This is a genomic window from Actinoplanes palleronii (genome assembly GCF_016862315.1).
GTDB classification, from domain to species: Bacteria; Actinomycetota; Actinomycetes; order Mycobacteriales; family Micromonosporaceae; genus Actinoplanes; species Actinoplanes palleronii.
Genome location: NZ_BOMS01000040.1, coordinates 1 through 57,366 on the forward strand (window position 1 = coordinate 1; position 57,366 = coordinate 57,366).

The following is a 57,366-nucleotide window of genomic DNA, read 5'->3' on the forward strand; positions in this document are numbered from 1 at the left end:
CGCGCTCCGCACCGAAAGTCCCCACGCAGCGCTTCGTGCCGGCGTCGGTCGGGTCGTGTCTTGTGGTTGCGGGGCGGGTTTGGGGTCATGATGGCGGGCGTGATGGGAAGCCTGCAGACCGAATCCGCCCAGTCCCGATCTGACCTGCTCGCCGTGCCGGTGGCGAAAGCGCTCGCCGTGTGGCCGGCGGACGCGCCGGTCGACGTCGATCAGGTGCTGGTGGCGCCGATCGATCCGACCCTGGCCGACACCGCGGCGTTCTGCGAGGCGTATGGGGTGACCCTGGCCGAGTCCGCCAACTGCGTGATCGTGGCGGGCCGCCGGGGCGAGGTGACGAAATACGCCGCGTGCATCGTTTTGGCCACCACCCGGGCCGACGTGAACGGGATGGTCCGGCGGCTCCTTGACGTCCGCAAGTGCAGCTTCGCGCCGATGGACGAGGCGGTGTCGCTGACCGGGATGGAGTTCGGCGGGATCACCCCGATCGGACTACCCGCGGACTGGCCGATTCTGGTGGACTCCCGGGTGATCGCCGCGCCGCACGTGATCATCGGGTCCGGCGTCCGGCACAGCAAGATCGCCGTGCCCGGGCCGGCCCTGGGTGCCCTGCCGGGCGCGCAGGTGATCGAGGGCCTGGCGAAAGAGGTCGGCTAGCCCATCGAAGGGTCAGACAACGATGGTGGTAAATGTCGTTTCACGTGAAACGTTATCGACCGGCCTCGACGGCTTCCCGGCGGGTGATCTCCTCGAACGCGGCGAGCAGCGTCGATGAGTCCTGGGCGCCCTGGATGACGAACTTCCCGTCGACGAGGAAGTAGGGGACGCTGGTGACGCCCAGCTCCCCCGCCTCGGTCAGGTCGGCCTCGACGGCGCCGGTGCCGGCCTCGGACTCCAGGTAGGCGAATGCCGCCGCGGCGTCCAGCCCGATCGAGCCGGCCACGCCGGCCAGGGCCGCACGGGATCCGACGTCTATGCCGTCGGCGAAGTGTGCCCGCTGCAGCGCGTCGAGCATGTCGGCCTGGCGCTCCTGCCCGGCGGCCCAGGCGATCAGCCGGTGCGCCGCGAACGTGTTGGCCGCGAGCGCCCGGTCGAAGTCCAGGATCAGGCCCTCCCTGGCGCCGATGTCGGCCGCCTGGGCGAACATCTGCTCGGCCCGCTCGTCGCCGCCGAACTGCTCGGCCATCACCTGCTTGAGCGGCATCGGCTGCGGCACCGGCGACGGGTCCAACTGGAAGGCGCGATAGGTGACCGTCACGTCCTCGCCGAACGCGGCCAGCGCGCTCTCGAGCCTCCGCCGCCCGAGATAGCACCACGGGCAGACGACGTCGGACCAGACCTGGATATCCACACTTCTCCGTTCCGGTGCAGAAAGTTCGGGGAGCAGGCGAGTTCGGGGGTCAGGCGATCTGCTCGGCGATCTGGCGCTTGAGCCGGCCCAGGATCGCCGTCCCGCCCCGGATACGCAGCGGGCTGATCGCCTGCGCCAGCCCCATCCGGGCGTAGAGGTCGTCCGGCACGGCCAGGATCTCGGTGGCCGACGACCCGGCCAGGCCCTCGGCCAGGATGCCGGCGAAGGCCCGGGTGGTCGGCGCCTCCGGCGGGCAGTCGAACCACGTCTGCACGGTGGCGTCCGGCTGCACCTCGGCTTTGAGGAAGAACTGGGTCTGGCACTCCGGGACCTGCTCCATGCCGTCGTGCCCGGCCAGTGCGGCGGGCAGCGGCGGCACGGCGTCGGAGAATTCCAGCAGCATCTCCAGGACCACCTCACGGGGCGCGGAGGCGAAATCCTCGACGATCTCGGCGAGCTTCGGCGGCATCTCAGTCACGAAGACCAACTTAGCCCGCGCCGGGCGCGCAGCCGCAGGCAGAACGGGGCAGCCGGGCCGCCGCCCGGTGGCCCGGCTGCGGCCCGGCCCACGGTCAGGCGGAGGTCGAGGCCGGCAGGAGGGCCACGTCACTCAGGCTGATCAGGCCGACCACCTTGCGGTCGGCGTCGCACACCAGGAGGCGGCGGACCGACCGGCTGCGCATGGCCTGGACCGCCTCCTCCACCCGGGCGCTCTGCTCGATCATGATGAGTTCGCGGGAGGCGATCGCGCCGAGTGTCGTGGTCGCCGGGGGCAGGCCCTCGGCGATCGCCCGAACCACGATGTCCCGGTCGGTGACGATGCCGGCCATGGTCGGGCCGTGCGTCACCACCACGTCGCCGATGCCCTGATCGCGCATGGCCTGTGCGGCCTCGTCGAGACAGGTGTCCTCCGGCAGGTAGACCACCCGCCGGGTCATCGCGTCAGCCACCAGTCTGGCCATGTTCGTGCCTCCACCCCGTTGAACGTCCGCTTACCCCAGTCTTCCCATGATTACCCCGGGTATGTCCACAAGGGGCAGCTCCTGCCGGTCGCCGGTGCGCCGGTTGCGCAGTTCGGCGTACCCCTCCATCAAGCGGCGGCCGACCACGACGGACCGCGGGATGCCGATCAACTCGGAGTCGGTGAATTTGACCCCGGCCGAGACGTTCGGCCGGTCGTCGACCAGGACCCGGACCCCGGCCCGGACCAGTGTCGCGCCCAGCGACAGCGCGGCCTCGATCTGACCGTCCCGGCCGGCCGCCACGATGTGCACGTCGGCCGGCGCGACCGCGTCCGGCCAGATCAGCCCGCGTTCGTCGTGGTGTTGCTCGGCGATCACCGCGACGGCCCGGGTCAGGCCGATGCCGTAGCTGCCCATCGTCGGACGGACCGGTTTGCCGTCGGCGCCGAGCACGTCCACCCGGAACGCGTCCGTGTAGCGGCGGCCCAGCTGGAAGATGTGTCCGATTTCGATGCCCCGTCGAATGGTCAGCGTGCCACCGCCACAGGCCGGGCAGGTGTCGCCGGCCCGGACCTCGGCCGCCTCGATGGCGCCGTCCGGCACGAAGTCGCGCCCGGCCACCACGTCGGTGGCGTGCCGACCGGCCTGGTTGGCGCCGGTCAGCCAGGCGGTGCCGGGCGCCACCCGGGGATCGGCCAGGTAGCGGATCGGCAGGCCCTGCGGGCCGAGGTAGCCCTTGACCAGGTCGGGGCGGACCGCGAAATCGTCGAACAGGGTGGCCGTGGCCGGGGCGAGCGCGGCGTCCAGCCGCTTGAGGTCGACCTCGCGGTCGCCGGGCACGCCGATCGCGACGATCTCATCGGTACGACCGGGGTGGTGCACGACCACCACGACGTTCTTCAGCGTGTCCGATGCGGCCCAGTCGTCGCGGCCGCCGAGCCGGCGCTCGTTGGCCAGCTCGACAAGCGTGGCGATGGTCGGGGTGCCCGGGGTGTCGTGCACGGCCGCCGCGGGCGCGGTGACCGGCCGGGCGGGCGGCGCGGGGGTCACCACGGCCTCGGTGTTCGCGGCGTAGTCGCAGGCGGTGCAGCCGACGAAGGTGTCCTCGCCGACCTCGGCGGGCGCCAGGAACTCCTCGGAGGCCGACCCGCCCATCGCGCCGGAGACCGCCGCGACGATGGTGTGCTCCACCCCGAGGCGCCGGAAGATCTGCTGGTAGGCGGTGCGCATCCGGTCGTACGCCGAAGTCAGCCCGGCGTCGTCCAGGTCGAAGGAGTAGGCGTCCTTCATCAGGAACTCGCGGCCGCGGAGCAGGCCGCCCCGCGGCCGTGCCTCGTCGCGGAACTTGGTCTGCACCTGGAAGAGCAAGAGCGGCAGATCCCGGTACGAACTGGTCATGTCCTGGACGAGGAGGGTGAACATCTCCTCGTGGGTGGGCGCCAGCAGATAGTCCGCGCCGCGCCGGTCCTGCAGGGTGAGAAGCAGATCGCCGTATTCGGTCCAGCGGCCACTCGTGTCAAACGGCTCGCGCGGCAGCAGGGCGGGGAACGAGACCTCCTGGCCACCGGCGGCGGCCATCTCGTCCCGGACCACCTCGGTGACCCGGTCGAGCACGAGCTTGCCGAGCGGCAGCCAGGTGTAGCCGCCCGGGGCAGCGCGGCGGACGAAGCCGGCGCGCACCAGGAGCCGATGACTCGGCACCTCCGCGTCCGCCGGCTCCTCACGCAGGGTCTTGAGGAGCAGGGTGGACATCCGCAGCAACATGGACATCGAGCTTAGGTACGGTGTAGGAATAAATCACCTGCTTATCTAAGTGTCGCCAGCGTCACGTCCCGCTTTTAGCTGTCCGGTGGAAAACTGATCCGGCAACCAAAGCTGAACAGACGTTAGGGGGCTATCGATGGCCTGGCGCAGCTTCGTGGCAATGGGTGACAGTTTCACCGAGGGCATGTGCGACGAATATCCGGATGGTTCGTATCGAGGCTGGGCCGACCTGGTCGCCACCCGCCTCGCGATCGATTCCGGTCCCGACTTCGGGTATGCCAACCTGGCGATCCGCGGCCGGCTGCTGGACCAAGTGCTCGCCGAGCAACTCGAGCCGACCCTCGCGATGCGGCCTGATCTGGTCAGTTTCGCGGCCGGCGGCAACGACATCCTGCGGCCACGGGTGGATCCGCAGAGCCTGCTCGACAAGATCGACGTGGCGATCGGCCGGATCCGGGCGACCGGCGCCGACGTGATCATGTTCCGGTTCGCCGACATCGCGGTGCACGTCCCGGGCGGGCAACGGATGATCGGCGGGCGGGCGGCGGCGCTCAACGACGGGACGCGGGAGATCGCCGAACGGCACGGTGCGCACCTGATCGACCTCTTCGCCGACCACGCGTACCTGCACCGCAGCCTGTGGAGTGACGACCGGCTGCACCTCTCCGAGTCCGGGCACCGGCGGGTCGCCGGGCACGTGCTGAACGCGCTCGGGGTCGGTGTCGAGGAGGAGTGGATGCTCGTACCGCCGACGCCGCAGCCGACACCGTGGCGGCTGGCCCTCAGCGCGGATCTGCGCTGGGCCCGCGAGCACCTCGCCCCGTGGGTGGGGCGGCACCTGCGCGGACGCTCGGCCGGTGACCTGGTCACGCCGAAGCGACCGGCACTGGCACCGATCAAGGACTAGAAACGGCTAGCGTGACAACCATGTCCGTTCCGAACGATCCGGCGCAGGCGCTGCAGGCGTATGCGCACCCCGACAAACTGGTCACCACCGAGTGGCTCGCCGCGAATCTGGACACCCCCGGCCTGGTGGTCGTCGAGTCGGACGAGGACGTGCTGCTCTACGACACCGGCCACATTCCCGGCGCGGTCAAGGTCGACTGGCATCTCGAGCTGAACGACCAGGTCACCCGGGATTATCTGGATCCGGCCGCGTTCGCCGCGCTGTGCGAGGCGAAGGGCATCGGCCGCGACGACACGATCGTGTTCTACGGCGACAACTTCAACTGGTGGGCGGCGTACGCACTCTGGGTCTTCAGTCTCTTCGGGCACCGCGACGTGCGGTTGCTCGACGGCGGCCGGCAGAAGTGGGTGGCCGAGGGACGCGCGGTGACCCGGGACAAGACCAGCCGCGCCCCGGCGGAATACCAGGTGCCGGTCCGCAACGACGCGGAGATCCGGGCGTTCCGCGACCAGGTGATGGGTCACATCGCCAGCGGGCGTCCGCTCGTCGACGTACGCTCGCCGCAGGAGTACTCCGGCGAGCTGACGCACATGGCGGCGTACCCGCAGGAGGGCGCGCTGCGCGGCGGGCACATCCCGGGCGCGGTCAGCAAGCCGTGGAAGTCCGCGGCGAACGACGACGGCACCTTCAAGGCGCACGACGACCTGATCAAGATCTATCGGGACGAGCTGGGCCTCGAGCCGGCCGACGACATCGTCGCGTACTGCCGGATCGGTGAGCGGTCCAGTCACACCTGGTTCGTGCTGCACCACCTGCTGGGCTACCCGCAGGTCCGCAACTACGACGGCTCCTGGACCGAGTGGGGCAACCTGGTCCGGGCACCGATCGCCACCGGAACGGAGCCCGGCGGGCTGCACTGACCGGCGGTTGTGGAAGAACGGCGCGGCCCATCGGGTCGCGCCGTTTTTTCGATGAACCGAATCCGGCACCGTCGGCGATAGTCCAGAAGTGCGAAGGAAACCACACCCTCCGGTGGACCCGGTCGGTGAGCAGAGCAGCGACGCCGAGCTGCTGCGCGCCGTCGCGGCCGGGCAGACCGCCGCGCTGCGGCTGCTGCATCACCGGCACGCGCCGTGGCTCCGGGCCCGCCTGCGCCGGCGCTGCGCCGACCCCGACGTGGTCGACGCCGCGATCCAGGACACCTTCGTCGCCGTCTGGCGCGACGCCCGGCGATACACCGCGACCGGCTCGGACGCCGCGGCCTGGATCTGGACCATCGCGATCCGCCGCCTGGTCTCCGCCCTGCGCGGCCCGGCCCACCGCTGGCTGAGTGGTCCCGCCGAGGAGTCGCCGGACGACGTCCTGGTCACCCCGTCCGCCGAGGAGCTGGTGCTGCTCGGCGTCGAGCACGGCGCCCTGGGCCCGGCGCTCAACCGCCTCTCCCCCGAGCTGCGCAGCCTGATCGAGGCGACCGCGCTCGACGGGCTGACCGTCCGCGAGGCGGCCGCGCTCCTCGGCATTCCGGAGGGCACCGCGAAGACCCGGCTGATGCGCGCCCGTGCGCGGTTGAGGGAGCTGCTGACATGACCGACTGGCATCTCGACCAGGACCTGCTCGATCGATACGACCGCGGTGACCTCGACACCGGCCGGGTGATGGCGGTGGAGGCGCACATGCTGGCCTGTCCGCACTGCCGCTTCCGGGTGCACGTCGACGTGGCCTGGACGACCGGCAACTGGGCGATCGTCTACGACGCCGTCCACGCACCCCGGGTCGGCCCGGCGCAGCGGCTGCTGACCCGGCTCGGCCTGCCCGAGCACCGGGTCCGGCTGCTCACCGCCACCCCGGCGCTGCGCTGGTCATGGCTGCTCGCGACCGCGGCGGTCCTCGGCCTCGCGGTGCTCGCCGCCGTGTTCAGCCGGGACGGCACCGATCGGGCCGGTCTGCTCTTCCTGGTCGTCGCGCCGATCCTGCCGGTCGTCGCGGTCTCCGGGGCCTATGGTCCGCCCGCCGACCCGATGTACGAGATCACCGGGACCGCGCCGGCGGCCGGACCGGCACTGGTGCTCTGGCGGGCCACCGCGGTCATCGGCGCCGCCGTGGCGACGGCCGGGTTCGCCGCGCTGCTGCTGCCCGCCGCCGGGTGGTATGCGGCGGCCTGGCTGCTGCCCGCCCTGCTGCTCTGCACCGGGACGCTGGCACTGGCCACCTCCGTCCCGCTGCCGCTCGCGGCCGGCACGCTCGGCGGGCTCTGGCTCGCCGGGGTGCTCGGCGTGACCGGGTTCCGGCACGAGCCCGCCGTGCCACTCGTCTTCGGCCCCGCCGCCCAGCTCAGCTATTCGCTGGCCGCGGCGCTGGCCGCCATCGTCCTGATCCGGCGTCGCCGCCGGTTCGACCCGGGAGAGAGCCGATGACCACCGTCAGCATCCGCAGACTTGGCAAGCGCTACGGAGCCACGACCGCCCTCGACGCCGTCGACCTGGAGATCGGCACCGGGGTGACCGGACTGCTAGGGCCGAACGGGGCCGGCAAGAGCACGCTGCTGCGCTGCCTTGCCACCGCGCTCGCGCCGGACACCGGCTCGCTGCGGGTGCACGGGTTCGACCCCGCGGTGCAACACGAGCGGGTCGAGGTGCGCCGCCGGATCGGCTACCTCCCGCAGAACCCGGGGCTGTATCCGAACTTCACGGCGTACGACCTGCTGGACTACGTCGCGGTGCTGAAGGAGATCACCGACACCGGTGCGCGCCGGGCCGAAGTGCGGCGGGTGCTCGAGGAGGTCGAGCTGACCGACCGGGCGAAGACCAAGGTGCGCAAGCTCTCCGGCGGCATGCGGCAGCGGCTCGGCCTGGCACAGGCGCTGCTCGGCGAGCCCGAGCTGGTGATCCTGGACGAGCCGACGGTGGGGCTCGACCCCGAGCAGCGGATGCTGTTCCGGGCACTGGTCTCCCGGATCGGTGAGCATCGGACGGTGCTGCTCTCCACCCACCAGACCGAGGATGTCGGCGCGCTGTGCGAGCGGGTGGTGGTGATGCGGGGCGGCCGGGTGATCTTCGACGGCAGCCCGCGGGAGCTGGCCGGCGTGGCCGAGGGACAGGTGTGGCTCTCGGCGGAGCCGCCGCAGGGAAATGCGGCGTATTGGCGAAATGCCGACGGACTGTACCGAACCCTCGGTGCGCGGCCGGCAGGCGGTGAGGCGGCTAGACCCTCCATCGAGGACGGATATCTGCTGCTCCTGGACTCGGAAGCGACGACGGCCGGGGCGGCGACAGGCGTGGCGCCGACGGCCGGGGCGGCGACAGGCGTGGCGCCGACGGCCGGAGCGGCGACAGGCGCGGTGACGACGGCCGGCACGGCCGCACCCGATGCGGCCGGAGCGACGACGGCTCCCGGGGTGATCCGATGACCGTGACGATCGATGAGCCGCTTCTCCGGGCCGTGCCATCCGGCCGGGTGGCGGTGGCCGCCTTGGCTCGGGTGGAGGCGCGGCACTTCCTGCGCAGCCCGTTCGTCTGGGGTGGTGTGGTGCTCGCCGTCGGACTGGGCGTCGCCTGGTCCTGGACCAGGATGCCGACCTGGGATTCCTTCCAGCAGAACGCCGGGATGAGCGCGCTGGTGCTGGGTGCCGCGCTGCTTCTGGCCGGACATCTCGCCGCGGGACGGGACCGGCGGGCCAGGGCGGACGAGAGCACCAGGAGCATGCCGGCCACCGCGGCTCGGCGGGGAGTCGGGCTGCTGGTGGCGGTGCCGATCGCTGCGCTGGCCGGAGCGGTCGTCTACGCCCTGGAGCTGGCGATCCTGCTTCCGGCCTGGCCGGTGGGGCACTTCGATCCCTGGGCCGGTCTGGTCGTGGTGGTCCTGCCGCCGATCGGCGCTGCCATCGGCGTTCTGGTCGGCCGGGCGCTGCCGAGCGCGGCGGCTGGGCCGCTTACCGTCGTGGCGCTCGTCGTTGTCCTCTTCCTGCTGCTCGCCCTCTCGACCGGACCGGGCGGGCCCGCCGACCAGATCTGGCCAGTGCCGGAGCAGCCCTGGGAGGTCGGCGCGGACCGGCCCACCGGCTGGCACCTGATCTACCTGTGCGCCCTCTTGGTCGGGGTCGTCGCGTTGATCTCCTGGCACCCTGGGACGGGATGGCGGTCGTGGTCCGGGACAGCCTGGCGATTCGGGGCGACGTCGTCGGTGATGGTGTTGGTCGTGGCCCTGCTGGTTGCCGGATTCGCGGTGCAGCGGCAGGACGCGGAGGACCTCAGCGAGGTCATCTACCCGGACCAGACCGAGGCACTCACCGGCGTTGCCGTGCTGGACTGCCGGACATATCTCGAGGTTCGGTACTGCGCACTGCCCGAGTTCGCAAACTGGGCCCGTCAGTGGCGGGCGGCTGTCGAACCCGTCGCGGCGCTGCTCCCGGTCGCCGCGGCGAAACCGGCGGTTCGGCAGATCGGGGGCTCGGACGACTTCGAGCCGATTACGCCCGGCCAGCCGGAGATCGTCACGTCGACATCCTGGGGCCGGTTCGGGCGCTGGGCGGAGAACTCGCGGCTCGAGATGGCTCGGGCCTGGTCGGCCGCCGCGGTCGGTCTGGCCAAACGTGACCCCATGTCGTGGCAGAGCTGTGACGGCGCGGGCCAGCATCGCACGGTTGTGGGGTTGTGGCTGCTCGCCCTGACCCAGCCGGACGGGCCGGCTCGTGTCGCCCGCGGCGAGTTGCGACTCCCCCACGTCCGGCAGGGGCCCGCAGACCTGCAGGCCGTGGCGACTTTGCTGGCCGTGCCGACCGCCGAGGTCACCGCATATCTGCAGGCGCACTGGCCGCAGGTGCTCGATCCGGCCGGCACTGCGCTGGCCGGTCTCGGCGTGACGACCACCCCGCCGCCGATCCCGGCAGCGCCGATCGTCGAGCCCGATTCCGCCCCACCGAGCGAGGATGCCGGGGTCTGCCGATGACCCGATTGCTGCTCCCCCATCTGGCCCGAGCCGTCCCGTGGTCACCGTTCGCGGCGGCCGTCCTGCTCGCCGCGGTCGCGCAACTACCGACCCTGCTGCGCGACGATCCGGCGCCGACTTCGGTGCTGTTCGGGCTGCGGATCGCGGCCGCGGCTCTCGGCGCGGCGGCCGGGTTCGCGCTGCCGGACCTGATGGCGTCCACAGTGATCACTCCGGCGCCGCGCTGGCGGCGGCAGTGGTTGCGGATCGCCTTGCCGCTACTTCCGGCCGTGGTGCTGTGGGCGGGCCTTTATCTCGTTGTGCGTGGGCTGGTCCGCCCGGAGATGGTCTGGCCGGACGGGTTCGTGGTCCTGCAGGCGACGGTCTGCGGGCTGCTGCCGGTGGCGTTCGCGGCGCTCGGGGCGCGGTATCGGGATACCGCGGTGGCCGCGCTGACCGGCCCGGTGACGCAAGGGGTGGTGCTGGTCGGCTCGCTGTTCCTGAGCGATCGGAGCTCGCCGTGGACGGTTCCGGCGGCGGCCGGCTGGACCGTCGCCCAGCGAGCCTGGCCGGTGGCGTTCGTGCTGCTGCTGGCCGTGCTCCTGACAGCCAACCGGGAGGTGGTGCGAACCAGCTCACGGTGACCGCGGCGGCAGATCCAGCCGGATCAAACGGGGGTCGCCGCGGTCCCCACCAGATGGTCGGCGGGGCCCTCTGCGCCTCGCGCCCGCGCCTGCCTCGCGCCCCGCGAAGCGGCCGGATCAGGAAGTCGCCGGGTGTGGCGGGTGGCCGGGTGAGAGCGACCTCGGGGCCGGGATTGGCCGGCGACCGGGAGCGCAACGTTGCGGAACCTCGATAAAGACCCGTTTTTGTCGGACGGACCCGGTACCGTGCGACGCCGTGAGCAACACCTTCCAGGTCGATCTACGGGGCATCGTCGACCTGCTCAGCCACCACCTCTACGCGAGCCCCCGCGTCTACGTCCGCGAGCTGCTGCAGAACGCCGTCGATGCGATCACCGCGGTCGGGGCCGGGCACGCCGGCCGGGTCGAGATCGTCACCGGTGCGACGCTGCGGATCACCGATAACGGCATCGGGCTGACCGAGGCGCAGGTGCACGAGTTGCTCGCCACCATCGGCCGCAGCTCGAAACGCGACGAGCTGGGGTTCGCCCGCCATGAGTTCCTCGGCCAGTTCGGCATCGGACTGCTCTCCTGCTTCCTGGTCGCCGACGAGATCGTGGTGCACACCCGGCGCGAGGGGTCCGCCCCGGTGCTCTGGACCGGGTATTCCGACGGGCGTTACGACGTGCGACCCGGTGCCGAGCGGGAGCCGGGCACCACTGTCACCCTGACCCCGCGCCGCGGCGCCGAGCACTACCTGACCGGCGCGACAGTGACCGAGCTCGCCGAGCTCTACGGCTCGCTGCTGCCGGTCGAGGTGACCGTCGACGGCCGCCGGGTCACCACCGGCGCACTCCCCTGGGCCCTCGCGCCCCAGGAGCGGAGTGAATATTCGCAGGCCACGCTCGGTTTCCGCCCGTTCGACGTGATCGAGCTGAACGTGCCCGGCTCCGGCCTGACCGGCGCCGCGTTTGTGCTGCCCACCCCGGTCAACCCGGCCAGCCGAGGCGGCCACCGGGTCTACCTCAAGCGCATGCTGCTCTCCGAGAACGTGGAGGGTCTGCTCCCGGACTGGGCGTTCTTCGCCCGCTGTGTCGTGGACAGCACCGAGCTGCGCCCGACCGCGAGCCGTGAGGCGCTCTACGACGACGGCATGCTGGCCGAGACCCGCGACGCGATCGCCGACCAGCTGCGCGGCTGGCTGGTCCGGCTCGCCACGACCGACCCGCACCGGCTCGCCCAGTTCCTGCAGATCCATCACCTGGGTGTGAAGGCGCTGGCCCTGCACGACGACGAGATGCTGCGCCTGGTCGAGCAGTGGTACCCGATGCAGACCAACATGGGCGAGCTGACCCTCGCCGACTTCCGGGCCCGGTTCGGTGTGCTCCGGTACGCCGCCACCGCCGACGAGTTCCGCCAGCTCGCCGCGGTCGCCGCCGCCCAGGACATCGGCCTGATCAACGGCGGGTACGTCTACGACGCCGACCTGATCGAGCGCCTGGCCGCCAGCGACCCGGAGATCCGCGTCGAGCGCCTCGACCCGACCGATCTGACCACCCGGTTCACCGCCGTCGACGCGGCGACCGAGCTGCGCCTGCGCCCGTTCCTGTCGACCGCCCAGCGCCGCCTGGACCGGCTCGGCTGCGAGGTGGTGGTCCGCGTCTTCGACCCGGTCACCCTCCCCGCGCTCTATCTGGTGAGCCGCGCCGCGGCGTTCCACGACGAGTTCACCACCAGCCGTGACCAGGCCGACGACCTGTGGGGCGGGGTGCTCGACGCGCTCGCGCAGACCGTGCCGAACGACCGGCCGCAGCTGGTCCTGAACCACCGCAACCCGCTGATCCGCCGGGTGGCCGCGATCGGCGACCCCGAGCTCGCCGCCCTCGCCGTCGAGTCGCTCTACGGCCAGGCCCTGTTGCTCGGCCACCACCCGATCCGGCCGGCCGACGCGGCCCTGCTGACCACATCGTTCCTGGGCCTGCTGGACCGGGCCGTTCCCGAGGAGGAGACCCGGTGAAGACGTCCGACGAGCTGTGGGCGGTGCTGAGCGAGGCCGAGGACCTTCCGTACGGCGCGGCGCAGATCGCGCTGGCCGAGCAGGTGCTGCGGCAGGTCGACGGTGCCGGTGACCCGGCACTGGCGTTCTACACCCGGTTGTTCGCGACGAACGCGTACATCTACGGCGGCGAGTCGGTGAAGGCGTTCGCCACCTTCTCCTGGTGTGTCAGCGACTTCGACCGGAACCCGCAGGACTACCACCGGAACTGGTCGCACAACCTGTTGTGGCTGTTCAAGACGATGGTCAACGCGCTCACCGAGTTTCCCGAGGTGCCGCTGGCCCGGACGTATTCGGTGCTCGAGGACATGGAGCGGCGGTACCGCGAGAGCGGCCATGGCCTGCAGCCCGTCTACAAGCACCGCTACATCGTCGCCAACCACATCGGCGACGCGGCCGCCGCTGACGAGTGGTACGAGAAGTGGAAGGCCGCGCCCCGCAACTCGCTCTCCGACTGCGCCGGCTGTGACCCGAACACCCAGGTGGAGTACCTGAACCAGCGCGGCCGGCACGCCGACGCGGTGGAGCTGGCCGCCCCGGTGCTGACCGGGCATCTGTCCTGTGTCGAGCAACCGCACGGCATCCTCGGCGAGCTGATGGTGTCGTACCTGAAAGCCGGCCGCCCGGACGACGCGGCGGACGCGCACCGCCGCTCCTACCTGGGTCAGCGCGGAAACCTGGCCGACCTGTGGGCGATCGGCGAGCACATCCGGTTCTGTGCCCGCACCGGCAACGAGGCCCGCGGCCTGGAGATCCTGCAACGGCACATCGACTGGCTGGACCGGGCGCCGTCGCCGGCCGCCGGGATGAACTTCGCGGCGGCCGCCGTCACGCTGCTGCGCCGGGTGACCGTTATCGGTCACGGGGACACCCTGATTCGCCGCAGCGGGCGACCCGACGTCACCGCGGAGGCACTGGCCGGCGAGCTGACCACGTTCGCGACCGAGTTGGCCGCCCGGTTCGACACCCGCAACGGCACCACCCACCAGAGCGAGATGATCACCGCGTTGATGGCCGAGCAGCCGTACGGCGTCGACGTGCCGCTGTCCCCCTCGGCCCGCCGCTCCCCCGCCGTCGTGGCGAAGCAGCCGCAGCCCGCCGAGCCGCCGGTGGAGATCCCCGCCGAGGGCACCGAGCCCGAGCTGCTCGACCTGGCCGAGAAGCACCTTGAGCAGGACGACCAGGTCGCGTTCGGGCTGGTGCTCGACGCGTACCGGGCCCGTTTCCCGGAGCCCGCCGACCCGCGGCTGGCCGGCCGGTTCTGGACGTTCCGCGGCATCCAGCTTCCCGGCGACGAGCACGCGGACACCATCGCGGCCTGGGAGAAGGCGGCCGCGGCGTTCGAGCAGACCGGCGAGCCCGGCAAGGTCAGCGGCCTGCGGGCCCGGATCGCGATGGAGCGCAGCCGGGCCGGGCTCGGTGACCCCGACGAGGTGCTGGCCGTGATCCGCGCCGACGTCGCGCACCAGGACGCGCACGGCACGGACCGGGACCGGGCGACCGCCTGGCTGCGGATGTCCACGATGTATTTCGCGCTGGATCTGCTGACCGAGGCGAACGACGCCGGCGACCGGGCCGACCAGCACGCCGTCGCGCACGGTGAGCCCCGCCGGTTGGCGCACCACGCCCTGCTCCGGGCGCGTAACCGGGGCGCGGCGCAGCGCACCGATGAGGCCCGCGCGGCGGCCCGGGAGGCCTGGGACTTCTACCGGGAGCACGGCCCGGCCCGGTCCAGCGCCGAGGCGGCGACGTTCTACGGCCAGCTCGCCGAGGACCCGGCCGAGGTGGTGACCGCGATGACCGAGTCGCTGACGACCGGGGTGCCCGGCGCCGAGCTGGTCGGTCACATGCTGCGCGGGCGGGCGCTGATGGCCCTCGCCCGGCCCGGTGACGCGATCGACGACCTGGTCGAGGCGGTCGCGGTCTGCGCCGAGCAGGAGCTGGACCAGCCCGGCACGTTCGCCCGGCAGGATCTGGCGCAGGCGTACCGGCTGGCCGAGCGGCTGCCGGAGGCGGCCGAGGTGGCCGAGGAGGCGCTGCTCGGGTTCGAGCGGCTGGGCCTCGCCGAGCCGGCCAACGACACCCGGTTCCTGCTGGCCGGGATCTACCGTGATCTTGACGACACCGGCCGTGCCCTGGAGCTGTACCGGGAGCTGATCGAGCTGCTGGCCGACAACCCGGCCGGGCGGGGTCAGATCGCTGAGGAGGCCGGTGACCTGCTCTACAAGCTGGACCGGGACGCCGAGGCGGCGGGAACCTTCCGGGCCGCGGCCGCGTCGCTGCGCGAGGCCGGCGATCCGGCCGGCGAGCTGCGGGTGCTGCGCCGCCGGCTGATGGCGCTGAACTACGCCGATCAGGTCGCCGAGGCGGAGGAGCTGATCGGCCTGGTGGCCCGCCGGTACGCGGAACTCCCGGTGGAGCTCGCGGACGAGCCCGCCGTGCAGTGGGGTCGGTCTATCTTCGCGTTCGAGGTGGGCAGCATGTTCCTGCGGCGCGGCCGGCACGCCGACGCCACCACGCATCTGGCCGGCGCCCCCGAACGGTTGCGCCTGATCGGTGCGGACGACGACGCCGATCGGGTGACCACCCTGCAGGCACGGGCCCTGCTCGCCGGCGGGGACGCGGCCGGCGCGGTGGCCCTGTTGTCGCCGGTCCGGGCCCGGAATCCGGAGGATGCGGACGCCGAGGAGTTGTACGACGAGGCCCGGGCAGAAGTCGATCGGCTGAACGACCGTTAAGCGAACCCTTGACAGCGGGTTAGAGTTGCGTCGTGACGACGGTAGATCAGCGGAACCGGACGACCCCGCCGGCGCCTCGGCGGCGGTCGCGCCGCGATGAAATCCTCGAGATCGCGGTCGGACTCTTCGCGTCCCGCGGCTATCACGGGGTCTCCATGGACGACATCGGCTCGGCGGCCGGCGTCACCGGCCCGGCGTTGTATCACCACTTCGCCGGCAAGGAGGCGATGCTGGTCGCCGCGCTGATCCCGGTCAGCGACAGCCTGCTGGAGGGCGGCCGGGAACGCGTCGCCCGCCATCCGGCCGAGGCCGAGGCGGCGCTCGCCGACCTCATCGACTTCCACGTCGAGTTCGCGCTGGCCAACCCGGCCGTGATCGCCCTGCACCTGCACGAGCTGGACCGGTTGCCGGAGGAGCCACGCCGGCAGATCCGCCGGTTGCAGCGGCTCTATGTGGAGGAGTGGGTGGGTGTGCTCACCCTGCTGCGCCCGGAGCTGGAGGCGGCCGAGGCGCGGGTGCTGGCGCACGCCGCGTTCGGCCTGATGAACTCGACGCCGTTCCTGGGCGGCGAGGTGGAGCGCCGCCGGCGGGCCGACCTGCTGCGCGACGCCACCCTGCACGCCCTGACCGGCCGCTGAAAACCGACGGCCGGCGGCGAGACCTAGCCCGCGGCCGGCGGCAGAACCAAGCCTGCGGTCCGCGGTAAAACGCAGCAAGAACTGCAGGTAGAACAGAGGATAGGAACGACACCGGCCTGCGGGAGGCCCACCGGTCACCCTGCCGGCCACGGAACACCGACCAGCCCCACAGGGCAGGTCGGCAAACCGCCATCCAGGGAGCCTCATGATCGAGTCGCTGCTCGTTGCCAACCGTGGCGAGATCGCCCGCCGGATCATCCGCACGGCGAAACGCCTGAACATCCGCACCATCGCGGTGCACTCCGACGTCGACGCCGACCTGCCGTTCGTCACCGAGGCCGACGAAGCCGTCTGCATCGGCCCGGCCAACCCGGCGCAGAGTTATCGCAACGTCGAGGCCGTGCTGGCTGCCGCCAAGGCGACCGGTGCGCAGGCGATCCATCCCGGCTACGGCTTCCTGAGTGAGAACGCGGCTTTCGCCCGTACCGTCGCATCAAGCGGCCTGGTGTGGGTCGGACCCGGCGCTGACGCGATCACCGCGATGGGCGACAAGATCAATGCTCGCAACCTGATGGCGGCGGCCGGCGTGCCGGTCGCGCCCGGCACGGCCGAGCCGGTGGCCGACGTCGACGCCGCGGTCGCGGCGGTCGGGGAGATCGGTTACCCGGTGATGGTGAAGGCGGCGGCCGGCGGTGGCGGGATGGGTATGGGTGTCGCCGCCGACGAGGCCGCCCTGCGTACCGAGTTCGGCAAGGTGCAGGCGTTCGCCGAGCGGATGTTCGGCGACGGATCGGTGCTGCTGGAGCGGTATTTCCCCCGAGTGCGGCACGTCGAGGTGCAGATCCTCGGCCTGGCCGACGGCCGGGTGATCGCACTGTCCGAACGGGAGTGCTCGGTGCAGCGCCGCAACCAGAAGCTGGTCGAGGAGGCACCGTCCCCGGCGGTCGGCCCGGAGTTGCGCGAGCGGATCCTGAGCGCCGCGGTCAAGGCCGGCGAGGCGGTCGGCTACCGCAACGCGGGCACCGTCGAGTGCCTGCTCGACCCGGCCACCGGCGAGTTCTTCTTCCTGGAGATGAACACCCGGCTGCAGGTCGAGCACCCGATCACCGAGCTGATCCACGGCATCGACCTGGTCGAGCTGCAACTGCGGATCGCCAGTGGCGAGGACGTGGTCGTCAGTAACGACAAATCGGGCCACGCGATCGAGCTGCGGATCAACGCCGAGGACCCGAAGCGCTTCCTCCCCGGCCCCGGCAAGGTCGCGACGTGGGTGGAACCGGCCGGCGAAGGCGTCCGGGTGGACTCCGGCTATGCCGAGGGCACCACTGTCACTCCGCACTACGACTCGCTGATGGCCAAGCTGATCATTTTCGGTACGGACCGCGAGGATGCGCTGGCCAAGGCCCGTGCCGCGGTGGCCGGTTTCGAGATCGTCGGACCGAAGAACAACCTGCCGTTCTTCGCCGAGCTGCTGGAGAACGACGAGTTCCGCTCCGGCGACTACGACACCGCGATCGTCTCCCGGATGCGTAAGGGTGTGAGGTGAGCCGTGACGTTCATCAGCATTCGTGAGGTCGCGCCGCGCGACGGCCTGCAGAACGAGGACCCGATCCCGGCCGACGGCAAGGTCGAGCTGATCGACGCGCTGAGCGGCACCGGTGTGCGGCGGATCGAGGCGGTCTCGTTCGTGCACCCCAAGGCGATCCCGCAGATGGCCGACGCGGACGAGGTCTGGTCGCGGATCACCCGGAACCCGGACGTGCGGTACTCCGCGCTGATCCCGAACACCCGGGGCGCGCAGCGGGCCCTGGCCGCCGGGCTGCGGGAGATCGAGGTGGTGGTCTCGGCCAGCGACACCCACAACCGGCGCAACCTCAACCGGACCACCGACGACTCGCTCGACGACATCGCCGGGCTGATCCCGCTGGTGCACGCGGCCGGCGCGACGCTCGAGGTGATCGTCGCGACGAGCTTCGGCTGTCCGTTCGAGGGGGACATCGCGCCGACGCGGGTGGCGGAGATCGTGGCCCGGGTCCGCGCCGACGGCGCGGACCGCATCGCGTTCGGCGACACCACCGGGATGGCGACACCGCGCCGGGTCCGCGACCTGCTCTCCGAGGTACGACCGGACCTGCTGCACTTCCACGACACCCGGGGTACCGGGCTGGCCAACATCGTGACCGCGCTGGAGCTCGGGATCGTCGAGTTCGACGCCAGTGCCGGCGGGCTGGGCGGGTGTCCGTACGCGCCCGGAGCGTCCGGCAACGTGGCCACCGAAGAGGTGGTGCACATGCTGCACGACATGGGCTACGACACCGGAATAGATCTGGATCGGTTGATAGCGACCGCCGAACTGGCCGAACGTCTGGTCGGCCGTCGCCTTACGTCCGGGGTCCTCCGGGCCGGACCGCGTACCCGTCTCGTGTGATTCTTCGGCCCGTTCCCGCGATCATATTTCTGATTTGGTCGCGTGACTTTCCGCGAGCTCACGTCGTTACCAATACCGAGTGGCCGATATCGCCTGTTCCTCACTAAGAGGAACTGATCCGTACTAAATGGATCTGATAGCGCCGCAAGGCCGACGACGAGGGGTGGATCCGATGCCGGGCTGGAGGGTCGAGCGCAAGCCGCGCACGGCGTCCCGGTTCGTGCCGGACGCCCCCGGCAGCTCCCCGCTCATGCCGCCCCACAGCCAGGGGGCGGAGCGGCGGACGGAGCGCCGCGCCGGACGCACCGGATCCCGGTGGGCCCTGCGTGCACTCGTCATCAGTGGCCTGGCCGGGGCGGCCTGGCTGCTCACCGGCGCCGCCGCACACGCCGCGGGAACCGACAGTGAGCCGGACTCCGGCTTCCAGCTCGGGACCATGTCGGACGATGCGGAGCCGGCGACCGGAAACGAATACGTGGTGAGCGAACTCCTGAAGGCGGCCGTCCAGCCGTTGGAGTCCGTACCTGAGACCCATCGCGTTCTCACCTTCCCGACCGGCTCGGACGGAGTGCCGTCCGAGACGGTGGACGAGGACGAGCCCGCGATCGACGTGGAGCTCTTCGACGAGGTCCGGCGACCGGCGACCGCGCCGCTGCGTACCAGTGGCGGAGATGCGGACGACCAGGAACGGGCCGAGCCGGGGAGCGACACGGCTGATGCCGTGCCGGTGATGGTTGTGCCGGCCGGCGTACCGAAGGCCCTGGTGGCCGACGCCGTGACCGAACGGACCGCTGCTGAGCTGCCGGAACACCCGGCTGCGAGCGGTACCGGCGGTGCGGCGGCACGCAGCAGCATCCGGGTCTCGCGCGCCCCGGCCGGTCATTCACCGGCCCGGCGCGCCAAGGCCCACTCCCGGTCACACGTCCATCGGCATGCCCCGGCCGCCCGGCCGGTTGCGTCGGTGGCGATCCGGGAGACCGTGCCCGACGGCGACGGACCCGCGCCTGCGCGGATGAACCTCGGGGCAGTCAGCGGTGTCCCGGCCGGTGGGCCGGGAGCATCCACGGAGAGCGGCTCGTCAGCCGTTCTTCCGGGCGGGATCGTGAACGGCCCGGTGGCCTGCCACCGCTGTCCGGTCGCACCCGATGTCGACGCCCGGCGGCATGACGCCGAGGCGCCGACCGTCTCACCTGACTAGCGCCACCTGACCAGTGATGGCCTCGGCGGTGCGTCTCACGCAGCCGTCTCGACCGGGCCCGACGATTCCCGAACCGTTTGCGTACAAGCGGCGAATCGTGTGGGGCCTGAGGAGCGACCATCACGGCACCGCGCCGTCACGCCTCCAGAGGAGGCCGGAGAAATCGAGCCAGGGCACCGCTGCGCCCAAAATCGATGTTCTGGAACCAGCTAATTGAATACGTGGAAAACCCTTGCTGACCATTTTTGAAAGGCATCACTTTTCTCATGAAGAAGACGTGGGTTCGTAAGACGTTGAGCGTCGGGATCATGGCTGCCGGTGCCCTGCTGCTCGCCCCGGCCGCCGCACAGGCCGGTCTCGGCTCGTCCGGCGCCGGCCAGGACGGGATCACCCAGATCACGTCCACCAACCTCGGCGCGCTGAACGGCACGCAGTTCGCGATGCCGGTCAACGCCCCGATGAACATGAACGGCAACGCCCTCGCGCTGGGCGGCATCTCGAAGGCCTCCGGCGCCGGCGTCAACCGGGTCGCCGAGGGCTCGTACCGCAAGGGCGGCAGCGGGATCAACCAGGCTTCCGGCGGCAACGTCGGCTTCCTGAACGGCACCCAGATCGCCGTGCCGGTCACCGTGCCGGTGAACATGAACGGCAACGCGGACAGCCTGTTCGGGATCAGCTCGGCCCAGGGTGGCGGGGTCAACCGGATCGAGGGTGGCCAGGTCGCCCAGGGTGGCCACGGCGGCGGGATCAGCCAGTCGTCCGGCGGCAACGTCGGCTTCCTGAACGGCAACCAGATCGCCGTGCCGATCACCATCCCGATCAACCAGTGCGGCAACTCGACCTCGATCTTCGGGATCTCCTCGGCGCAGGCCACCTGTGGCAACTTCATCGGTGCCACCGGCCGGATGGCGCAGGTCAGCGGCGGCCAGAGCGGCCACAGTGGCCAGGGCAACGGCGGCAGCCAGGGCGGCTGGGGTCACGGCAACGACAACGGCAACCACTGGGGCCACGGCAACGACCGCGGTCCGTGGGGCCACGGTGCCGGCCGGGACCCGTGGGGCCACGGCTGGGACAGCGGCATCAACCAGAGCAGCTTCGGCAACATCGGGTTCCTGAACGGCACGCAGTACGCGGCGCCGATCATCGCCCCGATCAACGTCTGCGGCAACTCGTTCGGTGGCCTGTTCGGCGCGTCCAGCGCGTCGGCGGTCTGCGTGAACCGCATCGGTGACGACGGCGGCCACTGGGTCAAGCCGGCCAAGGGTCACGGCCACGGCCACGTCAAGGGCGACAAGAACTGCACCTGCAAGGACAAGGGCGACAAGGGCGGCGTCCGCGGCGACAACGGCTACAAGGGTGACAAGCCGGCCGCCGTCAACGACGACAAGGGTTACAGCAACAAGACCCCGGTCGACGTGAACGACGACGACAACGGCTACGGCGACGTCCAGGACGACGACGTTGACGACACCGACACCGGCGACGTCAAGGGCGACAAGGGTGACAAGGGCTACGGCGACGTCAAGGACGACAAGTACGGCGACAAGACCGGTGGCCGCAAGACCGTCGAGTCGGCGTCGGTCAGCAACCTGACCGGCAGCCTGGGCGGTCTCGACCTGCTCGACAGCCTGCGCTGACACTGATCCTTCGGCGCGGTGACGCGTGAACGGGAGCCCCAGCATCGGCGGGGCTCCCGTTCGTCGTTGCCGCCGGTCCACGTTCTGGGATAGCCTAACGATCGTTAACCCTGACGGTCGTCAAGGGTCTCGAGCGGGGAGTGCATCCATGGACAGTGACGCGCTGGCGCAGGTCCGCAAGCGTGTGCTGGCCGGTGGCGCGGAGCGGTACCACGCCGCTAACGCGGCGAAAGGCAAGCTCTTCGCCCGTGAACGGATCGCGCTCCTGGCCGACGAGGGTTCGTTCGTCGAGGACGGGATCTACGCCAACAGTCTGGCCGACGGACTGCCCGCCGATGGTGTGATCACCGGAGTCGCCCGGATCGACGGCCGCGACGTGTGCGTGATGGCGAACGACTCCACGGTCAAGGCCGGCTCCTGGGGCGCCCGCACGGTGGAGAAAATCGTCCGGATCATCGAGCGGGCGTACCAGCTCAGCATCCCGATGATCTACCTGGTCGACTCGGCCGGCGCGCGGATCACCGACCAGGTCGACCTCTTCCCCGGCCGTCGCGGCGCCGGCAAGATCTTCCACACCCAGGTCCGTGCCTCCGGCGCCATTCCGCAGATCTGCGCGCTGTTCGGGCCGTCCGCCGCGGGTGGCGCCTACATCCCGGCCTTCTGCGACGTGGTCGCCATGGTCGAGGGCAACGCCAGCATGTACCTGGGATCCGACCGCATGGTCGAGATGGTCACCGGGGAGAAGACCACGCTCGAGGCGATGGGCGGTGCCCGGGTGCACTGCGCCGAGTCGGGCGTCGGGCACTTCCTGTGCAAGACCGAGCGCGAGGCGCTCGACGTGGTGCGCACCTACCTGTCGTACGTTCCGTCCAACTGGACGCAGCAGCCGCCCGCGGCGGCGGTCGCCGGTCCGTCCGGCGCCGACCTCGCGGCGCTGGTCCCGGCCAGCGAGCGCCAGGCGTTCGACATGCGGAAGTACGTCAAGGGCCTGGTCGACGAGAACTCGTTCTTCGAGATCCAGGCGCTCTGGGCGCGCGAGCTGACCGTCGGCTTCGCCCGGCTGGACGGCGAGGTGGTCGGCGTCCTCGGCAACAACTCGATGTTCAAGGGCGGCGTGCTCTTCGTCGACTCGGCCGACAAGGCGAGCCGGTTCGTGCAGCTCTGCGACGCCTTCAACATCCCGCTGCTGTTCCTCACCGACGTGCCCGGTTTCATGGTCGGTTCCGCGGTGGAGAAGCAGGGCATCATCCGGCACGGCGCAAAAATGATCACCGCGATCTCCGAGGCCACAGTGCCGAAGATCTGCGTGGTGGTGCGTAAGGCGTACGGCGCCGGGCTCTACGCGATGGCCGGTCCGGGATTTGAGCCGGACGCCACCATCGCCCTGCCCACCGCGAAGATCGCGGTAATGGGCGCCGAAGCCGCGGTCAACGCGGTGTACGCCAACAAGATCGCGGCGATCGAGGACCCGGATGCCCGGGCCGCCTTCGTCGCCGAGCGCCGCGCCGAGTATGAGCGCGACATCGACATCATGCGCCTGGCCAGCGAACTCGTCGTGGACGCCGTGGTGGAACCGGGCGATCTGCGGGCCGAGCTGATCCGGCGCTTCTCCGCCGCGCGTGGCAAGGACCGCTCGTTCTCCCGTCGCCGCCACGGCGTCACTCCGGTCTAGGGACAGGTGTCCGGTAATGGTGGATTTCCGGCTCGGCGACGAGCTGACAGACCTTCGGGACAGCGTTCGGCAGTTCGCTCGCGAGCAGGTGGCGCCGGTGATCGCCGAACATTATGAAAACAAGACTTTTCCGTACGATGTGATCCGTCAGATGGGCGCCATGGGCCTGTTCGGCCTGCCCTTCCCGGAGGAGTACGGCGGCATGGGCGGCGACTACTTCGCGCTCTGTCTCGTCCTGGAAGAGCTGGCCAGAGTGGACAGTTCGGTCGCCATCACACTGGAGGCGGCGGTCTCCCTCGGCGCCATGCCGATCTTCCGGTACGGCACCGAGGCCCAGCGCAAGCAGTGGCTCCCGCAGCTGCTCAGTGGTGAGGCGCTTGCCGCTTTCGGTCTCACCGAGCCCGGCTGTGGCTCGGACGCGGCCGGCACCACCACCCGCGCGGTGCTCGACGAGTCGACCGGCGAGTGGGTGATCAATGGGACCAAGGCGTTCATCACCAACTCCGGCACCGACATCACGGTGCTGGTCACGGTCACCGCGGTCACCGGGATCAAGCCGGACGGCAGCAAGGAGCTCTCCACGATCATCGTGCCGTCCGGTACACCCGGCTTCACGGTGGCGCCGGGCTACTCCAAGGTCGGCTGGTGCGCGTCGGACACCCACGAGCTCTCGTTCGACGACGTCCGGGTCCCGGCCGAGAACCTGCTCGGTGAGCGGGGCCGTGGGTTCGCCCAGTTCCTGCGGATCCTCGACGAGGGCCGGATCGCGATCGCCGCGCTCTCCGTCGGCCTGGCGCAGGGCTGTGTCGACGAGTCGGTGTCGTACGCGAAGCAGCGCACCGCGTTCGGCCACCCGATCGGCGACAACCAGGCCGTCCAGTTCCTGATCGCGGACATGGACCTGCGCGCGCACGTGGCCCGCCTCGGCTATTACGACGCGGCCGCCCGGATGCTGGCCGGCGACGACTTCAAGCGGTACGCCGCGATCGCCAAGCTGAACGCCAGCAATGCCGCCATGGAGAACAGCCGGTACGCCACCCAGGTGCACGGCGGGTACGGCTTCATGAACGAGTCGGCAGTCGGCCGCTTCTACCGCGACGCCAAGATCCTCGAGGTCGGCGAGGGTACGTCCGAGGTGCAGCGGATGCTGATCGCTCGCGGTCTCGGGCTGTAGATCGACGGTTGATACTCGGAGTCCGCTTGTCGACAAAACGGGCTTCCGGGTTCACTCGGATCGATCAGTGTGCCTAGTTTCGCAGCATGGCGTCCGATCAGCGTCCCCGGCACGGGTTCGGCGCCGTGCTGCGCGATCACCGGCGACGGGCCGGCCTGACCCAGGAGGAGTTGGCCGCCCGCGCCGCGATCGGCGTCCGCACGGTCCGTGACCTGGAGCACGGCCGTGCTTCCCGGCCGCAGCGAACGACCGCCGAGCTGCTGGCTCAGGCGTTGGGTCTGTCCGGTTCTGACCAGGCCGCTTTCCTGGCCGCAGCTCGGGGCCGCCCGGCCGACGAGGTGCTGGTGGACTCCGCGCTGACCGGTGTGTCCGGGCATTCCGCGCCGACCCCGTTCCTGCGGACACCGCCCACCGACGAGCTGATCGGCCGGGACGCTGATCTTGCCGGGATCCTCGCCCGGCTTTCTGCCGACGGCGGGTCGAACGCCACCGACGGCGGGCCACGCGGGGTGACCCTGGTCGGTGTTGCCGGGGTGGGCAAGAGCAGTCTCGCGATGGCCGCCACGCACCGGCTGGCCGGCGGGTATCCGGGCGGGGTGGCCGCGGTTGTGGTCCCCGACGACGCCACGGCCGGCGAGCTGCTGGACGGGGTGGCGATCGGCTTCGGCGCGACCGCTCCCGGGCTGCTGGCCGGTCATCTCGGCGATCGGCCCGCGCTGCTGCTCGTGGACGGGGTGGACCGGGCGCCGGAGGTCGTCGCCGAGGTGCTCGCGACGTTGCTGGAGCAGATACCCCGGCTGCGCTTCCTGGCCACCGCCCGCCGAGCACGTGAGCCGGCCACCGTGCTCACCGGTGAGCGCGGCGAACTGATTCAACCGGTCGCTCCGCTGGCCGCCCCGCCGCCGATGTCGCAGGCGGAAACGGTCGACGAGCTGATCCCGTACCCCGCAGTGGGTCTCTTCCTGGAGCGGCTGGGCCGTGTGCGCCGCACCCGCCTGGCACCGCATGAGATCGCGCCGCTCGCGGCGCTGGTCCGTCGGCTCGGCGGCCTTCCGCTGGCGATCGAGCTGGCCGCGGCCCGCGGCCGGGTGCTGTCCGTGTCGGAGATCCTTACCTACTACGCCGAGCCGGTGGCGCCGCTGCGTGCCGTGGTGGCCGAGAGCTACCGGCTGTTGTCGCCCGTCGAGCAGCGGGCGTTGCGCGTGTGGTCGGTGTTCCGGCACCGCTGGTCGCGAGGGCTCGGCGAGGCGCTGCTGGACACATCGGACGACGATCGCGTCGACGTGGTGCACATGTTGGACCGGCTGATCGCGTTGGGCCTGCTCACCGTGAGTGGCGACGACGTGGTCCGGTTCCGGCTGCCCGCCGCAGTCCGCGATTTTGCCACCGGAGAGGCCGCCGCTGCGGGAGAGTGGGAGGATGCCCGGAAGCGGTATGACCGCCTGCTCCTCGACGTCGCCGATCACCTGGCCGACCACGTCGTCCCGGACCTGGCGCCGTAGCCGGGAGGTCGGGCGCGGCGTGCGCAACCGGCGTCTTTCGTGCCCCCCACGCGACGCCCGTCGCAGCTACACCGCGCCCGTACGCGACGCGAACGAAGACTCCCCCGAAAGCCCCGTTCGTCGCCTCGATCGCGCCGCATCCCCCTGGGCCGCCACAGTAGTCCGGCGTCGCCCGCCGACCACGGAATTCGTCCGTTCTGCCGGTGGTTCTGCCGGTCGCGACGACCCTGATCGCGATGACCTTGATCAGGCCTGCGTGACCGTTTCTGCACTTCCCGCCGTGGCGCACGGGTTGACCGCGTCCCGGATCGTCCGGAGTGAGTCGAGCAGGTCGTCGAGCCGGCCTTCCGGGAGCAGACCGACATACCAGCGCTGGACCAGCTCCAGATGACCAGGCAGGACCTGGGCGAGCCGGTCCTGGCCGGCCTCGGTGATCACCGCGTAGGAGCTGCGCCGATCGCTCGGGCAGGCCTCCCGGCGGACCAGGCCGTCGCGTTCCATCCGGTCGACGACCCGGGTGACGCCGCTGGTGGAGAGGGTGGTCTGCCCGGCGAGATCGGTCATGCGCAGCCGGTCGCTGGGCGAACGGGCGAGGCGCGTCAGCACCTCGAACTCGACGGAGGAGAGTCGGTGTTGTTCGAACTGTGTGGCGAGACGGTTCATCAGACCCGTGTAGGCCTCGGCAAGCAGGCCGACCGCGGTGAGGCGAGGGTCGTCCAGATCGGTGTTCACCCTGTCGACTCTAACAGGCACTTGACACAGGGAATATTGCTCAGCATATAGTTGCTCCGTCAGACAAGCATCCCGCACCGCACGCTTCGAGAAAAGGACAAGTCATGACCGTCAGTACTCGTGAGTTCGAAGGTCTGCAGATCCCGGCCGCCGGCACCTACGAGCTGGACGCGGCGCACAAGCGGGTCGGCTTCGTCGTGAAGCACCTCATGGTCAGCAAGGTCCGCGGGCAGTTCTCCGAGGCCACCGCGACCATCACCGTCGCGGAGAACCCGCTGGAGTCCTCGGTGACCGCGTCGATCACCACGGCCAGCGTGGCGACCGGCAACGTCGACCGCGACAACCACCTGCGCACCGGCGACTTCTTCGAGGCCGAGAAGTACCCGACCCTCGAGTTCCGCAGCACCGGTGTGAAGTCGCACGCCGGCACCGAGTTCGTCCTCGACGGTGAGCTCACCATCAAGGGCGTGACCAAGCCGGTCGAGCTGGTCGTCGAGTTCGAGGGCGCCACCACCAGCCCGTATGGTCAGCACCTCTTCGGTTTCAGCGCGACCACCGAGATCGACCGCGAGGACTGGGGCCTGACCTACAACATGGCCCTGGAGACCGGCGGCGTGATGATCGGCAAGAAGGTCAAGATCGAGATCGAGGGCGAAGCCATCCTGCAGGCCTGATCTTTCGCGTAGTCCACAGTCGAGGCGTCACCGGTTTCCGGTGGCGCCTCGACTCGTCTGGCGGTACTCGTCTCGGTCTGCGAAGGTGGACCGACAGTATCCGTCTGTTCACAGTGTGGTGATCGACGTCCGTTCGTCCCTGACCGTCATGGGAGGGCACATGGGCAAAGATCTGGCGAAATCGGTCTTCGCGCCTGAAGATCGGATCCGCTATCGGCGCAAGGTGCATCGATGCCTGGACGTTCTGGACGGGCTGCTCGATGCCGACGTGTTCGACACCGGCACCGGTATGACCGGGCTGGAGATCGAGATCAACCTGGTCGACGCGGACGCCGAGCCGGTGATGCGCAACGCCGAGCTGCTGGCCGACCTGGGCGATTCGCGGTTCCAGCCCGAGCTGGGGCGCTTCAACATCGAGTTCAACGCGCCGCCTCGAAAGATCGCTCCGGACGGTTTTGGCGCGTTCGAAAAAGACATTTCAGAAGCTTTGCGTACGGCCGGGGAGCGCGCCGGGAAGGCCGACAGCCGCCTCGCCCTGATCGGCATGCTGCCCACCCTGACACCCGAGCACCTGGTCCTGGCGAACCTGTCGGACAACGAGCGGTTCCGTGCCCTGAACGACGAGATCGTCGCGGCCCGGGGCGAGCACTTCCCGGTCGACATCCGCGGCGTGGAACGGTTGCGCAGCGCGAGCGGCACGATCGTGCCCGAGGCGGCCTGCACCAGCTGCCAGTTCCACCTGCAGGTGCCGCCGGAGGAGTTCGCCAGGTACTGGAACGCGTCACAGGCGGTGGCCGGCGCGCAGGTCGCCCTCGGTGCGAACTCGCCGTTCCTGCACGGGCGCCGGCTCTGGGCGGAGACCCGGATCGCATTGTTCGAGCAGGCCACCGACACTCGCCCGGACGAGTTCAAGGCACAGGGCGTACGCCCGCGGGTCTGGTTCGGCGAGCGCTGGATCACCTCGGTCTTCGACCTGTTCGAGGAGAACGTCCGGTTCTTCCCGCCGCTGCTGCCGTTGCTCAGCGAGGAGGATCCGGTGGCCGTCCGTGCCGGCGGCGGCATACCGCGGCTGCACGAGCTGTGCCTGCACAACGGCACCGTCTACCGGTGGAATCGCCCGGTGTACGACGTGATGGACGGGCGACCACACCTGCGGGTGGAGAACCGGGTGCTCCCCTCCGGGCCGACCGTGGTGGATCTGCTGGCCAACGCGGCGTTCTACTTCGGAGTCGTGCGCCGGCTGGCCGAGAGCGAGCGGCCGATCTGGTCGCGGCTCGAGTTCGCCACCGCGGCCGCGAACTTCCGATCCGGCGCCCGGCACGGACTGGACGCCACGATGTGCTGGCCGGGGCTGGGCGAGGTGGGTGTCACCGAGCTGGTCCAGGAGACGCTGCTGCCGCTGGCCTACGAGGGACTGGACCGGTTCGGGGTGCATCCGGCGGAGCGTGATCGGCTGCTCGGGATCATCGAGGGCCGCTGCCGGACCGGCCGGAACGGGTCGACCTGGCAGACCGCCGCGGTGCGGGCAGCCGAGGACCGAGGCCGGAACCGGGGCACCGCGCTGCGCGAGATGACCCTGCGCTATCTCGACCTGCAGCACCTCAACGAGCCGGTGCACACCTGGCCGTGCCAGCCGGTCGCCGCGGTCCGGCGTGCGCCACCCGACCCGGCTTAGTCCTTGGGGTTGATCCGGGCGACCGTGGGGTTGGCCGGGGGCGGGGTGATCGTGGAACGGTTCGCGGCGTCCTTGCGGATCGCGGCCCGTTTGGCGGCGGCGTTCTTGCTGGGCCGGGCCGCGGCGGCGAGTTCGGAGTCACCGAAGCCCTCGTCGGCCGGCGGCGGGGTCGGCTTGTCAGCGGGTCGCGCGGCTGGTCGGGCGGTCGGTTTCGCCGTCGGTCGCTCGCCGCTCGGCTTCGCCGAGGCAGGCTTGTCGGCGCCCGGCTTTCCTGCAGCCGTCTTTTCCGCGGCCGATCCGGCGGCCGATCCGGCGGCCGATCCGGTGGCGGTCGATCCCGTCGCGGCCGATCCTGTGACGGCGGGTTCGTTCTTGCTGGCCCGGGGCTTGCGGCTCCGGCCCGAAGTCTCCGGCTCGGTCGTTTCGACTGTCGGTTCCGGTGTGGCCTCCACCGGCTGACGCCGGCCGAAGAGCCAGCGCCGCCGAGGTGCCGGCGTTTCCACCGAGCTCTCCCCCGCCGCCTCGGTCTCCGCCGAACTCTCGGCGGCCGTCGGCATGTTCCGCGACAACGCGGAGCTTTCCACGACCGGTGGTGTCTTCCGCGCGAGTGCGGAGCTGTCCACGGGTGTCGGCGTCTTCCGGGCCGACGTCGAGTTTTCCACGACGGTCGGCGCCTTCCGCGTCGACACGGAACTTCCTACGGTGGCCGGCGACTTCGAACTTTCCGCGGCGAACAACGAGGGAGAAGGCGACGAGGGAGAAGGCGACGAGGGAGACGGTGCCGAGGGAGACGGCCCGGCCGGCGGAGTGTGCGGGACCGGCGCGGTGGCCGGCCGCGGCGAGACCCGGCCGGTCGGCTTGGCCACGCCGACCGCGGCACCCGGCGCGCCCTCGGCCGACGGCGCCCCGGAAGACGGCGCGGAACCCGCCGGTGCGGCACCGAGGGCCGGCACCGGCTGCGGACCATCCGGCGAGTTCCGGGCCAGGCGCTTGCGACGCGCCTGACCGATGGAGACGGTCAGTGCCGACCCGGCCAGGCCGGCGAGCACCGCGTACGGCGCGATCAGATAAGCCGACTGGAGCGGCCCGGCCGCCTCGGTCAGCAGCGGCGCCAACGACAGGAACGAGATCGCGACGAGCAACGGCCCGACGGCACCGGACGTCGCGGCGCCCAGCCCGAGCTGACCACGACGGGCGGCCGGCCAGGCCATCGCCAGCCCGATCACGAACGCGGCGACGAGGGTGAGCGCGGCGCTGGGCCAGTAGATCCCGCCGTACCGGACCGGGCTCTGCGCCTCGGCGAACTGCCAGCTGGTCAGGTATGTCGCGAAGTCACGCCCGCTGATCAGCTCGGCGACGACACCGGCGACGGCCAGCGCCCAGAGCCAGGCGGCGGTGCCGAGGAGGTTCGCCGCGACCGGGCCGGAGGAGACCGCCCAGAACGCCACCACCACCCCGGCGACCAGGCCGATCAGGGCGTACCCGACGGCCACCAGCTGCGGGGACAGGGTGTCGGTGCGGACTGCGGAGCGGGCCGGCAGCGCGACGAGCGCGACCGAGACCAGCGCGCCCAGCGCCGCCGAAGCGGACAGGGCGAACCGCCAGAGGGCACGCCAGCGCCCGGGGCGGTCGTCGCGCAGCCGACCGGCGAGCACCGCGCCCAGCACTGTCGCGCTCGCGGTGATCCAGGTGGCCCAGCCGAGGCTGTTCAACCAGGTGCTGTCCGATGCGGTCACGGTGACCGGCCACTCGATGACGCCGAGGCCGTAGCCGAGACCCAGTTGTGCGGCGCCCGCGCCGGCGGCGATTCCGGCCGCCGCGCCGGCCTGTGCTGTCCAGCCCTTCTCGGCCATGCCGGGCACTGTACTGGCCGTTGCCGATGTCCGCGAAATACCCGTCCGGGCCGGACCTCCGGGTCTCCTCAGGTGCGGATCTCCCCGGTCGGGCCCAAGATTCGATACGTTGACGCTGCGACGATCGTGGGTGCACGGAGCGGAGGGAACGGAGATGCCGGACGAGCGCCAGCCGGGCCGGGACGGCCAGGAGCCGCGGCCGGACGAGACCCGTCCGATGCCGGCCGTGGACGACACCGTCGCCGATGTGCCGCAGGCGTCGCGGAATCAACCGTCCGGCGGGCCCCGATCGGGGGACACCAGCGCCGCGGAGACCCGTCCGATGGCGGCGGCCGGCGACTGGGATCCGGATCCGCGCGGCGCCGACGACAGTGCGTGGACCGGCCGCGCGGCGGTGCGCGCGCCACGACCGGAGCAGGCCGCGGCCAGCGGTGGTGACTGGGCCACGATCGCGCCCGAGGAGGAACCGCCCGGCCGCTGGTGGATGCCGATCGTGTTCGGCATCGTGGGGCTGACACTCGTGGCTCTGCTCGCGTACGGAATCTATGTGATCGTGCAGAACTCCGGCGCGGAGGTGGATACACCGCAGCCGACTCCGGCGCAGACCACGACCACGACGGCGCAGACCGCGGAGACCACCCCGCCGACCACAGAACCGCCGGTCAGCACGGTGCCGACCACCGAACCGACCTCGACCGAGGCGGCCGTGCCGGCGTTGCGCGGGATGCCGCTGGCCGACGCAAAAGCCGCCCTGGACCGCACCGGCCTGGGCTATCGGGTGATCTATCGAGTCAGTGACGCGGAACCGGGCACCGTGATCGACAGCGATCCGGTCGAGGGCCAGCTGGTCCCGCCGGACACCCGGATCACCCTCGTCGTCGCGGCCGAGCAGACCGGCGACCCGGCCTCGACGACGACGGCGCCGGCCGGTGGCGCCTCCGCCGGGCCCGGCGAGGACTGAGAAAGCCCTCGTCGTCGGGTTGGCTCAGCGGTGGGTACGAACCGACCGAGCGGGTGCCGCGTTCGGACGCGTGGCCGGCTGACGGGCGTTGCGGGCCCGTGGATCGGGAGCCTTCCCGACCGGCCGCAGACCGCTGACCTGTACGAAGATGGAGCGTCGTTCGACGGCGTCACCGGCCGAGTTGAGCTCGTAGCCGTCGAGCCAGACCCAGCCTTCGTACGTCGGCCAGTCATGGACCCGGATGACCCGGAAGAGCATCGGTGATGCGAATTGGACACTCGCCGCCTTAGTCACGTGGATGACATCACCGGACCGAGGAAGAAGCACGTCATCTCCTGCCCTGAGACTCTTTGCCTGATGGAGTAGCTGGATTGACTTGTGACACAGATGCACCAGTCTGCCCGGCTCATGCACCTTTGCAAGCCTTCGACAATGCCAATCATCGAAGGTGGTTGCAGAACGTCACCATCGCCGATCCCGCCACCCAGGTCTCGGGGGGAAGTCCAAGTGGGACTCCTGGTGGCTCGGCGCCCCATGTCGGACGTTTGTTTCGGGTGTTTCGTCGGACTTGGCCACATCACCTAAGAACGTTGCGTGATGCAAGCCGTACGGAAAGATTGCACCACCAGTGTCGTCGATGCAAGTTGCATGTCCTTCTTTGGTGATTCTTTGTGATCATGGCACGTCGCTCCGTGATCACGAAGGTTACGCAGGTGACGGCGATCTGGACGGATATCACCGCATGATCCACAATCCTCAGATCATTTCGGACATTAACCATGAAACGCTGACAATCGCTGGCTAAAAGCCGCTGAGCTGCCAGGATCCAACTTGCCCGATCGAACTAACCCGAACGGAAGACCCCCGCGACTCGTCGCACACAGGGTCGTTACTGGATTCAGAACGGTCTCATCGATCCGTCGGCGGCACATGGTGAAATCCGCCGGGATCGGTACCCCTGAGGTGAGGAGCGATCGTGGAATTCCAGGTCAAAGGTCTCCGAGTCGATCTGAGCGACGCGAAGTGGTTCAAGAGCGCCCGCAGCGGCGCGGACAGCGACAACTGTGTCGAGGTGGCGTTCGTCGGTGACGCCATCGCGGTGCGTGACTCCAAGAACACGTCCGGGCCGGCGCTGATCTTCACTCAGGCCGAATGGGATGCCTTCGTCGGCGGCGCCAAGGACGGCGAGTTCGACCTCTGAACCGCTGTTCGATCTTTTGTCGTGCTTTCCGGGCCGACGCGTTGACCTGCACCGACGTGTCGGCCGGGGCTATTTGCCCGTTTTTACCGTCGCCAGGTGCGACGCGCCTCGTTGAATGTTCCAAGCGCGGACCGGACTGCGCTGATCGGGCCGGGGCGGATCTTCAACGAGGCAAGGCATAAAGATGACGATTGGTTCGGAGAACCTCAGTAGCGGTTCGTCGACGGCGCAGGACCGGTTCAGCGGGGGCGTGAGCGCATACCGGCAGGGCCGGCGTGAGGCACTGAACGGGGACTACACCGACGGCGAGCTGCTGTCGCGGGCGAGCTCGGGTCTGCCGACCCGGTCGCCCGGACGGTCGCACAGCATCGAGGCCCGCTCGCACAGCATCGAGTCGCGGTCACACAGCCTCGAGTCGCGGTCGCACAGCACCGAGCCGCGGTCACACAGCCTCGAGTCGCGGTCACACAGTCTTGAAGCCCGCTCGCACAGTCTCGAGTCGCGGTTGCACGACATCGACCCGACCAGCTCTCTGGACCGGGCGGCCAAGCTGCCCTCCCTGGACCTGCAGGGTCTGACCGAGCCGGTCTTCTCCGCCGCGGCCTGGAGCGACGGCACGCCGGCGAACCTCTCGATGGCGGACCACCCGCTGCTGCGCGGCCTGCTCCTGGAGCTGCCGGATCGCGGCACCCTCCCGCAGTCCGACTGGCTGGACCGCTGGTTCGAGGCCGCCCGCTCCATCCTGGAGCTTCTCTACGTTCAAGAAGCCAAGAGGCAGATCTGAGCCCATGGCCTCGCTCCGCTCGGCGGCATTGCGCCCCTAGGGGTCGATGCCACGAGGCCCGAAAACGCCTAGCGAAGCGTGGTCGTTTTCGGACCTCTCGACATCGACGGGCGCAATGCACGCGGGGCACGGTTCAAGCATCACCGCACGCCGGCGCGGACGCGCTGGCGTGCGCGGTCCAGGGGGGCCATCACCAGCGGGGCCAGCCGGCTGTGGCGCAGGGCTGCGCGGATGCCGATCGCGATGACCGCGACGGCGAGCAGGATCAGTGCCACGGCGACGAGGCCGGCGAAGCCGGTGGTGCTGGGCACGCCGCGGCCGGGCAGGTCGACCACTCCGGCGGCGATCGGCAGGGCGACGATCGCGGCCAGGCCGGTGATCTGCAGCGGGGCGGCGATCAGCGGATGCGCCGCGGCGGCCCGCAGGGCGGGTGGCACCGGAGCGAGAGGGGCGGTCGCGAAAGCGCCCGCCCCGCGGCGCACCCAGCCCAGCTTGCGCACGCCCAGGGTCAGCACGATCAGTGCCGGCACGACGGGGAGCAGCGCGGCCAGGGGTGCCGACGAGGTGCCCGGGGTGAGAGCGGTGGCCACCGGCACCGCGATGAACACCGCCGCCCCGGTAGCGACCAGGACGGCGAGCAGGCGAGCCCGCCGGCGCATCAGAAGCGCGGTGCCGGCCGTCGGGAGCCCGTCGGCCAGCAGCCCGGCGGTCAGCCAGACGGCGGCGAGAGTGCCGATCAGAATCACGTCCACAGCGGTGTTCACATCGACAGCGTTCACCCTGCGCGCACGTCAGGAAACCGGGATTTGCCCCCAGCGCCCACCCGTAGGGGTAGCCCGGTGACGCTGCGTTCTGACAAACATTCGCAGAGTGCCAGGTGGTGCGGCCTAAGTGGACAAACCGGTGCTCCCCAGTGTGACCTACGACCCACTGTCGGTTGCCGGATGGCACTTCCGTCCGAATAGATCATCCGTGCCCGAAAGCACGGATGATCTGAAACTCAGACCGCGAAGCTGTGCACCGTCTCGCCGGTCGGTACGGCCGGGGTCGCTTTCCAGAGGCCGGACTTCTGCGCGGCCAGCCGGGTCAGGTACGCCGGGTTCAGCAGGATGTACCGCTTCCACAGCCGCTTCGGCTCCAGGCCGAGTCGCCACAGCCATTCCAGCGCGTACTTCTGCATCCACGCGGGCGGGTTCTTCAGCAGGCCGGCGTGGTAGTCGAAGGCCGCGCCGACGGCGAGCAGCGGCATGTCCAGATGCGGACGCATCGCGTAGGTGAAGACCTCCTGCCGCGGGCAGCCCAGGCCGACGAGCACGATCCGGGCGCCGGACGACTTGATCCGCTCCGCGATCTCCAGCTCCTCGCCAGGCAGCGCGCTGCGGAACTTGGACGCCTCCACCCCTGCGATCTTCAGGGCCGGGAACATCTCGAGCAAGGCCGGCACCAGCCGGTCCAGGGTCGGCTGGGTCGAGCCGTACAGGTAGATCGGCAGCCCCTCGGCCGCGGCCTGCTCGACCACCTTGAGGGTCAGCGTCGGGCCGTAGACCCGGTCGGTCAGCCCGGCGCCGTGCAGCAGGTTGAGCGCCCAGCGCACCGGCTGCCCGTCCGGCGTCACCAGGTCGAAGGAGTTCAGCCGGGCCTCGTGCGCCCGATCCTGGACTCCGGTCATCACGCCGTGCACGGCCAGGGCGGTGACTGCGTAGGGCCGGCCCTCCCGCGCGGCGGCCAGGATCTGCCCGGTGGCCGACGCGTAGTCGGTCGCGTCCACCAGGACCCCCAGCACGTTGCGCTTCTTCTGGTGAACCTCAGCAGGCACAGCGGCCACGACCACACCCCACGCTCAGACGAAACTTCCACTCACAGGCGGGCGAGCTTACCGCCGCGCCCCACCAACCCAACCGCGCAGGACCACACCGGGGCATCCCCGAAACGCGCCGCGCTTCACTCCGTACGAGAAAGGGAAGAAGGCGAAGCCCGAAGGGCGAGCCCGAGTGACCCGAGGCCGACCGTGACCCTCGCCACCCACGTTGATCACCGTGATGCGGGGCTTCCGGGGGCTCGGCCCCCGGAGCAGATATGACGAGGGCGACCCCGGCCTGCGCTATCCGCAGGCATGGGCCGCCCTTTCGCACTCGTGGGGATGGGGGGAGTTGAACCCCCACGTCCTTTCGGACACACGGACCTGAACCGTGCGCGTCTGCCATTCCGCCACATCCCCATGTGACTTGGTCTCTAGGATCATATAACGGACCCCGGTGACCGCTGAAACCGGCCTTGCGGGCCTGCTTCAGGTTACTACGTGCAACAGACTACGCTGTCGCTCGTAGTTATCGAAGGCACTACCAAGCAAGTTGATATCGCCCCGCGACGGAGGAAACATTAGCACGGCGTCGCGGAGCGCCATACGAGGGTCAGAAGTGCCGGCAGCTCTTGGGCAGCAGATGCGCAAGCAGCGGCCGGATACCATCATGTCCTCGGGACCCGAGGAGGAGCCGGTGAGCGTGCTGCAGCGCTTTGAGAAGCGATTGGAAGGCCTTGTCGAGGGGGCCTTCGCGAAGGTGTTCAAGGGTGTCGTGCACCCAGTGGAGATCCTGAATGCCATGCAGCGGGAGGCCGAGGCACACAAGGCCATTCTCGCCGGTGGCCGCACCCTCGTGCCCAACCGCTACGTGATCGACCTGTCGCCCTACGACCACGGGCGTCTGGCGCCGTACGCGGCTGCCCTGGCGCAGGAGCTGGCGCAGTCGCAGGCCGAGTTCATCGGCGAGCAGGCGTGGACGGTCTACGGCGACGTGATCGTCGAGATCGAGCGCGGCGACGGACTGGACACCGGCATGTTCCGGGTCACCGCGGAGGTCTACACCGGCGGCGAAGTCGCACCGGTGCAGCAGCCGGCGTACGACGCCGGCCCGCAGTACTCGCCCTATGACCAGCAGCACGGTGGCGGCTACCCGCCGCACGGCGGCGGCGGTCACGGTGCTCCGCGCAGCGTGGGCCTGGTCTCCGGAGACGGACGGACCTACCCGTTGCAGATGGGCTCGACCGTGATCGGTCGTGGCGACCAGGCGAACCTGCGCCTGCCGGATGTCGGCATCTCGCGCCGGCACGCCCGGCTGGACTATGACGGCAACCAGGTGGTGCTGACCGACCTCGGCTCGACGAACGGGACGATGGTGAACGGCCAGCGCGTCTCGGCCGTGGCGCTGAACCCGGGCGACATGATCCAGCTCGGTACGACCACGCTCACCTTCCGAGTGGACGGCTAGCGGCCTTGCCCGAATTTGTCCTCACCGTTGCCCGGTTCGGGTTCCTGATCCTCCTGTGGATCTTCGTGTTCACGGTGGTCGGGGTGATCCGGCGGGACCTCTTCGCGGGTTCCCGGTCGAAGAGCATCGTCGCCAGCCCTCGGGGGGTGGGTGGCATGGTGCTTCCGGGTCGGCCGGCAAAGGCGAAACGCGGTAAGGCGGCACGGCAACTGGTGGTGACCGCCGGCAACTTGGCCGGCACGCGGATCACCCTCGGTGAGGCTCCGATCACGATCGGGCGCGCTGAGGATTCCACGTTGGTCATCACCGATGACTTCGCGTCGGCCCGGCATGCCCGGCTGGTGCCTCGGGACGGCCAGTGGTTCGTAGAGGACCTCGGCTCGACCAACGGCACTTACCTTGATCGCGGTAAGGTCTCCGGACCCACCCCCGTCCCCCTTGGCGTCCCGATCCGTATCGGACGCACTTCTCTCGAGTTGCGGCCATGACCCTGACCCTGCGCTATGCCGCTCAGAGCGACCGCGGTCTGATCCGAGACCTGAACCAGGACTCCGTCTACGCCGGGCCGCGGCTTCTTGCTGTCGCGGACGGGATGGGCGGCATGGCCGCCGGTGACGTCGCTTCCAACATCGTTATCGCCGCCATGGCGCCACTCGACGACGACGTCCCGGGTGACGCCCTGGTCGACGCGCTGCGGCATGCCGTCGGCACCGCCAACCAGCAGCTGCGTGACACGGTCGACGCCAACCCTCAGATGGAGGGTATGGGCACCACGCTGACCGCGGTGCTCTTCACCGGCAGCAAGTTCGGCATGGTGCACATCGGTGACTCGCGTGCCTACCTGCTCCGCAAGGGCGAGTTCGCGCAGATCACCAAGGACGACACCTACGTCCAGATGCTCGTCGACGAGGGCCGGGTCAGCCCGGAGGAGGCGAGCAGCCACCCGCAGCGGTCGCTGCTCACCCGGGCGCTCGACGGCCGGGACATCGACCCGGAGTACTCGGTCCGCCAGGTGCTCAAGGGCGATCGGTACATGATCTGCAGCGACGGCTTGTCCGGCGTGGTCAGCGCCGAGACGATCGGCCAGACCATGCAGGAGATCGCCGACCCGAAGGCCTGCGTCGAGCGGCTGATCCAGCTCGCGCTGCGGGGCGGCGGACCGGACAACATCACCGTGGTGATCGCCGATCTGACCGACGCGGACATCGTCGAGCAGGCGCCGATCGTCGGCGGCGCGGCCTCGCTCGACCGGGGCAACACCACCGTGGCGGACAGTTCCACCCCGGCGTCCCGGGCGGCCGCGCTCAAGCAGCCACCGCCGCGCCCGGCCCAGCCGGAGAGCGACGGGTACGACCGCGAGCCCGAGCCGGCCGGTCATCCGGTCCGCACGACGCTGCTGGTCCTGCTGCTGCTCGGCGTGCTGGGCGGCGGACTCTGGGCCGGCTGGCAGTACACCCAAGACCAGTATTACGTCGGCGCGACCGATAGTGGTCAGCTTGCCATTTTCCAGGGTGTGCCGGGTCAGATCGCCGGGCTCGACCTCTCCACGGTGAGCGAGACCAGCACGGTCCGCCTGGACGACCTGACCTCGGTCGCTCAGGAGCGGGTCAAGCAGGGCATCCACGCCGAGAGCCAGCATGACGCGCGCAGCGTGCTCACCGAGCTGACCAGCGAGGACGGCTCCAACCTCAAGCCGGTCTGCTCCGTCTCCAGTGCCGCACCGTCGGCTTCGGCGCCGGTTCGCCCGGCGGCGAGCACCGCGACTTCGGCGCCGGTCACCGCGACTTCGGTTCCGCCCACTGTGACTTCGGCTCCGGCCACCGCGCCGAGCGTTCAACCGTCCGAGGGTGCGTCCTCGGCCGCCGACACGGTCGGTTGCCGGACCGCCGACTGAACACGGCCTACAACGTCTGGGGAATTTCTTGACCGCGCCCGCCGTACCGGCTCCTTCGCCCGCTTCCACGGGTGAGCTGTCGCGTATCCCGGGATTGAGGACTCGTCGCAACGCCGAGCTCGGGCTCCTGGCTTTCGCCATGGTGCTCGTCGCGGCGTTCGGCGCGACCGTGGAAGCGAACAAGTACGACGAGCTCCAGCCGAACTTCTGGGTGCCGGCCGCGCTGCTCAGCATCCTCTTCCTCGGTCTGCACATCGTGGTTCGGTACGTGGCTCCGTACGCGGATCCCGTCCTGCTGCCCACGGTGGCCCTGATCAACGGCATCGGTGTGGCGTTCCTGCGCCGCATCGACATCGCCAACGCGCTCAACGAGAAGGAGGGCCCGCCCGGGATCTTCTCCGGGATCGGCGGCCGCCAGCTCGCCTGGACGCTGATCTCGTTGATCCTTGCCTCGGTGCTGCTCCTGTTGATCCGCGACCACAAGAACATCTCGAAGTACGCGTACACGCTCGGCCTGACCGGCATCGTGCTGATGATGATCCCGGCGGTGCTGCCCGCCAGCCTCTCCGAGGTGAACGGCGCGAAGCTGTGGATCAAGTTGCCCGGTGTCTCGATCCAGCCGGGTGAGTTCGCCAAGCTGATGCTCGTCACGTTCTTCGCGTATTACCTGGTGCGCAAACGGGAAGTGCTCTCGCTGGCCAGCAAGCGCTTCCTCGGCATCGACTTCCCACGCGGCCGCGACCTCGGCCCGGTCGTCACGGTGTGGCTGTTCAGCCTGCTGGTCCTGGTCTTCGAGAAGGACCTCGGCACCGCGCTGCTGTACTTCGGCCTGTTCATCGTGACGCTCTACGTCGCCACCGAGCGCTCCAGCTGGCTGATCATCGGTTTGCTGCTGTTCTTCGGCGGCGTCTACATCGCGTACCTGCTCGGCGCGTCGGTCGGCGGCCCGTTCGCCAACTTCTACGACCGCGCCGACGTCTGGCTGAGCCCGTTCGACCCGGAGCAGTACAACCGGCTCGGCGGCAGTTACCAGCTGGTGCAGGGCCTGCTCGGGCTGGGCACCGGTGGCCTGTTCGGCGCCGGGCCGGGTGCCGGCTCGCCGCTGTCGGTGCCCGAGGTGCAGAACGACTTCATCTTCGCCGGCCTCGGTGAGGAGATCGGCCTCTTCGGTCTCTCCGCCCTGCTGGTCTGCTACATGCTCATCGCGATGCGCGGCCTGCGCACGGCGCTCGGTGTGCGCGACTCGTTCGGCAAGCTGGTCGCCGGCGGGCTCTCGTTCACGCTGGGCTTGCAGGTCTTCGTCATCCTCGGTGGCATCACCGGTCTCATCCCGCTGACCGGTCAGACCACGCCGTTCCTCTCCGCCGGTGGCTCCTCGCTGATGGCGAACTGGCTGCTCATCGCGATGCTGCTGCGCATCTCGAACGCGGCGAGGGGTCCGGCGACGGGCGCCGGTGGACCGGATCGCTCCGGTCCGAAGAAAGCTCCCACCCAGTTGCACGGCGCCATGACGGAGGTGATCAAGCCGTGAATGCCCCCCTTCGCAAGTCCGGCGTCGTTCTCTTCGTCCTCTTCGGGATGATCTTTGCGAACCTGAACTGGGTGCAGGCCTACAAGGCCAACGAGTACCGCACCAACGTGTGGAACCCGCGGGTCACGGTCGACGAGTACAAACGCCCCCGTGGCGTGATCGAGGCCGACAGCGGCACCGCCCTGGCCGAGAGCCGGGCGACCGACGACACCCTCAAGTACCTCCGGGTCTACCCGAAGAAGGAGATCTACGCTCCGGTCCTCGGGTACAAGCCGGTCAGCAACCTCGCCACCGGTATGGAGGCGAGCGAGAACGACTTCCTCTCCGGTGAGAGCGACAAGCTCTTCGCGAACCGGATCAGCGACATGTTCACCGGGGAGAACACCGGTGGCGGCAACGTGATGCTGTCGTTGAAGAGCAAGGCTCAAGAGGTCGCCTGGAAGCAGATGACCGACAACGAGCGGGGCGCGACCAAGGGCGCGGCGGTCGCGATCGACCCGAAGACCGGCGCGATCCAGGCGCTCGTCTCGATGCCGAGCTACGACCCGAACCAGCTGGTCACGCACGACAAGGCGGCGGCCGCCAAGGCGTACAAGGAACTGAACGCCGACAAGAACCAGCCGCTGCTGAACCGGGCGCTGGCGCAGACCCTGCCGCCCGGCTCGGTGTTCAAGGTGATCGTCTCGGCCGCGGCCCTGCAGAACGGGTACGGCGTCGACACCGAGATCCCGGCCGGCAGCGTCTACCGCGAGGGCGGCGCGACGATCCGCAACGCCGAGGACGAGGTGTGCCCGGACGGCCAGGTCACGCTGAAGGAAGCGCTGACCGAGAGCTGCAACACCGGGTACGCCAAGCTCGGCGTGAAGCTCGGCGCCGAGAAGGTCAAGAAGGCCGCGCAGGACTTCGGCTTCGAGCAGGAAGACCTCAAGGTCGGCGACCTGGAGAGCGGCGACGGCCTGGCGGTGGCGGCCAGCCACACCGGCGACATCGCGAACCCGGACGGCAGCACCGACAAGGCCGCCCTGGCCCAGTCGTCGCTCGGCCAGCGGGACGTGCGGATCACGCCGATGCAGGGCGCGCTGATGGCCGCCACGGTGGCCAACGGCGGCGACCAGATGCGGCCCTACCTGGTGCAGAAGCTGCTCGGCCCGGACCGCCGGACGATCTACAGCGCCTCGCCGCAGAAGCTGCGCAGCCCGGTCGACAGTGGTGTCGCCGCGAAGCTCAAGGACATGATGGTCAGTGTCGTCGAGAACGGCACCGGCAAGAACGCGAAGATCGACGGGTATACCGTCGGTGGCAAGACCGGCACCGCGCAGAACGCCGAGGGCGCCGATCCGCACGGGTGGTTCGTCGGGTTCGCGTTCAACGACAAGGGTGAGCCGGTCTCCGCGGTCTGCGTCATGCTGGAGAACGTTTCCGGCGGCCACGCGAGTGCCGAGGCCGCACGCATCGCCGGGCTGATCATGAAGGCCGCGGCCGGCGGGGGAGGGAACTGACATGATCCGCCCGGGGGTCACGCTCGGTGGGCGCTACCGCTTGGAAGAGCGGATCGCCGGCGGTGGCATGGGTGACGTCTGGCGAGGCACGGACAACGTGCTGGGCCGGACCGTCGCCGTCAAGATTCTTCTTCCCGCGCTGTTGGACGAGCCCGGCTTCGCCGAGCGGTTCCGCGGCGAGGCGCGCACCATGGCGACCATCAACCACCCCGGCGTGGTCGACGTCTACGACTACGGCAGCGACCAGCAGCTCGCGTTCCTGGTGATGGAGTACGTCGAGGGCGACGCGCTGTCCCGTACGCTGAGCCGGGTCGGCCGGCTCACCCCGGCCCGGACCATGGCGCTCGTCGCCCAGGCCGCCGACGCGCTGCAGGCCGCGCACGCGAACGGCATCGTGCACCGCGACGTGAAGCCCGGCAACCTGCTGGTCCGGCCGAACGGCACGCTCGTGCTGACCGACTTCGGCATCGCCCGATCCGCCATGGTCGGGCAGCTGACCGTGGCCGGCGCGGTGCTCGGCACCGCGTCGTACATCTCGCCGGAGCAGGCCGCCGGCGACGTGGCCACCCCGGCCTCCGATGTGTACGCCCTCGGCGTGGTGGCCTACCAGTGCCTCTCCGGGCACCGGCCGTTCGACGGGGCCACCCCGATCGAGATCGCCATGAAGCACGTCCGGGAGACGCCTCGCCCGCTGCCCGGTGACATCCCGCCCGCGGTCCGCGCCATCGTGGAGCGCGCGCTGGCCAAGGACCCGGCGGCCCGCTGGCCCAGCGCCGCGGCGATGGCGGCCGTGGCCCGGCAGGCCGCGTCCTCGCTGACCACCACGGTGCAGCCGCCGGTGAGCCAGCCGATCCGGGCCACTCCGGTCAGCCCGGCCCCGCAGGCTCGCGCCTCGGTGCCGCGGCCGACCTCGGGCTCGGGTCACCGGGGCGCCGCGTCGGTGCCGTCCGCTCCGCCGGCCCCGCCGGTGGCGCCGCCGATGCCGCCGCACTACCGGCCGCAGTCCGGGCCGCCGAACAACAACGGGTACCCGCAGCAGCCGCAACCGATGCCGATGCCGATGGGCAAGCCGCAGGGCACGTTCGGCCGTCAGGTGTTGATCGTGCTCGCGGTGGTGCTCGCGCTCTTGGTCCTGCTCTGCGCCGGTGTCATCTCGTTCCTGTATCAACATGGCAATGGCCAAGAGGGCGCCGAACGCGCGCTGGGTGATCGCAGCAGCTCGGCGGCTATTCTCCGGATGGGCACGGCCGCCGACCCGGTTTCGGTGGCGTCGTACCGTCTACTGAAGGTCGATCCCCAGCTCGGCCTGATCCGACCTAACGAAGGACGACAGACGCTATGACGGCGCAGGCCCGACTGCTCGGTGGCAGGTACCAGGTCGGCGAGCTGCTCGGATATGGCGGCATGGCAGAGGTGCACCGAGGACGTGACCTCCGCCTCGGCCGCGATGTCGCGATCAAGATGTTGCGTACCGACCTGGCCCGGGACGCGACCTTCCAGGAGCGCTTCCGCCGCGAGGCGCAGAACTCGGCCGCGCTGAACCACCCGGCCATCGTGGCCGTCTACGACACCGGCGAGGAGATCTCGCCGGCCGGTGAGAAGCAGCCGTTCATCGTGATGGAGTTCGTCAACGGGCAGACCCTCAAGGAGGAGCTGGCCCAGGAGCAGCGACTGCAGCCGCGACGGGCGCTGGAGATCATCGCCGACATCTGCGCCGCGCTGGAGTTCAGCCACCGGCACGGGATCATCCACCGGGACATCAAGCCCGGCAACGTGATGATCACGCAGAGCGGCCAGGTCAAGGTCATGGACTTCGGTATCGCCCGGGCCCTGGCCAGCGGCGCGACCACGATGACGCAGACCAGCGCGGTGATCGGCACCGCTCAGTATCTTTCCCCGGAGCAGGCGCGCGGCGAGGCCGTCGACGCCCGGTCCGATGTGTACGCGGCCGGTTGTGTCCTGTTCGAACTGCTCGTCGGGCACCCGCCGTTCGTCGGCGACAGCCCGGTGAGCGTGGCATATCAGCATGTCCGGGAGGAGCCCAAGTCACCGAGCTCGATCGTCCGGGAGATCTCACCGGACCTCGACGCGATCGTGCTGAAGGCGCTGGCGAAGAACCCGCTGAACCGGTACCAGAGCTCGCAGGAGATGCGCGCCGACGCGTTGCGCGCGGCCTCCGGGCGTCCGGTCCTGGCGACCCCGGTGATGAACGACGCCGAGACCGTCGCGATGACCAGCGGCCCGCGCCAGTGGCAGCCGCAGGCGGCGGCCACCACGATGCAGCGGCCGATCCAGAACACCATGGGCGGCGGTGGCCGGCCGCCGGACAACAAGCAGTCCTGGGTGTGGGCCGCGCTGGCCGGCCTCGGTGTGCTGGTGGTGATCGTGCTCGGCGTCGCGCTGGCGCTGGACAAGAACAAGGACAAGGGCAACGACACCCCGGTGGCGCCCCAGCAGGTGGCGATGCCGAACATCACCGGCCTCACCGAGTCCGACGCGAAGGATGTGCTGGCCAAGGCCGGTCTGACCAACTCGTCGCCGAACAAGCCGGTGCAGGACGAGGACTGCAACAGCGAGGTGAAGCTGCAGACCCCGGAGAAGGGCACGCAGATCCCGGTCACCACACAGGTCACGTACACGATCTGCAACGCACCGGACAAGGTCACCGTCCCGACCGGCCTGGTCGGCGGCACCAGGGCGGCCGCCGAGGCGGCCCTGACCAGAGCCGGTCTGAAGTTCACTGTCGACACCAAGGACAGCGCTGAGCCGAAGAACCAGGTGCTCGATGTCGAGAGCGAGGGCGACACGGTCGACCCGGACACGACGATCACCATCACGGTCTCCAACAACCAGCTCGTCCTGGTGCCGAACCTGATCGGCCAGACCGAGGACGGCGCGAAGGCGCTGTTGGAGAACGTCGGCCTGAACCCCAACGCGCAGATCGTGCCGAACGATGGCACGAAGCCGGCCGGCACGGTGGTCAGCCAGAGCAAGAAGGCCAAGAGCAAGGTCGACGCCGGCACCACGATCAGCTTCGGCGTGGTCGACGCGGCCCCGTCGGTCGACCCGAGCGAGTCCCCGTCGCCGGACCCGACCGACACCGGCACCGGCGACGGGCTCTGACCCTCTGATTCACGAAAGAGCCGGCCGCCCGTCGTGGGCGGCCGGCTCTTTTCGCAGGCGGATGCAGCAGGTGAATGCGGCAGGCTGATCAGGCGGTGGCGAACGCCGAGCGGCGGCGGGTCTCCACCTCGGCGGCCAGCGTGGGCGCCTTCTCCAGCGCGGACGGCAGGCCGCAGGTGGCCAGCCAGTTCGCCAGCATGGTGTGGCCGCCCTCGGTGAGCACCGACTCCGGGTGGAACTGCACACCCTCGATCGGCAGCGTGCGGTGCCGCATCGCCATCACCACGCCGGAGTCGGTCCGGCCGGTCACCTCGATCTCGTCCGGCAGCGTCTCGGCCAGCACGGTGAGCGAGTGGTACCGGGTCGCGGTGAACGGGTCCGGCAGCCCGGCCAGCACCCCCGTGCCGTTGTGGTGGACCAGCGAGGTCTTGCCGTGCAGCAGCTCCGGCGCTCTGGTCACCGTGGCGCCGAAGGCCGCGCCGATCGCCTGGTGACCCAGGCAGACCCCGAAGAGCGGGACCTTTCCGGCGTACGACTTGATCACGTCGAGCATGATCCCGGCGCGGGTCGGCTCACCCGGGCCGGGCGAGAGCAGGATGCCCGCCGCGCCCATGGCGCCCACCTCGGCGACGCTGATCTCGTCGTTGCGTCGCACCTCGCACTCCGCGCCGAGCTGGCCGAGGTACTGCACCAGGTTGAAAACGAACGAGTCGTAGTTGTCGATCACGAGGATGCGCACGTCAGTCGTCCCCTGCTAGGCCGCCGGAGTCCGGCTGGTTGGAGGTCGTGCTGTACGGGATCGCGTCGGGCGCGGATGCGTCGGGCCCCGCCGACGGCACCGTACCGGGCGAGACCTCGGAGTTCGGGTTCACCGAGTTCGGGTCGATCTGCCCGGTGTCGCCGACCTGCACGTCGTCGAAGGGCAGCAGCGGTGTCGCCCACGGGAAGATCACGTACCAGAGCAGTGACCCGACCGCGGCAAGCATCACGATCGACATGGTCAGCCGGCTCCAGAGGCCACCCGGGAGCTTGCGCCAGATCCAGGCGTACATCCGCTTATGCCTTCGTCTTCATCTCGGCCGGCATGCCGGCGTTCGGCTGGGTCTGGTCCCGCGGCACCGTCTTGACCAGCTCCGCGTGCACGATCAGCCGCTGGTAGTTGTTGAACTTCGGGTTGCAGGTGGTCAGCGTGAGCAGCGCCTTGGTCGGGGTGGCACCCGGCTCGTTCGGCACCGGCGCGACCACCTCGACCTGGTTCGGCACCACGACCTGCTGGTTGTAGACGTGGTAGACGTACCAGTTGTCGCGGGTCTCGACGCCGATCACGTCGCCGTCGGTCAGCTCGTCGATCCGCCAGAAGATCTTCTTGATCCGGTGGCCGGCCACCGAGAAGTTGCCGATCTGGCCGGGTTTGGCGGTCTCCGGGTAGTGGCCGGGGGCGTACTTGATGTCCTGCGGGCGGACACCGTCGACGACCACCCACTCCTTGTCGAGCTTCGGGATGTAGAGGCGGCCGACCAGGTTTTCCCCGGGTGCGGCCGGGCCCTTCGCCGTGGTCGAGCTCGGCGCGACGGTCGGATCGGCCCACGCCTGATCCAGCTCCGAGGCCAGATTGTCCTGTTCGGCCTGCACTGCGGCGGAATTGCCGAAAACTTCGTAGCCGGCGAACAGCAGCACGATCAGACCGAAAGTGATCATCAGCTCGCCGGCGCCGCGGATGCCGGTCCGCAGCCGGGACGCCGGGGTCGGCCGGGTCAGCTCGGAGTAGACGCTCTTGTAGCCCTCGTCGGTCTGCTCCGGGCGGAGCTTGACCACCTTCTCACCGCGCTTGGGCGGCTCGGCGGGGTCCGCCGGCTCGTCCGTCGCGTCGGCGGGTGCGGCCGGGATGCCGCTGACCGAGGCGGCGCCGAGGGTCGCTTCCGGCCCGGCGGCGTCGCGCGCCGCCTGCGCCGCCGCGCCGGGGGGCAGGGCGGTCAGCTTGCCGGGCAGCGGTGCACCCGGGGTCAGGGTCGGGAGCATGCCGGTGGGCGCGTCGACGGTCCGGATGATCTGGGTCCGGGACGGGTCCGGGTTGAGCACCGGCGCTTCGGCCGGGGGCTCGTTGGTGGCCCAGCGGGTGTTCGCCGACCCCATCGGTACGCCGCCCGCAGCGGCCATCGGGCGCGTGATGCTGCCGGAGGGCTCCCAGGGGGCACGGAAGGCGGGTTCGGGCGTCTGCGTGGCGCTCCGGGGCGTTTCCGGGGTGGTCAGGCTGCCGGCCTGCACCGTGCCGGCGTTCCAGGCAGCGTTCACCGGCAGCGCGAACGGAGCCGGAGCGGGAACCGGAGCCGGAGTGGAAACCGGAGCCGGAGCGGGAACCGGGGCCGGCGCCGCGGCGGGGCTCAGCGGGCGGGTGGGCTCGGCGTTCCAGCTCGGAGCCATGGCCGGTGCGGCAGCCGGTGGCTCGACGGGCCGGGCGGCAGGTGCCCCGCTGATCGGGATCTGCTGGGTGTCGGCGGCTGCCGGTGGCGCCGGTGGCCGCACCGGGACGGGGGCCGGGGCTTCCGGTCGTACCGAAGAAATGGGGTTGCCGGTCTGGCCCTCAGCGGCCAGGCCGGCGAAGAAATCGAAACCCTCGGCGGCGGCCTGCGTGCTCGACGGCATCGCCCGGCGCCGGGCCGCGGCCGCTGCCGCGCTCACCGCGTCGAGATCGGGCGCTGCCGGCGCGTCGGCCTGAGCGGTCTGCGCGGCCTGGATGCGGCGCTGCGCGGACTCGTCGGGCGCGATGATCGCGGTATCCGCCGCGGGAGAGGCCTCGGCACTGCGCGGTGGCCGCGCCGAACCGGCCGGAAGCGGGCTCACGTTCGTGCCCAGCCCCACCGGCGGGGTCAGCGGCCCACCGGGCACGCCGTCCGGCGACGCGTCGCTCACCCGGGGGATGTACGCGGTGTTGGCCTCGGCATCCGGGGCGCGGTGCCGCCCCCGGCCGGCCGGGCTCCCCTGGAACTCCGCGGGCGTGCTCGTCACTGGGCAGCCTGCGCGGATCGGAGGTCGGTCGACCCGTCGTACGCCCGCACTGTCACGTCCTTTTCCATCTTCTCCGCGTAACCGAGCCCGAAGTCGGCGACGGCCTCGCGGAACCTTGTGACTCCTTCTGCGGACTCCAACGCACGATGCATCGCTGTGGGTTCGCCGATTGCTGTGATCTTGAATGGCGGGGAGAAGACCTGGCCGTGAAGGAGCAGCGTATTGCCGACACAGCGTACCGCGCTCGTGGAGATCACGCGGACATCCATGATCGTCATAGCTTCGGCCCCGCCGGCCCACATCGCGTTCACCACGGCCTGGACATCTCCCTGGTGAACGACCAGATCGTCGTTGTCCGGCGCGTTGTCGCCGAAGTCGGATCCGCGCCGCGGCGAGTCGTTCAGGCTGACCGTCAGGCCCGGGCCGCGCAGGGCGGTGAACCCGGCCGGCTGGCGGACGGCGTCGGCTATCTCACGTGCCGCTTTCACCGGAGGCTCCACCTCGGCCAGTCGGGCGGTCTCCTGGTCGACCTCGCCACGCAAGGCGGCCTCACGTTTTTCGCTGGTGGCGAGGCGTTCCTTTTTGTCCGATATCAGTTGCGCCAGTTGGGGCCGCCGGTCGTCGCGCAGTGACGTACCGTCGGCGGTTGTCGCGGACGTGGTGAAGAGCAGGCCCGCCGCCAGCGCGATGAGCGGAACCCCGACGGACCACATCGTCCGGCGCCCGCCGCGATGCGGCGCAAGGCTGCCCGCGGCGCGCCGCAGAGCCAGTCGCCAGGAGGCGCCGCGACCGTTTTCAACCACGTCTCGTCCCCTTCAAAAAGCCGCCCGGCCGCCCTCGGGAGCCGACGCCGGGTTTTTTCTCGACCCGGTGGGTGCCTGTCTGTGCGCCGACTTGATTACGCTAGCTGGCGAACAGTATTCGCCACGGGCAGCATTCGGAGTCCCCGGAGCCGCTCACCGGTGGTTGTTCACCACTTGTTGCCCTCAGGAGAGTTCCGTGCCCAAATCGCAGGTCCGTAAGAAGAAGCTCTACACCGCGCCGTCGGACATCCGCCCAGCGGTGGCCGCAGCGTCCAAGAAGCCGAGTCCGACCTGGTTGCCGGCAACCGCGGTAATCCTGATCGTGGTCGGTATCGCCTGGCTGGTGATCTACTACCTGTCCTCCCAGGCATACCCGGTAGCGAGTTGGCGGTATTGGAACCTCGCGGTCGGTTTCGGTTGCATGGTGGCCTCGCTGGGCATCCTGTCCCGCTGGCGCTGAGGCGGCACGTCGCCGCTTACTGCCTAGACGGAACTTCGTCTAAACCAAGCGCACCCCCGCTCTGCGTGGGGTGCGCTTTCGGCTGAGGGGCCGCAAGTCCTTGACCTGCGGCCCGCACCGGCCTATTACTCATGGGTAACATAGGCTGGCGCCCAGCCGACCGAGGAGGCACAACGCACATGGGCTACGCGCAGATCATCGCCACCGTCTTAGCGGGGGCGGTCACGGTGGTGGCCGTTGTCCTGGCGGTACGAGCCGTTCTCACGATCACCTCGGTGATCCGCCAGGGACAACCCGACCCGGCCCGGTTCACCGAGCCGAAGACCCGGACCAAGACCCTGCTCAAGGAGTCGGTCGGGCACACCCGGATGCTCAAGTGGAGCGCCATCGGTGCGGCCCACTGGTTCGTGATGTTCTCCTTCATCATCCTGTCGTCGCTGGTCCTCGAGGCGTATTTCGAGGTGGTGACGCCGAAGGGTGAGCTGCCGATCATCGGCCACTGGGCGATCTTCGGGCTGGTCACCGAGTGGTTCGGGATCCTCGGCACGGTCGGCATCGTCTACCTGATCTTCGTGCGCCAGCGGCAGAAGCCGGGCGCGGTGAAGCGCAGCCGGTTCCTCGGATCGACCATGTGGCAGGCGTACTTCGTCGAGTCGATCATCGTGGGCGTGCTGGTCTGCGGATTCCTGATCCGCGGCCTCAAGGTCGCCAACGACCACTTCCCCTACCCGGTCTGGGCCGCACCGCTCAGCCACGCCATCGGCGCCGGGCTGCCGGCCTGGGAGGACGGCCCCACCTGGGTCGCCCTGATCAAGCTGCTCATCTCGATGGGCTGGCTGATCACCATCTCGCTGAACCCGACGATGGGCGTGGCCTGGCACCGCTTCCTGGCGTTCTTCAACATCTACTTCAAGCGCAGCCCGGAGAAGCCGGCCGGTTCCGGCCTCGGCGCGCTGAAGCCGATGATGAGCAACGGCAAGCCGCTCGACTTCGAGGAGGCCGACCCGGAGAAGGACCTCTTCGGCGTCGCCCAGGTCGAGCAGTTCACCTGGAAGGGCCTGCTCGACTTCTCCACCTGCACCGAGTGCGGCCGCTGCCAGTCGCAGTGCCCGGCGTGGAACACCGCCAAGCCGCTCTCCCCGAAGCTGATGATCCTGTCGCTGCGTGACCACGCGTACGCCAAGGCGCCCTACCTGCTGGGCGGCGGCGGCAAGGACCTGACCGGCGAGGAGAAGGCCACCGAGGCCCAGCTCGCGCACATGGACGTGCTGGCGCTCGCCGAGGGCAACCGCCCGCTGATCGGCACCGCCGAGGACATGGGCGTCATCGACCCGGACGTGCTCTGGTCGTGCACCACCTGCGGCGCCTGCGTCGAGCAGTGCCCGGTCGACATCGAGCACATCGACCACATCGTCGACATGCGGCGCTACCAGGTGCTCATCGAGTCGAGTTTCCCCTCCGAGGCCGGCGTGATGCTGCGCAACCTGGAGAACAAGGGCAACCCGTGGGGCGCTCCGCAGAACACCCGCGAGGACTGGACCAAGGGCCTGGACTTCGAGGTGCCCAAGGTCGGCGACGTCGAGGACTTCGACTACCTGTTCTGGGTCGGTTGCGCCGGCGCGTTCGAGGACCGGGCCAAGAAGACCACCCGCGCGGTGGCCACGCTGCTGCACGAGGCCGGCGTCAAGTACGCGATCCTCGGCGAGGGCGAGACCTGCACCGGTGACCCGGCGCGGCGGATCGGCAACGAGTTCATCTTCCAGATGCTGGCCCAGCAGAACGTCGAGACCCTGACCGAGGCGTTCGGCGAGAAGAAGTCCAAGAAGATCGTCGCCACCTGCCCGCACTGCTTCAACACCCTGGGCAACGAGTACGAGCAGCTCGGCCTCGAGGTCGAGGTGGTGCACCACACCCAGCTGCTGGCGCACCTGGTCGCCACCGGCAAGCTCACCCCGGTCCAGCCGGTCGACGGCGGCGTCACCTACCACGACCCCTGCTACCTGGGCCGGCACAACCGGGTCTTCGACGCGCCGCGCGAGCTGCTGGGCTCGTCGATCGTGGGCGAGATCCAGGAGATGCCGCGCAACCAGGAACGGTCCTTCTGCTGCGGCGCCGGTGGCGCCCGGATGTGGATGGAGGAGCGGATCGGCAAGCGGATCAACGTGGAGCGCACCGAGGAGGCCCTGGCCACCGGCGCGAAGACGATCGCCGTGGGCTGCCCGTTCTGCTACACGATGATCGGCGACGGGGTGACCGGTAAGGGTCAGCAGGACGAGGTCGAGGTGGTCGACGTCGCCACCGTGCTGCTGCGCTCGCTCAAGCAGGAAGCCTGATCTCTTCGTGAGGAACGGCCGGCCTTCCGAGGCCGGCCGTTTTTCTATCCGGTCCCGGTCGCTTTTCTACCCGGACCCGGTCGCGGCCGCGGTGGTCGCGGCGATCGCGCCGGCCATCACCGCGGTCTGCACGTCCTGGATCGCCCGCTTGACGGCGGCCGAGGCCCAGTCGCCCTCGCTGATCTCTTTCAGTCGCGCGGTGACCTGCCGCCGGTCCAGGTCCGCGAACACCTTGCGGTTCATGTCGGTCGCGGAGACCAACGAGCACAGAGCAGCGGTACGGGCGTCGACCGCCCCGTTCGTGGTCACCGCCGTCCGCATCCGCTGCCGGGCGTCGGTCTCGGCGGGCGGTTCGGCCCCGTGCACGGCGGGATATGTCGTCTTCGGGAAGATCCAGAGAACAGTGCCGTGCTCGACCCGCAAAATTTCCCGCGAAACCAGGTGATCCAGGACACGTTGCCGTGTGCCTTTTGCGAACTTTCCGACCCAATAACCGGGCTTGCGGGCGCGCGAATCGTCCCGGATCCGGGCCAGCGCGTCGTCCACGAGCGGGTCGCCGGTCGGGCTCGGGTCGATCACCACGACGACCTTGCCGACCACGTCGATCCGGCCGCTCAGCGTCAGTTCCAGCAACAACGCGCCGCCGAGCCCGTAGTCCAGGCGGGTGCCGTCGTGAATCTTCCGGCCCTCGTCGTCGTACGCCAGGAGCAGGAGCTCTCCGAGGAGGTTCATGGTTCGACGTTAGTTCGGGCTGTCATCCACAGGGTTAGTACCGAATGGTTCCGGTCCGGCAGAATGAGGTCCGAGGTGAAGCGATCATGGACGGCCTGCTCCTGACCGCGGTGCTCCCGCTGGTGGCTTTCGCGCTGCTGACGGTGGGCAACGCGTTTTTTGTGGCTGCCGAGTTCGGGCTGGTGACCGTCGATCGCGCGGAGATCGACAAGCGCGCCGCCGCGGGTGACCGCCGGGCCGGCACGGTCCGCAGAGCGCTGCACGCACTCTCCTTCCAGCTCTCCGGCGCCCAATTCGGCATCACCGTGACCGCGCTGCTCACCGGCCGCCTGGCCGAGCCGGCGCTGTCCCGGATCACCACGCCGCTGGTGGAGCCGCTGGCCGGTTCGGCCACCGAGACCGTGACGAGCGTGCTGGCGCTGGTGCTGGCGACCCTGGTCTCGATGCTCTTCGGCGAGCTGGTGCCGAAGAACGCGGCGCTGGCCCGGCCGATGGGCATCGCGCTGGTCACCGCGGGCCCGTTGCGCGGGTTCTCGACGCTCTTCAAGTGGATGATCGCCGCGCTGAACGGGACGGCCAACTGGCTGGTCCGCCGGATCGGCATCGAGCCGCAGGAGGAGCTGGCCAGCGCCCGCTCGCCCGAGGAGCTGGGCCTGCTGGCCGCGATCAGCGCCCGGGCCGGCGCGCTGCCGTCGGAGACCGCGACGCTGATGCGCCGCACCATCCGGTTCGGCGAGAAGCGCGCGGCCAAGGCGATGACCCCGCGGGTCGACGTGGTCGGGCTGAAGACCACGGCCAGCGTCGCCGACCTGATCACGGTGGCCCGGGAGACCGGGCACACCCGCTTCCCGGTCTACGAGAACACCCTCGACGTGGTGACCGGCGTGGCCGGGGTCAACGACGCGCTCGGCGTGCCGCCGGAGCGCCGGGCCACCACCAAGGTCTCCGCGCTGGCCCGCGAGGCGGTGCTGGTGCCGGAGAGCCTGAGCCTGGACAAGGTGCTGGCCGCGCTCCGGGCCGCCGACGCCGACCTGGCGATCGTGGTGGACGAGTACGGCGGCACCGACGGCGTGGTCACCGTCGAGGACCTGATCGAGGAACTGGTCGGTGAGATCGCCGACGAGTACGACACCGAGCTCGACGAGACCGGCACGGCCGAGCTGACCGCACCGGGCGGCGAGAAGACGTTCCTGGTCGACGGCCTCCTGCGGGAGGACGAAGTGCTCGAGCAGACCGGTTTCGCGCTGCCCGAGGGGCCGTACGAGACGCTTGCCGGTTTCCTGCTCGCCCGGCTCGGCCACATTCCGGTGGTCGGCGAGTCCCTGGAGGAAGACGGGTGGGACTTCACCGTGATGGAGGTCGACCGGCACCGGATCGAACAGGTCCGCGTCGTCGCGCCGCCGGAGGACCCGTCCGATGACTAACCTGATCATCACCGTGGTGTTGCTGCTCGGCAACGGGCTCTTCGTCGGCGGTGAGTTCGCGCTGATCGCCTCCCGGCGGACGGCTCTCGAGCCGCTGGCGGCCACGTCCCAGGCGGCCCGCTGGGCGCTCTCCGCGATGAACCAGATCCCGCTCATGATCGCCGGTGCCCAGCTCGGCATCACGATCTGCTCGCTGGCGCTCGGCGCGATCGCCGAGCCGGCCCTGGCGCACCTGCTGGAGGACCCGTTCCACGCGATCGGGATGCCGGAGAACGCGGTGCACCCGGTCGCGTTCGTCCTGGCCCTGACCGTGGTGGTCTTCCTGCACACGGTGGTCGGCGAGATGGTGCCGAAGAACATCACGCTGGCCGGCCCGGAACGCTCCGCGCTCATCCTGGGCCCGTTCATGCTGGGCTTCTGCACCGCCACCAAGCCGCTGCTGATCGCGATGCGCTGGGCGTCCCGGATGGTCCTGAAGCTGTGGAAGATCGAGGCGACCGACTCGGTCAAGACCGTCTTCACCGCCGAGGAGCTGGCCGGCATGGTCACCCAGGCGCGCAGCGAGGGCCTGCTCGGCTCGGAGCAGTACGCCCGGATCCACGCCGCGCTCGGGCTGAACAGCCGGACCGCGGCCGACACCCTGCTGCCCTGGTCGCGGGTGACCACGGTGGCCGCGGACGTGTCACCGGCGACGCTGGAGACGGTGGCCACCCGCAGCGGCCGCTCGCGTTTCCCGGTGGTGCAGCGGGACACCCGGCGGGTGCTGGGCTTCGTCCACGTCAAGGACGTCCTGGGTTATGCCGGTGCCCAGCGCCGGCTGCCGATGCCGGCCGAGGTGATCCGGCCCCTCGCCGTGGTGTCGCCGGATCGCAGCCTGGCCGACCTGCTGCTCACCATGCGCCGGGACCGGCTGCACATCGTGCTGGTCAGCGACGGTCGCCGACCGCTCGGAGTGATCACGCTGGATGACGTGCTGCACGCCGTGATCGGCGAACCGGCCGGCGCGGCGCACCCGGTGGCGGCCCGTCCGCGCTGAAGCGGCATCGATTCGTGAGTGATCACGGCGGGACCTTTCAGGTTCGGCATTTCGGGCGAACGCGTACGGGTGGTCTTTTCGGTGTCCGGAGTTTCGGCACGAGGGCGAACTGGCAATGCGGACAATAACCCCATGTTTCCCTCCCGGCGGCGTGCCGTTCCGGTCGGTGCCCTGTCAGCGACCCTGGTTCTGGGCAGCCTGTTCCTTTTGACCCCCCGGCCCGTCAGCACACCCACCGACGTCCGGCCCGCCTACCACCTCGTCCCACCGCCCTCGGCCGGTGTGCTTCCCACCACCACACGGTTCCCGGCACCTGCCGATCTGAGCCGGGTCCAGACGGCCAGCGCCCCGGTGACCCTGCGCTACGACTTTGACGGCGGGGTCGGCAAGCCGATCGAGGACGCCGGCGGGGGCCACGAACTGCGGCCGCTCGGGCAGAACGGCGGGGCGCTCCGGCTCGTGCCGCAGGGCGCCGGGCTGGCCGTGGCGTATCCGGACCGGTGCACCCTGACCCGGGAGCGGGACTGCCCGCGGGCGATCCTCGAAGGCCAGCGCGACGACAGCCTCAACCCGGGCCGCCGGACGCTGCGCTACGGCGCGTCGGTCCGGATGACCCAGGGCGACCTCGCGGACGGCGCGAACGTGGTGCAGAAGGGCTACTCGGTCGGCGGCGTCAGTCAGTTCAAGCTGCAGGTTGATCACCGGCAGGGGCATCCGAGCTGCGTGATCGCCGGTCAGCGGGCGGTCATCTACCGTGCCGAACCGCGGATCGACGTGGCCGACGGCACCTGGCACGACTTGGAGTGCAAACGCACCGAGAGCCGGCTGACGATGCTGGTGGACGGGGTGCCGCGGGCGTCCGTGACGGTGCCGCCGGCGCTGTCGGTCGCGAACGCCGAACCGCTGCGGGTCGGCGGCAAGGGCCCGGCGCGCGGCAACGACCAGTTCGCCGGCGAGATCGACAACGTGTTCCTGGACATCGGTGCATAGGTAGTCGGGTTACATATGTAGTTGAGTTACGTATAGAGTCCGGGCATGACGAATCCCATGCGGGAGCCGACGTACTTCATCCTGGCCGCGCTGCAGGACGAGCCGCTGCACGGCTACGCGATCATCAAGCGGGCCGGCGAGCTGTCGCACGGCCGGGTCAAGCCGGCCACCGGGACCCTCTACACCGCCCTCGAACGCCTCTCCGGCGAGGGTTTTGTGCGGGTGGTCAAGGAGGAGACGGTGAACGGCCGGGTCCGCCGCTACTACGCGCTCACCGGCGACGGGCTGGCCGCCCTGCGCTTCGAGGCGGTCCGGCTGGCCGAGGCCGCCAGTGTCGTCACCGCCTGGTCCCTGCGCGTCGCGGGTGGCCCGTCCTCCGCCCCGCGTGTCGCGGGTGGCCCGGATTTCACCCCGCGTGTCGCGGGCGGTCCGGCGTGACCGCCCCGCTGGAGTTGACCTACGGCCGGCTGCTGCGCCTTTATCCGGCCGACTTCCGCCGGGAGCGCGGCGCCGAGGTGCTGGACACGCTGCTCGAGATGGCCGACGACAGCGGCCGCTCCCGGCCGGCGCCCCGCGAGGTGCTCGCGCTGGTGGTCAGCGCGCTGCGGATGCGCGCGGGCCGCCCACCGGGTGCCACGACCCGGCAGAGCTGGCTGACCGCGATCCGGGTCGGTGCGTTGCTGCTGATCGTCCACGGTGTCGCCGGAGTTCTTGTCGACCGCGCGTTCAACGGGCAGTACTGGATCCTCTGGTCGCCGTGGCTGGTCACCCAGGCCGGCCCGGTCCTGGGCCTGATCGCGCTGGTGCTCGTCGCGCGCAGGTGGCACCTGGCCGCTGCCGTCGTGTTGCTTCCGGCCGGCTTCGCCGGCGTCTGGGATTTCTTCGGGGCGGCAGTCCTGCTGGGGTTCCTGGTCGGTCGCCGACCGCTGCCCGCCAAAGGCCTTCTTCGGTACGCACCGATCGTCCCGCTCCTGCTCGCCCTCGGCGACCAGCTCCTGGGCTCGGCGTTCCCGGAGGTCTCCGGCATCCTCCGGTTCGGCCTGCTGATGGCCCTGGTCGTCGCCGGCCTGATCTGGCTGGTGGTGGACGAGCGGGTCGCGCTGGCACTCGGACTGCTGTACCTGAACAGCCTGCTGGTCGAGCTGGGCTACGCCATGTCCTGGGGCGTGCAGAGCTACAGCGCGCTGGCTCTGGGACTCAGCATCACGGCTCTGCCCCCAGCCCTGCTTCTGGGCCTGGGCACCGAAACCGCCCGCCGCCAGTCAAGGCTCTGACCCTCGTCACGGATAGCCCGGCGGCACGGCCGTGACCGCGCCGCCGGTCTGCTACCCATCAGTCCCGCGAAGGACCTCCGAGGGAGGCCTACATGATCGCTCACCGCGGGCCGTTCCCAAGCGACCGCCCACTTTGAGGAGAGCACCTGTCAGCAGTCGGTGCAGACGGCCGAAGCCAAGGTGCGGACCGGACGACGCGGTGCGGCTGACGAACCAGTTCGCGATCAGATCAGCCTGGACCGAAGCGTGATCTACGCGTCCGTGCAACAGATCGCCGACTCGTGGACGAACCCGCCAGGCAGCATCGACGATGTCCTCGATCGTCTGGACCGCTTAGGTCTGGCGATCAGTGTTGCTGAGTTGCGCTCCCGCCCGGGCCTGTAGCCCGACCCGAGAAATCGGCGAAGCGAAGCTTCGGAGGCGAGCGAACCGGAACGGACCCAGCCGCCGGGACCACCGTAACGCGGGGTCTGGGGGCTCGGCCCCCAGGGGAAATGCGAGAAGGCCCCGGTCCGCGTTATCCGCGGACACAGGGCCCCTGCCTT

At 70.1% G+C, this 57,366-nt stretch carries 52 protein-coding genes and 2 tRNA genes (1 of these 54 only partly in view); 38 read left to right on the top strand and 16 right to left on the bottom strand.

Going from position 1 to position 57,366, the window contains the following annotated elements; translation table 11 throughout:
• Positions 1 to 102: 102 nt before the first annotated feature.
• A complete protein-coding gene (locus Apa02nite_RS13555; protein WP_203825401.1) occupies positions 103 to 654 on the top strand; it encodes a YbaK/EbsC family protein in 552 nt (183 codons plus the stop codon).
• A 52-nt stretch (positions 655 to 706) separates the two neighbouring features.
• Here the strand turns inward: Apa02nite_RS13555 and Apa02nite_RS13560 are convergent, their stop codons facing one another.
• The 4 genes from Apa02nite_RS13560 to Apa02nite_RS13575 form a co-directional block, all read right to left on the bottom strand.
• Positions 707 to 1,348 carry a DsbA family oxidoreductase gene (locus Apa02nite_RS13560; protein WP_203825317.1) on the bottom strand — a complete coding sequence of 214 codons (642 nt, stop codon included), beginning with the start codon at positions 1,346 to 1,348 and terminating at the stop codon, positions 707 to 709.
• A gap of 49 nt (positions 1,349 to 1,397) precedes the next feature.
• Complete coding sequence (locus tag Apa02nite_RS13565) at positions 1,398 to 1,826, bottom strand: SufE family protein (protein ID WP_067702178.1); 429 nt, start codon at positions 1,824 to 1,826, stop codon at positions 1,398 to 1,400.
• A gap of 94 nt (positions 1,827 to 1,920) precedes the next feature.
• On the bottom strand, positions 1,921 to 2,310 hold the full coding sequence (locus Apa02nite_RS13570; protein ID WP_067701964.1) for a CBS domain-containing protein: 390 nt from the start codon (positions 2,308 to 2,310) through the stop codon (positions 1,921 to 1,923).
• A 30-nt stretch (positions 2,311 to 2,340) separates the two neighbouring features.
• Positions 2,341 to 4,074: a proline--tRNA ligase gene (locus tag Apa02nite_RS13575; RefSeq protein WP_203825402.1), complete on the bottom strand. Its 1,734-nt coding sequence runs from the start codon at positions 4,072 to 4,074 to the stop codon at positions 2,341 to 2,343.
• Positions 4,075 to 4,210: 136 nt separating this feature from the next.
• Between Apa02nite_RS13575 and Apa02nite_RS13580 the strand changes: the two genes are divergently transcribed.
• The 17 genes from Apa02nite_RS13580 to Apa02nite_RS13660 all read left to right on the top strand — a co-directional run bounded on the left by Apa02nite_RS13580 (position 4,211) and on the right by Apa02nite_RS13660 (position 25,570).
• The gene (locus tag Apa02nite_RS13580) at positions 4,211 to 4,981 is read left to right on the top strand and encodes an SGNH/GDSL hydrolase family protein (protein WP_203825318.1); all 771 of its coding nucleotides are present in this window, start codon (positions 4,211 to 4,213) and stop codon (positions 4,979 to 4,981) included.
• 20 nt (positions 4,982 to 5,001) lie between these two features.
• Positions 5,002 to 5,901, top strand: a complete 900-nt coding sequence (locus Apa02nite_RS13585) for a sulfurtransferase (RefSeq protein ID WP_203825319.1) — start codon at positions 5,002 to 5,004, stop codon at positions 5,899 to 5,901.
• An 88-nt stretch (positions 5,902 to 5,989) separates the two neighbouring features.
• Positions 5,990 to 6,568 carry an RNA polymerase sigma factor gene (locus Apa02nite_RS13590; RefSeq protein WP_239164301.1) on the top strand — a complete coding sequence of 193 codons (579 nt, stop codon included), beginning with the start codon at positions 5,990 to 5,992 and terminating at the stop codon, positions 6,566 to 6,568.
• The gene (locus Apa02nite_RS13595; protein WP_203825320.1) at positions 6,565 to 7,395 is read left to right on the top strand and encodes a zf-HC2 domain-containing protein; all 831 of its coding nucleotides are present in this window, start codon (positions 6,565 to 6,567) and stop codon (positions 7,393 to 7,395) included. The genes Apa02nite_RS13590 and Apa02nite_RS13595 overlap by 4 nt, the downstream gene beginning before the upstream one ends.
• The gene (locus tag Apa02nite_RS13600) at positions 7,392 to 8,387 is read left to right on the top strand and encodes an ABC transporter ATP-binding protein (RefSeq protein ID WP_203825321.1); all 996 of its coding nucleotides are present in this window, start codon (positions 7,392 to 7,394) and stop codon (positions 8,385 to 8,387) included. Before Apa02nite_RS13595 ends, Apa02nite_RS13600 begins: the two co-directional genes overlap by 4 nt.
• The gene (locus Apa02nite_RS13605; protein WP_203825322.1) at positions 8,384 to 9,925 is read left to right on the top strand and encodes a hypothetical protein; all 1,542 of its coding nucleotides are present in this window, start codon (positions 8,384 to 8,386) and stop codon (positions 9,923 to 9,925) included. Before Apa02nite_RS13600 ends, Apa02nite_RS13605 begins: the two co-directional genes overlap by 4 nt.
• Positions 9,922 to 10,548, top strand: coding sequence for a hypothetical protein (locus Apa02nite_RS13610; RefSeq protein ID WP_203825323.1), 627 nt, complete (start codon positions 9,922 to 9,924; stop codon positions 10,546 to 10,548). Before Apa02nite_RS13605 ends, Apa02nite_RS13610 begins: the two co-directional genes overlap by 4 nt.
• Before the next feature lie 256 nt (positions 10,549 to 10,804).
• Entirely contained in the window at positions 10,805 to 12,544 is a 1,740-nt protein-coding gene (locus Apa02nite_RS13615; RefSeq protein ID WP_067701942.1) for an HSP90 family protein, read from the top strand.
• Positions 12,541 to 15,321: a tetratricopeptide repeat protein gene (locus Apa02nite_RS13620; protein WP_203825324.1), complete on the top strand. Its 2,781-nt coding sequence runs from the start codon at positions 12,541 to 12,543 to the stop codon at positions 15,319 to 15,321. The genes Apa02nite_RS13615 and Apa02nite_RS13620 overlap by 4 nt, the downstream gene beginning before the upstream one ends.
• 32 nt (positions 15,322 to 15,353) lie before the next feature.
• Positions 15,354 to 15,959: a TetR/AcrR family transcriptional regulator gene (locus Apa02nite_RS13625; protein ID WP_203825325.1), complete on the top strand. Its 606-nt coding sequence runs from the start codon at positions 15,354 to 15,356 to the stop codon at positions 15,957 to 15,959.
• Positions 15,960 to 16,164: 205 nt separating this feature from the next.
• Positions 16,165 to 17,505 carry an acetyl-CoA carboxylase biotin carboxylase subunit gene (locus tag Apa02nite_RS13630; protein ID WP_203825326.1) on the top strand — a complete coding sequence of 447 codons (1,341 nt, stop codon included), beginning with the start codon at positions 16,165 to 16,167 and terminating at the stop codon, positions 17,503 to 17,505.
• A gap of 3 nt (positions 17,506 to 17,508) precedes the next feature.
• A complete protein-coding gene (locus tag Apa02nite_RS13635) occupies positions 17,509 to 18,387 on the top strand; it encodes a hydroxymethylglutaryl-CoA lyase (protein WP_203825327.1) in 879 nt (292 codons plus the stop codon).
• Between the two features lie 172 nt (positions 18,388 to 18,559).
• Entirely contained in the window at positions 18,560 to 19,585 is a 1,026-nt protein-coding gene (locus Apa02nite_RS13640) for a hypothetical protein (protein WP_203825328.1), read from the top strand.
• Positions 19,586 to 19,851: 266 nt separating this feature from the next.
• Positions 19,852 to 21,222 carry a chaplin family protein gene (locus Apa02nite_RS13645; RefSeq protein ID WP_203825329.1) on the top strand — a complete coding sequence of 457 codons (1,371 nt, stop codon included), beginning with the start codon at positions 19,852 to 19,854 and terminating at the stop codon, positions 21,220 to 21,222.
• 148 nt (positions 21,223 to 21,370) lie between these two features.
• Complete coding sequence (locus Apa02nite_RS13650; protein WP_203825330.1) at positions 21,371 to 22,894, top strand: acyl-CoA carboxylase subunit beta; 1,524 nt, start codon at positions 21,371 to 21,373, stop codon at positions 22,892 to 22,894.
• 19 nt (positions 22,895 to 22,913) lie between these two features.
• The gene (locus Apa02nite_RS13655) at positions 22,914 to 24,068 is read left to right on the top strand and encodes an acyl-CoA dehydrogenase family protein (protein WP_198171191.1); all 1,155 of its coding nucleotides are present in this window, start codon (positions 22,914 to 22,916) and stop codon (positions 24,066 to 24,068) included.
• Positions 24,069 to 24,154: 86 nt separating this feature from the next.
• Complete coding sequence (locus Apa02nite_RS13660) at positions 24,155 to 25,570, top strand: helix-turn-helix domain-containing protein (protein ID WP_203825331.1); 1,416 nt, start codon at positions 24,155 to 24,157, stop codon at positions 25,568 to 25,570.
• 246 nt (positions 25,571 to 25,816) lie between these two features.
• Here the strand turns inward: Apa02nite_RS13660 and Apa02nite_RS13665 are convergent, their stop codons facing one another.
• Positions 25,817 to 26,302, bottom strand: coding sequence for a MarR family winged helix-turn-helix transcriptional regulator (locus Apa02nite_RS13665; protein ID WP_203825332.1), 486 nt, complete (start codon positions 26,300 to 26,302; stop codon positions 25,817 to 25,819).
• Positions 26,303 to 26,406: 104 nt separating this feature from the next.
• Here Apa02nite_RS13665 and Apa02nite_RS13670 point away from each other — a divergent pair, with 104 nt between their 5' ends.
• Both Apa02nite_RS13670 and Apa02nite_RS13675 read left to right on the top strand, forming a co-directional pair.
• On the top strand, positions 26,407 to 26,976 hold the full coding sequence (locus tag Apa02nite_RS13670; protein WP_203825333.1) for a YceI family protein: 570 nt from the start codon (positions 26,407 to 26,409) through the stop codon (positions 26,974 to 26,976).
• Between the two features lie 160 nt (positions 26,977 to 27,136).
• On the top strand, positions 27,137 to 28,651 hold the full coding sequence (locus Apa02nite_RS13675; protein WP_203825334.1) for a glutamate-cysteine ligase family protein: 1,515 nt from the start codon (positions 27,137 to 27,139) through the stop codon (positions 28,649 to 28,651).
• Here the strand turns inward: Apa02nite_RS13675 and Apa02nite_RS51020 are convergent.
• On the bottom strand, positions 28,648 to 30,504 hold the full coding sequence (locus Apa02nite_RS51020) for a Hansenula MRAKII killer toxin-resistant protein 1 (RefSeq protein ID WP_239164302.1): 1,857 nt from the start codon (positions 30,502 to 30,504) through the stop codon (positions 28,648 to 28,650). The genes Apa02nite_RS13675 and Apa02nite_RS51020 overlap by 4 nt on opposite strands.
• Before the next feature lie 154 nt (positions 30,505 to 30,658).
• On the opposite strand from Apa02nite_RS51020, the gene Apa02nite_RS13685 reads away from it, so the two are divergent.
• Positions 30,659 to 31,465 (top strand): Stk1 family PASTA domain-containing Ser/Thr kinase, encoded by an 807-nt coding sequence (locus Apa02nite_RS13685; RefSeq protein ID WP_203825335.1) that lies wholly within the window; start codon positions 30,659 to 30,661, stop codon positions 31,463 to 31,465.
• 24 nt (positions 31,466 to 31,489) lie between these two features.
• Here the strand turns inward: Apa02nite_RS13685 and Apa02nite_RS13690 are convergent, their stop codons facing one another.
• Complete coding sequence (locus Apa02nite_RS13690) at positions 31,490 to 31,792, bottom strand: hypothetical protein (RefSeq protein ID WP_203825336.1); 303 nt, start codon at positions 31,790 to 31,792, stop codon at positions 31,490 to 31,492.
• Positions 31,793 to 32,441: 649 nt separating this feature from the next.
• On the opposite strand from Apa02nite_RS13690, the gene Apa02nite_RS13695 reads away from it, so the two are divergent.
• Positions 32,442 to 32,666, top strand: coding sequence for a DUF397 domain-containing protein (locus tag Apa02nite_RS13695; protein ID WP_067701898.1), 225 nt, complete (start codon positions 32,442 to 32,444; stop codon positions 32,664 to 32,666).
• A gap of 505 nt (positions 32,667 to 33,171) precedes the next feature.
• Positions 33,172 to 33,450 (top strand): hypothetical protein, encoded by a 279-nt coding sequence (locus Apa02nite_RS52215; protein ID WP_373872932.1) that lies wholly within the window; start codon positions 33,172 to 33,174, stop codon positions 33,448 to 33,450.
• Positions 33,451 to 33,590: 140 nt separating this feature from the next.
• On the opposite strand, the gene Apa02nite_RS13705 is transcribed toward Apa02nite_RS52215, so the two are convergent.
• The 3 genes from Apa02nite_RS13705 to Apa02nite_RS13715 form a co-directional block, all read right to left on the bottom strand.
• Entirely contained in the window at positions 33,591 to 34,214 is a 624-nt protein-coding gene (locus Apa02nite_RS13705) for a hypothetical protein (protein WP_239164303.1), read from the bottom strand.
• A gap of 236 nt (positions 34,215 to 34,450) precedes the next feature.
• Positions 34,451 to 35,266, bottom strand: coding sequence for a WecB/TagA/CpsF family glycosyltransferase (locus Apa02nite_RS13710; RefSeq protein ID WP_067702173.1), 816 nt, complete (start codon positions 35,264 to 35,266; stop codon positions 34,451 to 34,453).
• 319 nt (positions 35,267 to 35,585) lie between these two features.
• Positions 35,586 to 35,668 (bottom strand) — tRNA-Leu (locus tag Apa02nite_RS13715).
• A gap of 250 nt (positions 35,669 to 35,918) precedes the next feature.
• On the opposite strand from Apa02nite_RS13715, the gene Apa02nite_RS13720 reads away from it, so the two are divergent.
• The 7 genes from Apa02nite_RS13720 (at position 35,919) to pknB (ending at position 44,763) form a co-directional block, all read left to right on the top strand.
• Positions 35,919 to 36,716, top strand: coding sequence for an FHA domain-containing protein (locus Apa02nite_RS13720; protein ID WP_067702170.1), 798 nt, complete (start codon positions 35,919 to 35,921; stop codon positions 36,714 to 36,716).
• Positions 36,717 to 36,721: 5 nt separating this feature from the next.
• Entirely contained in the window at positions 36,722 to 37,204 is a 483-nt protein-coding gene (locus tag Apa02nite_RS13725; RefSeq protein ID WP_067701889.1) for an FHA domain-containing protein FhaB/FipA, read from the top strand.
• On the top strand, positions 37,201 to 38,610 hold the full coding sequence (locus Apa02nite_RS13730) for a PP2C family protein-serine/threonine phosphatase (RefSeq protein WP_203825338.1): 1,410 nt from the start codon (positions 37,201 to 37,203) through the stop codon (positions 38,608 to 38,610). Before Apa02nite_RS13725 ends, Apa02nite_RS13730 begins: the two co-directional genes overlap by 4 nt.
• A gap of 139 nt (positions 38,611 to 38,749) precedes the next feature.
• Positions 38,750 to 40,141, top strand: a complete 1,392-nt coding sequence (locus Apa02nite_RS13735; protein ID WP_203825404.1) for an FtsW/RodA/SpoVE family cell cycle protein — start codon at positions 38,750 to 38,752, stop codon at positions 40,139 to 40,141.
• Complete coding sequence (locus Apa02nite_RS13740) at positions 40,138 to 41,640, top strand: peptidoglycan D,D-transpeptidase FtsI family protein (protein WP_203825339.1); 1,503 nt, start codon at positions 40,138 to 40,140, stop codon at positions 41,638 to 41,640. The genes Apa02nite_RS13735 and Apa02nite_RS13740 overlap by 4 nt, the downstream gene beginning before the upstream one ends.
• 1 nt (position 41,641) lies before the next feature.
• On the top strand, positions 41,642 to 42,982 hold the full coding sequence (locus Apa02nite_RS13745; RefSeq protein WP_067701877.1) for a serine/threonine-protein kinase: 1,341 nt from the start codon (positions 41,642 to 41,644) through the stop codon (positions 42,980 to 42,982).
• The gene (gene pknB, locus Apa02nite_RS13750) at positions 42,979 to 44,763 is read left to right on the top strand and encodes a Stk1 family PASTA domain-containing Ser/Thr kinase (protein ID WP_203825340.1); all 1,785 of its coding nucleotides are present in this window, start codon (positions 42,979 to 42,981) and stop codon (positions 44,761 to 44,763) included. The genes Apa02nite_RS13745 and pknB overlap by 4 nt, the downstream gene beginning before the upstream one ends.
• An 88-nt stretch (positions 44,764 to 44,851) precedes the next feature.
• Here pknB and Apa02nite_RS13755 read toward each other — a convergent pair whose 3' ends face one another.
• From Apa02nite_RS13755 to Apa02nite_RS13770, 4 genes are read right to left on the bottom strand one after another with little or no spacing between them, the layout of a single operon-like run.
• The gene (locus tag Apa02nite_RS13755; RefSeq protein WP_203825341.1) at positions 44,852 to 45,502 is read right to left on the bottom strand and encodes an aminodeoxychorismate/anthranilate synthase component II; all 651 of its coding nucleotides are present in this window, start codon (positions 45,500 to 45,502) and stop codon (positions 44,852 to 44,854) included.
• Position 45,503: 1 nt separating this feature from the next.
• Positions 45,504 to 45,815: a hypothetical protein gene (locus Apa02nite_RS13760; RefSeq protein WP_067701868.1), complete on the bottom strand. Its 312-nt coding sequence runs from the start codon at positions 45,813 to 45,815 to the stop codon at positions 45,504 to 45,506.
• A gap of 4 nt (positions 45,816 to 45,819) precedes the next feature.
• Positions 45,820 to 47,769, bottom strand: a complete 1,950-nt coding sequence (locus Apa02nite_RS51025; RefSeq protein ID WP_239164304.1) for a class E sortase — start codon at positions 47,767 to 47,769, stop codon at positions 45,820 to 45,822.
• Positions 47,766 to 48,572: a DUF881 domain-containing protein gene (locus Apa02nite_RS13770; RefSeq protein WP_067701865.1), complete on the bottom strand. Its 807-nt coding sequence runs from the start codon at positions 48,570 to 48,572 to the stop codon at positions 47,766 to 47,768. The genes Apa02nite_RS51025 and Apa02nite_RS13770 overlap by 4 nt, the downstream gene beginning before the upstream one ends.
• Before the next feature lie 196 nt (positions 48,573 to 48,768).
• On the opposite strand from Apa02nite_RS13770, the gene Apa02nite_RS13775 reads away from it, so the two are divergent.
• Positions 48,769 to 49,032 (top strand): cell division protein CrgA, encoded by a 264-nt coding sequence (locus tag Apa02nite_RS13775; RefSeq protein WP_203825342.1) that lies wholly within the window; start codon positions 48,769 to 48,771, stop codon positions 49,030 to 49,032.
• Between the two features lie 179 nt (positions 49,033 to 49,211).
• Positions 49,212 to 51,365 (top strand): (Fe-S)-binding protein, encoded by a 2,154-nt coding sequence (locus Apa02nite_RS13780; RefSeq protein WP_203825343.1) that lies wholly within the window; start codon positions 49,212 to 49,214, stop codon positions 51,363 to 51,365.
• A gap of 66 nt (positions 51,366 to 51,431) precedes the next feature.
• Here the strand turns inward: Apa02nite_RS13780 and Apa02nite_RS13785 are convergent, their stop codons facing one another.
• Positions 51,432 to 52,097: a GOLPH3/VPS74 family protein gene (locus tag Apa02nite_RS13785; RefSeq protein WP_203825344.1), complete on the bottom strand. Its 666-nt coding sequence runs from the start codon at positions 52,095 to 52,097 to the stop codon at positions 51,432 to 51,434.
• An 86-nt stretch (positions 52,098 to 52,183) separates the two neighbouring features.
• On the opposite strand from Apa02nite_RS13785, the gene Apa02nite_RS13790 reads away from it, so the two are divergent.
• From Apa02nite_RS13790 to Apa02nite_RS13815, 6 genes are all read left to right on the top strand, one after another.
• A complete protein-coding gene (locus Apa02nite_RS13790) occupies positions 52,184 to 53,521 on the top strand; it encodes a hemolysin family protein (RefSeq protein WP_067701853.1) in 1,338 nt (445 codons plus the stop codon).
• A complete protein-coding gene (locus Apa02nite_RS13795) occupies positions 53,514 to 54,557 on the top strand; it encodes a hemolysin family protein (RefSeq protein WP_203825345.1) in 1,044 nt (347 codons plus the stop codon). Before Apa02nite_RS13790 ends, Apa02nite_RS13795 begins: the two co-directional genes overlap by 8 nt.
• 207 nt (positions 54,558 to 54,764) lie before the next feature.
• A complete protein-coding gene (locus Apa02nite_RS13800) occupies positions 54,765 to 55,547 on the top strand; it encodes a LamG domain-containing protein (RefSeq protein ID WP_239164305.1) in 783 nt (260 codons plus the stop codon).
• Between the two features lie 45 nt (positions 55,548 to 55,592).
• Positions 55,593 to 55,985 (top strand): PadR family transcriptional regulator, encoded by a 393-nt coding sequence (locus Apa02nite_RS13805; protein WP_239164306.1) that lies wholly within the window; start codon positions 55,593 to 55,595, stop codon positions 55,983 to 55,985.
• Positions 55,982 to 56,821: a hypothetical protein gene (locus tag Apa02nite_RS13810; protein ID WP_203825347.1), complete on the top strand. Its 840-nt coding sequence runs from the start codon at positions 55,982 to 55,984 to the stop codon at positions 56,819 to 56,821. Before Apa02nite_RS13805 ends, Apa02nite_RS13810 begins: the two co-directional genes overlap by 4 nt.
• Positions 56,822 to 56,980: 159 nt before the next feature.
• Positions 56,981 to 57,205, top strand: a complete 225-nt coding sequence (locus tag Apa02nite_RS13815) for a VapC50 family PIN domain-containing toxin (protein WP_203825348.1) — start codon at positions 56,981 to 56,983, stop codon at positions 57,203 to 57,205.
• Positions 57,206 to 57,365: 160 nt separating this feature from the next.
• Here the strand turns inward: Apa02nite_RS13815 and Apa02nite_RS13820 are convergent.
• Position 57,366 (bottom strand) — tRNA-Gly (locus Apa02nite_RS13820) (it continues 73 nt past the right edge of the window).

Coding starts and splice junctions, on each gene's coding strand:
- Apa02nite_RS13555 (WP_203825401.1), top strand. CDS start 103: ATGGGAAGCCTGCAGACCGAATCCGCCCAGTCCCGATCTGACCTGCTC.
- Apa02nite_RS13570 (WP_067701964.1), bottom strand. CDS start 2,310: ATGGCCAGACTGGTGGCTGACGCGATGACCCGGCGGGTGGTCTACCTG.
- Apa02nite_RS13575 (WP_203825402.1), bottom strand. CDS start 4,074: ATGTTGCTGCGGATGTCCACCCTGCTCCTCAAGACCCTGCGTGAGGAG.
- Apa02nite_RS13580 (WP_203825318.1), top strand. CDS start 4,211: ATGGCCTGGCGCAGCTTCGTGGCAATGGGTGACAGTTTCACCGAGGGC.
- Apa02nite_RS13585 (WP_203825319.1), top strand. CDS start 5,002: ATGTCCGTTCCGAACGATCCGGCGCAGGCGCTGCAGGCGTATGCGCAC.
- Apa02nite_RS13595 (WP_203825320.1), top strand. CDS start 6,565: ATGACCGACTGGCATCTCGACCAGGACCTGCTCGATCGATACGACCGC.
- Apa02nite_RS13600 (WP_203825321.1), top strand. CDS start 7,392: ATGACCACCGTCAGCATCCGCAGACTTGGCAAGCGCTACGGAGCCACG.
- Apa02nite_RS13605 (WP_203825322.1), top strand. CDS start 8,384: ATGACCGTGACGATCGATGAGCCGCTTCTCCGGGCCGTGCCATCCGGC.
- Apa02nite_RS13610 (WP_203825323.1), top strand. CDS start 9,922: ATGACCCGATTGCTGCTCCCCCATCTGGCCCGAGCCGTCCCGTGGTCA.
- Apa02nite_RS13630 (WP_203825326.1), top strand. CDS start 16,165: ATGATCGAGTCGCTGCTCGTTGCCAACCGTGGCGAGATCGCCCGCCGG.
- Apa02nite_RS13640 (WP_203825328.1), top strand. CDS start 18,560: ATGCCGGGCTGGAGGGTCGAGCGCAAGCCGCGCACGGCGTCCCGGTTC.
- Apa02nite_RS13645 (WP_203825329.1), top strand. CDS start 19,852: ATGAAGAAGACGTGGGTTCGTAAGACGTTGAGCGTCGGGATCATGGCT.
- Apa02nite_RS13650 (WP_203825330.1), top strand. CDS start 21,371: ATGGACAGTGACGCGCTGGCGCAGGTCCGCAAGCGTGTGCTGGCCGGT.
- Apa02nite_RS13660 (WP_203825331.1), top strand. CDS start 24,155: ATGGCGTCCGATCAGCGTCCCCGGCACGGGTTCGGCGCCGTGCTGCGC.
- Apa02nite_RS13670 (WP_203825333.1), top strand. CDS start 26,407: ATGACCGTCAGTACTCGTGAGTTCGAAGGTCTGCAGATCCCGGCCGCC.
- Apa02nite_RS13675 (WP_203825334.1), top strand. CDS start 27,137: ATGGGCAAAGATCTGGCGAAATCGGTCTTCGCGCCTGAAGATCGGATC.
- Apa02nite_RS51020 (WP_239164302.1), bottom strand. CDS start 30,504: ATGGCCGAGAAGGGCTGGACAGCACAGGCCGGCGCGGCGGCCGGAATC.
- Apa02nite_RS13685 (WP_203825335.1), top strand. CDS start 30,659: ATGCCGGACGAGCGCCAGCCGGGCCGGGACGGCCAGGAGCCGCGGCCG.
- Apa02nite_RS13720 (WP_067702170.1), top strand. CDS start 35,919: ATGTCCTCGGGACCCGAGGAGGAGCCGGTGAGCGTGCTGCAGCGCTTT.
- Apa02nite_RS13730 (WP_203825338.1), top strand. CDS start 37,201: ATGACCCTGACCCTGCGCTATGCCGCTCAGAGCGACCGCGGTCTGATC.
- Apa02nite_RS13735 (WP_203825404.1), top strand. CDS start 38,750: ATGGTGCTCGTCGCGGCGTTCGGCGCGACCGTGGAAGCGAACAAGTAC.
- Apa02nite_RS13745 (WP_067701877.1), top strand. CDS start 41,642: ATGATCCGCCCGGGGGTCACGCTCGGTGGGCGCTACCGCTTGGAAGAG.
- pknB (WP_203825340.1), top strand. CDS start 42,979: ATGACGGCGCAGGCCCGACTGCTCGGTGGCAGGTACCAGGTCGGCGAG.
- Apa02nite_RS13760 (WP_067701868.1), bottom strand. CDS start 45,815: ATGTACGCCTGGATCTGGCGCAAGCTCCCGGGTGGCCTCTGGAGCCGG.
- Apa02nite_RS13780 (WP_203825343.1), top strand. CDS start 49,212: ATGGGCTACGCGCAGATCATCGCCACCGTCTTAGCGGGGGCGGTCACG.
- Apa02nite_RS13785 (WP_203825344.1), bottom strand. CDS start 52,097: ATGAACCTCCTCGGAGAGCTCCTGCTCCTGGCGTACGACGACGAGGGC.
- Apa02nite_RS13790 (WP_067701853.1), top strand. CDS start 52,184: ATGGACGGCCTGCTCCTGACCGCGGTGCTCCCGCTGGTGGCTTTCGCG.
- Apa02nite_RS13795 (WP_203825345.1), top strand. CDS start 53,514: ATGACTAACCTGATCATCACCGTGGTGTTGCTGCTCGGCAACGGGCTC.
- Apa02nite_RS13805 (WP_239164306.1), top strand. CDS start 55,593: ATGACGAATCCCATGCGGGAGCCGACGTACTTCATCCTGGCCGCGCTG.